Below are 56,024 nucleotides of genomic sequence, written 5' to 3' on the forward strand. Positions count from 1 at the left end.
CCAGGCGGCCATTCCTCCGGAGCCATCAACGGCAACGCCCGATCAGCCACACCCGGTCCTCCCGGACCGCCAACATTCTTAGGGACGCCCGATGAGCATCAGCACCGCCGACATCAAGGTCGGCGAGACCCGCGAGAGCATCGTGGTCGGCGACCTCAAGCGCACCCGGATCGTCCAGTACGCGGGCGCCTCCGGCGACTTCAACCCGCTGCACACCGACGAGCGGTTCGCCACCGAGGTCGCGGGCTACCCCGGCGTCTTCGCCCACGGAATGCTCACGATGGGCATGACCGGACGTGTCCTCACCAACTGGGTCGGCACCGAAGCGCTGTTGACCTTCGGTGTGCGCTTCAAGGCCCAGGTGTGGCCCGGCGACACCCTGACCGCCACCGCGACGGTCGAGTCGATCGAGGACACGCCGGCCGGTCCGGTCGCCCGCTTCGCCGTGCGGACCGTCACCCAGGACGGCACCGAGGTGGTCACCGGCACCGCGACGGCCCGCCTGGAGCCCTGAACCGGTGGGCGCCGAACCGGAGTTCACCTGGACGGCGGCGGTGACCGCCGCCTACGACCACTCCCGCCCCGCCGTCCGGTTCGGGGACCTCACCTGGACCGGACGCGAACTCCTCGACCGCGCGGCCGGCGCCGCGGACTGGCTGGACACCCTCGGCCTCGACACCGGCACCCCGGTCCCCGCCCTGGCGGCCACCTCCGCCGACGCCCTCGCCCTGGCGATCGGCGGCGCGGGCTCCGGCCACCCCCTCGCCCCACTCGGCGTCCGCATGACGCCGTACGAGATCGCGGCCGTGGTCGAGGCGTCCGAGGGCCATGTCATCGTCGTGCAGGGTGAGTTCGCCCGCCTCGGCGAAGAGGTCGCCCGACTGTCCGGCCGGCGTGCCGTCGTCGTCCCCGAACTCCGCCCGAGCACACGGACGTTGACGGCCGAGCCGGACGACCTCGCCGCCGTCCTGCACACCTCCGGCACCACCGGCCTGCCCAAACCCGTCCCCATGAGCCAACGCCGCCTGGCCGCCCGCGCCCGCGTCAACGGCCGCCTCTGCGCACTCGATCCGGACAGCTTCTACGGTGGCAGCGCCCCCTTCCACCACATCGCCGGCCTCGGCAACATCGCCGTCGCCCTCGCCGCGGGCGCCCTCGTCACCGGACTGCCCCGGTTCACCGTCGAGGGCTGGGCCCTGCTGCGCGCACTCGGCGCCACCCACACCAGCATGGTCCCCGCGATGCTGGAGACCCTGCTCGCGGCAGGCCAGGCGCACCACGAGACGCTGCGCGTCCTCCAGTACGGCGGCGCGCCCGTCCGCCCCGGCACCCTGCGCCGGACGTACGAGGCGATGCCCGGCGTCCGCATGCTCAACATGTTCGGGCAGACCGAGGGCTCACCCATCAGCGTGCTGACCCCCGAGGACCACCGGGAGGCGGTCGCGGGGCGCACCGACCTGCTGCGCTCGGTGGGGCGGCCCGCCCCCGGGGTCGAGGTCAGGGTCGACGACGCCGGGCCCGACGGCATCGGCGAGATCCACGCCCGCGCCGACCATTTCTTCCGGAGCGACGCCGAAGGCTGGCTGCACAGCGGCGACTTGGGACGGGTGGCGGAGGGCGGCTACCTCTACCTGTACGGCCGCGGCAGCGACATGATCATCCGGGGTGGCGAGAACGTCCATCCGCTGGAGGTCGAGACGGTCCTGGCCGCGCACCCGGGCGTGGCGGACGTGGCGGTGACGGGCGTGCCCGACGAGCGGCTCGGCCAGACCGTCGTGGCCTTCGTCGTCCCGAACGATCCCGAGGCCCCGCCGCGACCCGCGACGCTCCGGAGCCATACCCGCGCCCGGCTGTCCGGGTTCAAAGTCCCCGTCCGCTGGTGGTTCGTCGACGCTCTGCCGCGCAACGCGAACGGCAAGGTCGTACGCCGCCGGCTGCGGGAGCCGTACCAAGGAGAGACACGTGCCTGACCAAGTCGACCCGCACCGCCTCGACACCCTCCTGAGCCGGATCCGCCGGGAGGTCGAGCACGGGGCCCTCCCGTCCGCGCAGGTGGCCGTCGCCCGCGACGGGCGGCTGGTGGCCTTCGAGACCTACGGCGACGCCCACCCCGGCACCCGGTACGTCCTCCAGTCCGTCGGACGGTCGATCGTCGCGGGCGTGGTGTGGAAGCTGATCGGCGACGGGCTCCTGGACGAGAGCGAGCACGTCGCCGCGATCATCCCGGAGTTCGCACCGAACGGGAAGGAGTCCGTGACGGTCGAGCAGGTGCTCACCCACACCGCCGGTTTCCCCTTCGCACCGCTCGGACATCCCAAGATGCTCGACCGCGAGCAGCGGCTCGCCGCCTTCGGGCGCTGGCGGCTGGACTACCCGCCGGGCAGCCGCTTCCAGTTCCACCTCACCTCGGCGGCCTGGCTGATCGCCGAGATCGTGGAGCGGCGCACGGGTCTCGCCTTCGCCGACTACCTGCGCGAGCGGATCGTGGAGCCGCTCGGCCTGACCTCGATCGAGCTGGGGGTACCGGAGAGCCGGCAGCAGGGCAGCGTCGCCCCGATGCTCGCCACGGACCGGACCGGGGACGACCAGGAACCCGACCCCTGGGGGCCGTGGTACCTCTCCGACCCGAAGGTGCTGGCGGCCGGGGAACCGAGCCACGCCCTGGTCGCCACCGCGGCCGATGTCGCGCTCTACTTCCAGGCGTTGGTCCACTCGGGCCTGTGGAAGCCGGAGGCGGTGGCGCGGGGTACCCGGATCAGGCTGACCGGCCATCCGTACGGGGAGCAGATCTACGGGGGCGGCGGCGGTCGCCGTACCAGCATGGGCCTGTTCGTGACCGTGGCCGGTCCCGACGCGGGCAGCAATCTGCCGTCCACCGGCTCGCCCGCCCTCTTCGGCAGCGCGGGAGCCGCCTACCAACTGGGCTTCATGGACCCGGAGTCGGGCCTGTCCTTCGCCTGCCTGAGCAACGGCTACCCCCTCGCCGGCTACGACCACTCCCCGCACGGCATCGCCCTGCTAGCCGACATCGCGAACCTGGCGGCGGGCCTGATCCGCTAGGACCGGGCCCGCCGCCAGATGGGGTTGTCGATGCTCAGCGGCTGATCAGCTGCTGAGCGTTGTTGTACATGATGTCGTCCTGGACCGACTCGTCCAGCTCCGCGAGGAGCTTGCGGTAGTCGGCCGGGTTGGCGATGCCCTCCGCGTGCGGGAAGTCGGAGCCCATCACGATCGACTCGTGGTACCCGAGGCGCTTGACCAGGCTCGGGATGTCGTCCTCCGGGTAGGGCACCACCCGGATGTGCTTGCGGAAGACCTGGCTCGGGCGCTCCGCCAACTGGCCGCCGATCCAGGGGCCGTTGCGCCCCATGCCACGGCTCTTGTCCATGTGCCGGACGAAGTGGGGCACCCATTCGGCGCCGAACTCGGAGACCAGCACGTTGATGTCGGGGAACCGCCCGAAGAGGTTGTCGAAGATCAGCGCGGAGAGCGTCTCCTCGATCGGACGCTGGCCGTAGGTGTTCATCCACTGCCACGCGGACATCCGGAAGTGGATGGGGCTCGCGTCGTGGCCCCAGTCAGGGGCGACGTTCGAGTTGTAGTAGAACTCGCTGATGTGGTAACAGACGCTGGCCTTGGCCTCGTTGACCAGTTTCCAGAACGGGTCGAAGTACGGGTCGCCCGGTGAGCGGCCGTACTGCGGCCCGGTCGGCAGCATGATGAACCGGGCGCCCTCGTTCAGGACGAACTCCAACTCCTTGACCGCACTGGGCAGATCGCGCAGCGACAGCAGTGCGGGGGAGTAGATGCGGTCCTGGTGGTTGAAGCCCCATACCTCGTTCATGTAGCGGTTGAACGAGTGGTAGTTGGCGTAGAGCGGCTCGACGCCCCGCACGTACTCCTCGGCGACCAGTGCCCAGCCGCCCGGGTAGATGATCGTCTGGTCCAGGCCCTGTTCGTCCATGACGCGCAGCCGGGCCTCACGGTTCTGGTACGACTCGTGCATCGGCTCGAACTGGTACGTCTCGTCGGGGTTGCCCGACGCCATCGACTTGAGCATCTCCTTGAGCGAGCCGGGCCGGTAGACCTGCCCGAACTCCGGCTCCAGGCAGACCACGACGCGGTCCCCGGCGAGGATGACCTCGCGGCCGTCGGCGAGTGTCACCGGAGCCACCGCCTGGCCGAGGAACTCCTTCGGGAGGTAACGGGTGAAGGAGTCCCGTTCCTCGTACATGTGCTGGTCGCAGTCGAAGATGCGCTTGCGCTGTTCGGCCATGGCCGTCGCCTCCGGACCCCAGATCTATTCAGTACGCCTCCTATAATTATCTAACTGTTTCGGAGGCGCAAGGGGTGAGGTGAGAACGGCTCGCTGATCTTCCCTCCGTGAGGTCGGCCGGTCCGGCCGCCCGGTCAGTCGAGGAGTTCGAGCACCGTCTTGGGGCCTGCGCCGTTCACCACGTCGTCGGCGCCGCTGATGTGGCGCTGCCACAGCTTCTCGGCCTCGTCCGCCTTGCCGGACTCGATCAGGCCGACCAGCCGCACATGGGCCCGGTGCCCCTTGAGGGCCTGTGCCTTCTGGGTCTCGGCGTCGGTCGCGGCGGCGGTGTACGAGGCGTTGGCCCGGTCGATGATGTTGCGCAGCATGCCGCACAGGAGGATCAGGGTCTGATTGCCGGTCAGTTCGACCAGCAGGGCGTGGAAGGTGTCCTGGGCGTCGACCAGGCCCAGCGGGTCGTCCAGGACGGTCTTCTCGGCCGCCACCGCGTCCCGCAGCCTCTTGATGTCGTCCGCCGTGTGCTTGGCGGCCAGCTGGCGCACGCACGGCGGCTCGATGAGGGCCGCGGCGCGGTAGACGTCGCCCAGTGTGGCGCCGCGGTACTCCAGGATCAGACCGGCGAAGCGGGCGGCGACGTCGGAGTCCGGGGCGCTCACCCGGGCGCCGCCGTGCGCGCCTCGGCGCACCGTGATCAGCGACTCGGACTCCAGGACGCGGAACGCCTCGCGCAACGTCGGCCGGGAGATGCCGAACTGCTCCATCAGGCCCGACTCCGGCGGCAGGGCGTCACCGGGCTTCAGCTCGCCGCGGACGATCTGGCGCCGCAGGTGCGCGGCGACCAGTTCGGCGGTCTTCGGGACGCGGACCTGGCGTCCGACGCGGCCTCGCGAGGGGGCGGGCACGTTCGGCGATTCTGTGCGGGCTGCCTCGGCCACGACGGGCTCCTCCATATAGCAAAATGAATCGTCTTAGTGCATCGAGGGTACCAGGTCAAGGGGTGGATGGATCTTCCCTTGACGAGCCTTCTAGGATAGAGATGATTCATCTACCTATTAGCTGCTGGGAGTGAGCCCGATGACCGCGAATCCGGACCCGCCGCCCCCGGTGATCCTCAGCGAGCTGACCGGCGACGGAGTCCTGCTCCTCACCCTGAACCGGCCCGAGCGGCACAACGCCTGGACGCTGGAGATGGAGCTGCTCTACAACGAACTCTTCGACCGAGCCGAGGCGGATCCGGCGGTCCGGGCCGTCGTCCTCACGGGCGCGGGGCGCAGCTTCTGCCCCGGCATGGACATGAGCGTGCTGGACGGGGCGTCCTCGGGCGCACGCCCCTGGCCGACCGACAGCCTCCCGCCGCGCACCCGGCCCATGGGGTTTCCCAAACCCCTGGTGGCGGCCGTGAACGGCGCCTGCGCCGGCATCGGCTTCAACCAGGCCCTCATGTGCGACGTCCGGTTCGCCGTGCCGGACGCCAAGTTCGCCGCCGCGTTCAGCGCACGCGGCCTGGTCGCCGAGGACGGCGTCTCATGGCTCCTGCCCCGGATCGTCGGCTACGGCAAGGCGAGCGACCTGCTGCTGTCCTCGCGCCGGATCACCGGAACCGAGGCGCGGGAGATGGGCCTGGTCAACCGGCTGCTGGAGCCGGCGGACCTGCTCCCGGCGGCGCTCGCGTACGCCTCGGAACTCGCCCGCACCGCCAGCCCGTACGCGATGTCCCTGATCAAGCGGCAACTCGCCGACGACCAGACGCGCAGCTTCAGTGAGAGCCGCGACACCGCGGCCGCACTGCTGGCCACGGCCAAGCGTGCCCCGGACTACCGGGAGGGCGTGCGCAGCTTCATCGAGCGCAGGCAACCGGAGTTCGCCGGGCTGGGGGAGAACGCCCCCGAACCGGCCGAGGCGGTGTCATGAGCCGCACCGAACTCCCCCTGCACCGCCGCACGATCACCGTCACCGCGCACCTGGAGCCCGGCGGCGAGGAGATCTCGGTCGAGGCGGAGCTGCGCGACGAACGGCCGTGGGCCGGGCCGGCGGTCGCCGACGTCCACCGGATGGTGCTCGCGGTACGCGTCCGTCTCGCGGACATGACGGTCGTGGCCGCCGAGGCGGACATGCTGACGTTCCCCCACGCGGAGTGCCCGTTCATCACCCCGGCCTTCGACAGCCTCGTCGGCCTCGGTGTCGCGGCCGGGTACAACCGGGCGATCCAGGAGCGGTTCCGCGGTGTCTCCGGCTGCTCCCACCTCTACGAACTGGCACGGGTGCTCGGCCCCGCCGTGGTGCAGGCCGCCATGTCCGCCAACGCGCGACGCCGGGACGCGGGCGAGTCCGCGAACGGCCCGCGTGCCACCGCCGGTGTGCTCAACAGCTGCCACATCTGGGCGCCGGACGGCGTGGGCCTGCGCAAGCTGGACGCGGGCTGGCGCCCCGGGACCGGCCCCCGCCCGGTCCCGGAACTCGGCGCCTTCGAGCGGCCTACGGGTTCGTGAGCCTCGGCTCGCGCGGCAGCCCCAGCACCTTCTCCGCGAGGATGTTCCGCTGCACCTGCGAGGTGCCCGCGTAGATCGTCCCGGAGCGGGCGATCAGGTACGTCGTCGACCAGGACGCCGAGGAGTTGGCCGCGCCGGGATCGTCGGCGCGGTAAGTGCGCAGCGGCTGCCGGCCCGTCGGTACCTGGCCGTGCAGGCCCATGATGTCCATCGCCAGGTCGGTGACCTTCGTGTGGTACTCGCTCCAGTACAGCTTGGCGATCGACGTCTCGGGGCCCGGCTCGGCACCCTTGAGCCAGCCGGTGAGGATCCGGTATCCGAGGTAACGCATGATCTCGACCTTGGACCAGCACCAGGCGATCCGCTGCCGGATGACGGGGTCCTGGTCCCGGCCGTGCAGGCGGGCCAGTTCCACGAGCCGCTCCACCTCGGCCCGGAACAGGATCGGGTTGGTCGCCGCCTCCTCGCCGCGCTCCACGCCGAGCAGGCTCTGGGCGACCGTCCAGCCGTTGTGCACGCCGCCCACCACGAGGTCGGCGCGGGTGCGGGCGCCGTTGAAGAAGACCTCGTTGAAGTGGAGTTGGCCGCTCATCATGCGGAACGGCCTCACCTCGACGCCCGGTTGGTCCAGGGGGACGAGGAGGAAGGAGATGCCCCGGTGCTTGGGGGCGTCGCGGTCCGTGCGCGCCAGGACGAAGATCCAGTCGCTGTGGTGGGCGCCGGACGTCCACACCTTCTGGCCGTCGATGACCCACTCGTCGCCGTCGCGGACGGCGCGGGTCGTGAGTGAGGCCAGGTCCGAGCCCGCGTCGGGCTCCGAGTACCCCTGGCACCAGGTGTCCTCGCCGCTGAGGATGCGCGGCAGGAAGCGGCTCCGCTGCTCGTCGGTGCCCCAGCGCAGCAGCGTGTTCGCCAGCATCTTGACGCCGAACGTGTCCTGCGGGAGCCCGAACGGCACACCGGCCAGGGCCAGTTCCTCCATCAGGACGACCTGGTGGAGCTTGGACAGGCCACGGCCGCCGTACCGCTCGGGCCAGCTGAGGGAGAGGTAGCGGTGCTCGGCGAGCCGGTGCCGCCAGTCGCGGGCGAAGGACCAGGCGGCCTCTTCGTCGAGGGTGCCGATGCCCTTCCAGTCCGGCGGCAGCGTCTCGGCGAGGAACGTCCTGACCTCGCCGCGGAACGTCTCGGTCTCCGGGGGATAGCTGATGTCCACCTGCGGTCGCTCCTCGTCCGGCCCTGCCCGCACAGCTCATCGCTGTATTGATTGTTTCAGCATAATAGGTTATCTATTTAACGGGAATGATGTCGAGTCGGAGGCGGGCTGACATGGGACTGCTGGACGGCCGGAACGCGGTGATCACCGGCGGCGCGCGGGGCATCGGCTACGAGATCGCCGGTGTGCTCGGCGGCGAGGGCGCACGTGTCGTCCTCGGCGACATCGACGCGGCCGCCGCGGCCGAGGCCGCCGAACGCCTGGCCAAGAACGGTACGGCGGCCACGTCGTTCCGCTGCGACGTCACCGACGAGGACGAGGTCGCCGCCCTGGTCGCCCACTGCGCCGACACCTTCGGCCCGGTCGACGTCATGGTCAACAACGCCGGGATCACCAGAGACGCGACCCTCCGCAAGATGGCCGTGGCCGACTTCCGCGCGGTCGTGGACGTCCATCTGACCGGCGCCTGGAACGGCACCCGGTACGCCGCCGAGGCGATGCGCGCGCACGGGCACGGCGGCAGCATCGTCACCATCTCCTCCATCGCCGGCAAGGTCGGCAACTTCGGCCAGACGAACTACAGCGCCGCCAAGGCCGGACTCGTCGGCCTCACCAAGGCCTCCGCCAAGGAACTCGCCAAGGCGGGCATCCGCGTCAACGTCGTGCAGCCGGGCCTGATCCGCACCGCCATGACCGAGGCGATGCCCCGGGCCGCCTGGGACGCGAAGCTCGCCGAGATCCCGCTCGGCCGCGCCGGGGAGGCCGCCGAAGTAGCCCAGGTCGTCCTCTTCCTCGCCTCCGACATGGCGAGCTATGTCACCGGGGCCGTGGTCGAGGTCACCGGCGGCCGGTACATGTGACCCCACAGAAAGGCATGGCTGATGTCCGCCCTCCTGCGTGACGCGGTGATCTGCGAACCCGTGCGTACCCCCGTCGGCGGCTACGGCGGCGTCTTCCGCGACGTACCGGCGACCGAACTGGCCGCCGCCGTGGTCCGCGCCGTACTGGAGCGCACCGGCGTCCCGGCCACCGCCGTCGACGATGTCCTCCTGGGCCAGTGCTACCCCAACGGCGAGGCACCGGCCATCGGCCGCGTGGCCGCCCTGGACGCCGGACTGCCGGTTGAGGTCCCGGGACTCCAGATCGACCGGCGCTGCGGCTCCGGCCTCCAGGCCGTCATCACGGCGGCGATGCAGGTGCAGACAGGCGCGAGCGACCTCGTGCTGGCCGGCGGCGTCGAGTCCATGAGCCAGGCCGAGTTCTACACCACCGGAGTCCGCTTCGGCGTCCGCGGCGCTGACACCACCCTGCACGACCGACTGGCGCGCGGGCGGGTGACGTCCGGAGGCGTCAACCACCCCGTCCCCGGCGGCATGCTGGAGACCGCCGAGAACCTGCGGCGGGCGTACGCGATCCCCCGCGAGGAGCAGGACCGGCTCGCCCTGCGCTCCCACGAGAAGGCGGTCGCCGCCCAGCGCGAGGGCCGCTTCACGGACGAGATCGTGCCCGTCACCGTGCGGACGCGGAAGGGCGAGACCGTCGTGGACACCGATGAACACCCGCGCCCCGACTCGACGCTGGAGAAACTCGCCGGCCTCCGTCCCGTGCTCGCACGACAGGACCCGCAGGCGACCGTCACCGCCGGCAACGCCAGCGGGCAGAACGACGGCGCCTCGATCTGCGTCGTCACGCACTCCGAGCGCGCCGCCGAACTGGGCCTGCGCCCCCTGGCCCGGCTGGTCTCCTGGGCCGTCGTGGGCGTGCCGCCCGAGACGATGGGCATCGGCCCGGTGCCCGCCACGGCCAGGGCGCTGGAGCGCGCCGGGCTCAAGCTCGCCGACATCGACCTGATCGAACTCAACGAGGCCTTCGCCGCGCAGGTGCTGGCCTGCACCCGCGAATGGGCCCTGACCGAGGCCGACTTCGAGCGGTTCAACGTGAACGGCTCCGGCATCTCGCTGGGCCACCCCGTCGGTGCCACCGGGGGCCGCATCCTCGCCACCCTGCTCCGCGAACTCGACCGCCGCCAGGCCCGGTACGGCCTGGAGACCATGTGCCTCGGCGGCGGTCAGGGACTGGCCGCGGTCTTCGAACGGCCGACGCACTCGACCCACGCCAATGGAGGACGCTGATGGCCGGACTGATCGCATACGGCGCCTATGTGCCGTACCACCGCCTCGCCCGCGCCGACATCGCCGCCACCCTCGGGACCGCCGCGTCACGGGGCACCCGCGCGGTGGCGGGCTACGACGAGGACACCACATCGATGGCCGTGGAGGCGGCGCGTGGCGCCCTGGCCGGGGACGGGCTGCGTGCCCGCATCGGTCAACTCCTCCTGGCCACCGCGACGCCCGCCTATCTCGACAAGACGAACGCGACCGCCGTCCACGCGGCGCTCGGCCTCGACCCGCACGTCCTCGCCGTCGACATGGCGGGCTCGGTCCGCTCCGGCCTCGGCGCCCTGGTCACCGCCGCCCGCTCCCCGATACCCACCCTCACGGTCCTCTCCGACCTGCGCACCGGCCTGCCCGGTGGCGGGGACGAGTCCGCGGGCGGCGACGGAGCGGCGGCCTTCGCGTTCGGCGGCCACCGCAACGGAGCCCCGGTCATCGCGGAACTCCTCGCCCACGACACCGTCAGCGACGAGATCCTCGACCGCTGGCGACTGCCCGGCGCGCCCGCCTCCCGCGTCTGGGAGGAGCGCTTCGCCGAGGAGATCTACGTGTCCCTCGCGGACAAGGCGCTGACCGCCGCCCTCGACCAGGCGGGCCTGGACCGAGGCGCCGTCGACCACCTCGTCGTCTCCGGCCTGCACGCGCGCGCGTGCGCAACCGTGCGGCGCAGCGCGGGCGTACGGCCCGAGGCGGCGACCGCCGACCTCACCGCGGAGATCGGCAACGCCGGCACCGCACAGCCCGGACTGCTTCTCGCCGACGTCCTCGACCGGGCCGAACCGGGCCGGATCATCGCGCTCGTCGTGCTCGGCGACGGCGCCGGAGTCCTGCTCCTGCGCACCACCGATGCCCTCCCGGCGCATCGGGCCGCCCGCCCGGTCGCCGCCCAGATCGCCGCGGGCGGCACCCCCATGCCGTACGCCACCTACCTCTCCTGGCGCGGCCTGCTCGACCGCGAACCGCCCCGCCGCCCCGACCCCGAACCGCCCTACGCCCCACCCGCACACCGCCGCACCGGCTGGAAGTACGGCTTCGTCGCCTCCCGTTGCGAGAAGTGCGGCACCCGGCATCTGCCGCCGGACCGGGTCTGCGCGTCGTGCCGGAGCGTCGACACGATGACCGACGAGCCGATGGAGCAGGTGCGGGGCACGGTCGCCACCTTCACCGTGGACCGGCTCGCCCACACGCCCAGCCCGCCGATGCTCGTCGTGGTCGTCGACTACGACGGCGGCGGACGCTTCCGCTGCCAGCTCACCGACGCCACCGAGGCCGACGCGGTCATCGGCGCCCGGGTCGAGATGACCTTCCGGCGCACGGTCACCGCCGCCGGAGTCCACAACTACTTCTGGAAGGCCCGGCCGGTGCGCACGGGCGAGACCGAGGGGACAGACGGATGAGCTCGCACGGAATCCGGGACCGGGTCGCGATCGTCGGCATGGGCTGCACGCCCTTCGGCGAGCACTGGACCCGCTCGGCGGACGACCTGCTGGTCGACGCCGTGGGCGAGGCGGTCACCTCGGCCGGCCTCACCCTGGACGACATCGACGCGTTCTGGCTCGGCACCCAGGCCTCCGGAGTCTCCGGACTGACCCTCAGCCGCCCGCTGCATCTGCCGTACAAGCCGGTCACCCGCCTGGAGAACATGTGCGCGACCGGCTCCGAGGCGCTGCGCAACGCCTGCTACGCGGTCGCCTCGGGCGCCTACGACGTGGCCATGGCCGTCGGCGTGGAGAAGCTCAAGGACTCCGGCCTGTCCGGGCTGTCGGGCACCACGATGCCGGGCGCGGGCGACGACAGCCGCGGCGAGATCACGGCCCCGGCGAACTTCTCCCTCCTCGCGCCCGCCTACGCCGCCAAGTACGGCCTCGCGGAAGCCGAGATGAAGGACGTCATCACCCGCATCGCCTGGAAGAACCACGTCAACGGCGCCCGCAACCCCCGTGCCCAGTACCGCAAGGAGGTGCCGCTGGAGCGCATCCGGTCGGCGCCGATCGTCGCGGGGATGCTCGGCGTGTTCGACTGCTCGGGGGTCTCCGACGGTTCGGCGGCGGCGATCGTCGTCCGCGCCGAGGACGCCTACCGGTACACCGACCGGCCGATCTTCGTGAAGGCGCTGTCGTTCGTCGCCGGCCCGGCGGACGGACTCCTGGACCCCGACTACGACTTCACCACCTTCCCCGAGGTCGTCGTCTCGGCCCAGGAGGCCTACCGGCAGGCCGGCATCACCGACCCGCGCGCCGAACTCGCGCTCGCCGAGGTCCACGACTGCTTCACTCCCACCGAGTTGGTGTTGATGGAGGATCTGGGCTTCTCCGGGCGCGGTGAGGCCTGGAAGGATGTCACCAGTGGGGCGTTCGATCTGGAGGGTGCGCTGCCGGTCAACCCGGACGGCGGCCTGAAGGCCTTCGGACACCCCATTGGAGCCTCCGGCCTGCGCATGATGTTCGAGGCCTGGCTCCAGCTGCGCGGCGAGGCACCGCCCGAGCGGACGGTCCGGACCCTGGCCCAAGGGCGCTCGCTCGCCCTCACCCACAACCTGGGTGGCGGGCCCGGCGAATGCGTCTCCTTCGTGTCCGTCGTGGGCAGCGAACTCAGTGACTGAGAAAGGCGGTTGAGTCGTGGGACGACTCGACGACAAGATCGCGATCGTGACCGGAGCCGCCTCCGGCATCGGAGCCGCCACCGCCCGCCTCATGGCGGCCGAGGGCGCGCACACCGTCGTGGCCGACCTGAACCTCGACGGCGCCAAGGCGGTCACGGAGGAGATCCGGGCCGCCGGCGGTTCCGCCACGGCGGTCCCGGTCGACCTGGGCGACATCGAGACCGTACGGGACATGGTGGCCGCGGCGGTCGAGATCTACGGCGGCCTCGACGTCCTGCACAACAACGCCGCGGCCACCCACCTGGCCGCCCGGCAGGACCACCCCGTGCTGGAGGCCGACCCGGCGGTCTGGGACGACACGATGCGGATCAACCTGCGCGGCACCATGGTCGCCATCCAGGCCGCCCTGCCGCACATGATCGCCCGTGGTGCCGGCTCGATCATCAACACCTCGTCCGGCGCCGGTCTCGCCGGCGACCTCCGCAATCCCGCCTACGGCGCCTCGAAGGCCGCGATCGTCAACCTCACGCAGTACGTCGCCACCCAGCACGGCAAGCAGGGGGTGCGCTGCAACGCCGTCGCCCCGGGGTTCATCGTCACGCCGGCCAGCGCCGGTTCCGCGCAGGGGGCGATGCGGGAGACGATGCTGCGTCACCATCTCACTCCGCGGCTGGGACGGCCCGAGGACGTCGCGGCGGCGGTCGTCTTCCTCGCCTCCGACGAGTCGGCCTTCATCAACGGTCACACCCTGCGCGTGGACGGCGGACTACTGGCCCACCAGCCCTACATCGCGGACCTGCGGGACACATAACCCGCCGGTCATGGAGGGACCGTCACCTCGCGCCGAGCGCGTGCACGATGGCCGACGACTCGAAGGGCTTGCCCAGGAGGCCGGGCAAGCCCTTCGGCCCCTCCGTCACAGAGTCTCCGGCTCCAGATCACCCAGGTAGGCGGCCCGGACCGCCGGGTCGCCGCGAACCTCGTCCGGGGTGCCGGCGCAGATCCGGCGGCCGAAGTCGAGCACCACGACCTGGTCGCAGACGCTCATCACCATGTCGACGTCGTGCTCGACGAGCAGCACACCCATGCCCCAGTCCTCGGCGAGCCGTCGCACGAGGCGGGCCAGTTCCCGTGTCTCGTCGTCGGACAGCCCCGCCGCCGGTTCGTCCAGCAGGAGCACGGACGGCGAGGTCGCCACCGCGCGGGCGATGGCCAGCAGCCGCCGCTCCCCGTACGACAGATCGCCGACCGGCCGGTCCAGGCTGTCCTGGAGTCCGAACTCGCGTACGGCCACGAGTACGTGGGCGGGCAGCGGGCGGCTGCCGGGACGCACCAGATCGGTGAGCCAGGTCCAGCGTCCGGGCCGCTCGCAGGCGGCGTAGAGGTTGTCCAGGACCGTCATGTCCTCGAAGAGTTCCAGTGACTGGAAGGACCGGCTCAGCCCCGCCCCGGCCCGGCGGTGCACCGGCAGGCGTGTCACGTCCCGCTCGCCGAGGCGGACGCTGCCGGACGCGGCCCTGGTGAAGCCGGTGACGGCGTCGATGGCGGAGGTCTTGCCCGCGCCGTTGGGGCCGATGAGGCCGACCACCCGCCCCGGTTCGACGTCCAGTGAGAGCCCGTCGACGGCGACGACACCGCCGTAGCGGACGGTGAGGTCCCGGACGTGCAGGGGGAGTGGTGAGGCGCGGGGTACGTCGGGGAGGGCTTCCGGCTGCTCCTCGTGTGCGGGTGCGGTGCGCTTCGGGGACAGTCTTCGGCCGAGGGCCGCCGCCTGTCTGCCGGCCTCCTTGCCGATGCCGTCCTGGTTGCCCACCAGGGTCAGCACCAGGATGATCCCGCCGATCAGCGGCATCCACGCGCTCAGCCCTGGCACCACCAGGTCCCCGAACCGGGCGCCGACCGTACCCGCCGCGAACGTGGCGCCGAACAGCGGGCCGACGAGGAAACCGACACCGCCGATGACGGCGAGGCCGAGCGCGGTGACGGAGTCGAAGCTCGCGAAATCGGAGAAGACGACCGACGTGGAGCGGAAGCCGGTCAGTACCCCGGCGAGGGCTGCGATGGCCGAGGACAGACCGAAGGCGTAGAGCTTGGCCCCGCGGACGTCGATACCGAGGGCCGCGGCGGCCCGTTCGTTGGCGCGTACGGCGATGAGGCGGCGGCCGGTCCGGCCGCGCCGGACGTTGGCGACCACGAGCGTGGTGGCGACGAACAGGACCAGGACCACGGCGGCGTAGCGCTGCGGATGGTCGACCCCGGAGATGCTGATCCCGAAGAGCGTCTGGCTGCCCACCGCGATCCCGTCGCTGCCGGGGGTCGTCGACAGGTCGGTGTTCTGGAAGACCATCGCCTCCAGGGTGGTGCCCAGCCCGAGGGTGATGATCGCGAGGTTGACCCCGCGGGTGCGCACGGCGGGCAGGGCGAACAGCAGGCCGATCGGCACGGTTCCCAACACGCCTGCCAGCACGGCGAGTTCGAAGGGCCAGCCCCAGTCCGCCGCCGCGTGCCCTGCGATGAAGGCGCCGGTCCCGGCGAGAGCGTACGCGGCGAGCGAGACCTGCCCGGCGTATCCGGTGACCACGATGATCGACAGGATGATCAGGGACAGGACCAGGGTGCTGGTGATCGCGTCGGCCCACAGAGGGGTGGACAGGCTCACCAGCACCAGCCCCGTCACGACGGCCAGGGCGAGCGGGACCGGTCGCGCCCTGCCCGTTCCCAGAGCGGGGAGGCGGTCGAGGAACGTGCCGCGCAACGGCAGCGCCCGGCCGCGTGCGACCAGCACCAGGGCGATGAAGAGGAACGGCACCGAGGAGGCGAGGCCGGTGACGGCGGAGCCGAAGCGGGTCAGTTCGGACTGCGCGACCCCGATGACCAGACCGCCCGCCAGGGTGACGGGGAACGACGAGAACCTGCCGACCAGGGCGGCGGCCAGCGCGCTCAGCAGCAGGGTGGTCAGCCCGGTCACCGACAGTCCGATCACCGGCACGATCAGGATGGCGGTGAGACCCGCGAGCGCGGAGCCCAGGGCCCAGTTGCCGGCGGCGATCAGATCCGGGGACCAGCCGAGTGCGGCGGCGGCGCCCTCGTGCTCGGCGACCGCCGTGGTGGCCAGGCCGAACAGGGTGCGCCGGTAGAGGAGATGGAGCACCACCGTGACGGCGACCGCGATGCCGAGCAGCCAGACGCGGTCCTCGGAGACCGTGGCCCCGGCGATCGTCAGCAGCCGGGTGGGCAGCTTGCCGGGCACCAGTTGCAGGCTGTCGCCGTAGCGTTTGACGGCGATCGCGGTGAGGACGATGAACACCGCGAGCGTGCCGACCAGCCGGGCCAGGGTGGACGCCCTGCGCAGCGGACGGATCACCAGCAGGTGGGTGAGCACGCCCAGTACCGCCGAGGTGAGTACACCGCAGGCGGTGGCCGGCCAGTACGGCAGGCCGTGCCGGTCGGCGAGTTCCCACTGGACGTAGGCGCCGGCCATCCCGATCGCGCCGTGCGCGAAGTTCAGGACGCCGGAGCCCCGGTAGACCAGGACGATGCCGTGCGCGGTGAGGGCGTACAGGGCGCCGAGCCCCAGACCGAGCAGCGCGAAGCGCAGGATGTCGTCCATCCGAGGAACCTCCCAGAGAGAGCCCAGAAAGTGCATTCATTTAAATAATTGTGCCGAGAGTACTTCACTAACCTCAAAACGCACCCCATGCTGTTCGGCATCTCGACGTCGCCCATTCGGGCGCGAGCCCCGCGGAGGGACCATGAACGACTCACGCCGACGCAGAACCGCCGCGGCGAGCTGTCTCGCGGTGACCGGAGTCCTGCTCGCCGCAGGCTGCGGCGGAAAGACGGCCGACAGCACGGCCGAGACTTCCTCGCTGAAGGGCAGCCCGGTCAAGGTGATGGTCTGGGCGCCGGAGAACACCCAGGGCAGCGCCCAGCCCGGCATCCACCTCACCGCCGAGGCCTACGAAAAGTGGATCAACGCCCACGGCGGGATCAAGGGCGGCCCCCTGAAAGTGGAGTTCTGCAACGAGAAGGGCGACCCGGACGAGGCCGAGAAGTGCGCCCAGCAGGCGGTGGCGGACAAGGTGGCCGCCGTCGTCGGCTCCTACAGCCTCGCCGGGGACCGCTACATGCCCATCTTGCAGAAGGCCGGCATCCCGTACCTCGGCGGCACCGGCGTCTCGGCCGCGGAGTTCTCCAACCCGCTGTCCTTCCCGGTCAACGGCGGCACCCCGGCGGTGTTCGCCGCCCACGGCCGCCAACTGGTGCAGCAGGGCTGCAAGAAGATCACCGGCGTCCGGTACGACGTGGCCGCCGCAGCCGTCGTCTCGCAGTTCCTCACCCTGGGCGTGATCTCGGCCGGAGGGACGGCGCCCAAGGACCTCAAGGTGCCGCTCACCGCCACCGATCTCGCCCCGCAGGTCGCCGCCACCAAGGGCAGTGACTGTGTGAGCGTCATCCTGGGCACCGCCTCCAGCCTGTTCGTGAAGTCCTACGTGCAGTCCGGTGACAAGACCAAGCTCGCCAGCGTCGTCGGCAACCTGACCCCGGCACTGGCCGCGAGCACCGGAGGCAGCGGCAGCCCGCTGGAGGGCGCCGCGATCACCGGTTACTACCCGCCGACCTCCGACGCCGTCTGGAAGGACTTCGTCGCGGCGGCCAAGGGCAAGGACATCGACACCGACAACGGCGCCAACGCGACGACCTGGGTGGCCTTCAAGGTCTTCACCGAGGCCGCGAAGCAACTGCTGACCGTCTCCGCCCAGGCGCTGGTGCGGGAGCTGAACACCACCTCGGGCATCGACACGGGAGGACTGACCCCACCCCTGACCTGGAAGGCGTCGACCGCCCTGCCGATCAAGGGACTTGACCGCATCCACAACACGACCGCCACCGAACTGACCATCCGCGACGGGAAGATCGAGTGGGCCAAGGCCGGATCGACCTTCGTCGACGTCCGGAAGGAACTGACGGCCGCGTCGTCCGGCTGAGCCGCCGGCCCGAATCATGAGGCCCCGTCATGAGGCCCCGTCGCGAGGCAACCGTCACGAGACCCAACCACCACGCCCAGTCACCAGGTTGAGTCTTCCGGTCGAGTCGTCCGGTCGAGGAGAGACCCCGTGTCCGACACCGCTGCACCCCTGATAGCGACCCGCGCCCTGTCCGCCGGATACGGCAGCCGGCCCGTCGTCAGCGACCTCGACCTGGAGGTCGCCCCGGGCGAGGTCGTCGCCCTGCTCGGCCCCAACGGCGCGGGCAAGACCACCACCCTCAGGGCGCTGTCCGGCGACCTGACCCCGATGAGCGGCGAGGTCCACTGGCTGGGCACCCCGGGCCACGCACCCCTGCACCGCCGCGCCCGCGAGGGCCTCGCCTACGTCGGGGAACGCGCGGTCTTCACCCGCCTCGACACCACCGACAACCTGCGGGTCGGACGGGTACCGCCCGACCGGGCCGTCGCGCTCTTCCCCGAACTGGAGAAACGGCTGAAGACCGGCGCGGGCATGCTGTCCGGAGGCGAACAGCAGATGCTCTCACTGGCGCGCGCCCTGGGCCGCACCCCGCGGCTGCTCCTGGCCGACGAACTCTCCCTCGGCCTCGCCCCGCTCGTCGTCGACCGTCTCCTGCGCGCCGTTCGCGAGGCGGCCGACCAGGGGCTCGGCGCACTGCTGGTCGAACAGCACGTGCGCAAGGTGCTCGACATCGCCGACCGCGTCTATGTACTGCGCCGCGGACGCGTCGTCATGACCGGCACCCCGGAGGAACTCCGCGCCGACCTCGACGCCATCGAGTCCTCCTACCTCGCGAAGAACCCGACGCAATGACCGCATGACCGTACGACTGATGGAGGTGGTTGCCGTGCCCAGCGCACGTGAGCAGATCCGGTCCCTGGTCCCCTCCGGCCGGACGTTCGACCAACCCGCCCGGGAAACAAGGGAGTTGCAGCTCGAAGCGGCACGGGAGGCCTTCGCCGCCCACCGCGAGCGCATCCCGCTGCTGCGCACCCGGGCCGAGGAGACCGGCACCGGGGGGATCGAGAGCCTCGACGACCTGGTCCCTCTCCTCTTCTCCCACACCAGCTACAAGTCCTACCCCCTCTCCCTCATCACCGGCGGCCGATGGGACCGTCTCCTGCGCTGGTACACGACCGTCTCGGTGGTCGAGCAAAGCGACGTCGACATCGAGGGCGTACGCGACATCGACGAGTGGACCGACCGCGTCACCGCCGCCGGCCACCGCCCCTACATCACCAGCGGCACCTCGGGAAAGGTCTCCTTCCTCAACTGCGCCCCGAGCGACCTGAGTTTCCTGCACGACATCCTCGACAACCTCACCTGCTGGCCCGATCCGCTGCCTCCCGAACCCACCCGCCGCGGCTATCTGCTCGCACCGGCGAGCGGTCCGATGCGCTCCATCGACGGCTACCGATGGCACGCGGACGTCTTCGCCCGGCCCGGACAGACTCATCTGCTCACCGAAGAGCCGATGCGGGTCTCCGAGCTGATGAGCAGCGCCCTGCTGCGCCGCCGGATGGCAGAGGGCACCGCGACCCCGCAGGAGATCAGCTCCTTCGAGAACGCGTCCGCGGCCCGCGAGGAGGAACTCGGCGCGGCCGTCGCCCGGATCGTCGACGACATCGCCGCCCACCACGGCGAGCCGCTGCTCATCGCCGGCATGAACAACCAGCAGTTCACCCTCATCAAGGCCCTCCGAGCCCGCGGCGTACCGGACGGGGGCCTCCACCCGGAGACCCTCGTCCTCAGCGGCGGCGGAAACAAGAACGGGGTCCTGCCCGACGACTACCAGCAGCAGTTCGCCGCCTTCTACGACGGCGTACGGCGGGTCCGCAGCTACGGCATGACGGAGCTTCAGGGCTCCTGCCCGGCCTGCGAGTCGGGCAACTACCACGTGCCGCCCTGGGTGATCCCGCTGATCCTGGACGAGCCCGGCGAGAAGCTGCTGAACACCGAACACGGCGTGGTGGAAGGCCGGTTCGCCTTCCTGGACGTCTCGTTGGAAGGCCGCTGGGGCGGGCTGATCAGCGGAGACCGGGTCTCCGTCGACTTCTCTCCGTGCGACTGCGGACGCGCGGGCCCGACCGTCCTGCCGGACATCCGCCGCTACGGCGACCTCGGCGGCGAGGACAAGATCACCTGCGCCGCGACACTCGACTCCTATGTGCGGGGGATGATCCACGGATGAGTGCCACCACCCTGCACGGCACGCCCCCGGCGGCGACGGAGGTCGTGCACGTGGTGCGCGGCCAGGTCGACGACGCCCCGCCCGTCGCCCACGGCCGAGCCGCCACGGCCTTCACCGCACCGGCACTCGACCTCGACCGCCTGGTGTGGCCGCGCACCGAGCCGGGCCCCGCCTTCCATGTGCCGGTCGCGGAGATCGTCGACCTGCTGGTGGAGACCGGCGAGGCCCTCAAGGCGGACCGCGAGGGCCTGCTCGCCGAGGCACTCGACCGCATGGTCCGGGTCAGCCCGCTGCCGGGCGAGGTCCTCGAACGCGCCTACGCCGTACTGTGGCGCAGTTTCCGGCGAGCGGGCCTGTACGCCCAGATCGACCACGAACTCGGCGGATCCGACGTGCTCGACGGCTGGCGCGAGGTGCACCTGCCCGACGACCGGACGGCATCCACCCGGGCGTTCCCGCCACGCCTGGTGCACATCATCGCCGGCAACGCACCGGGCGTCGCCGCCATGTCCGTCGTGCGCGGCGCCCTCACCAAGGGCGTCAACCTGCTGAAACTGCCCTCGAACGACCTCTTCACCGCGACCGCGATCCTGCGCACGATGGCGGCCGTCGCCCCCGGCCACCCCGTGGTCCGCTCGTTCTCCGCGGTGTACTGGCGCGGCGGCGACGAGGCCGTGGAAAGCGTCCTGTTCCGCCCCCAGTTCTTCGACAAACTGGTCGCCTGGGGCGGCGAGTCCACGATCCGCGGAGCACTGCGGTACGTGGGCCCGGGATTCGAACTGGTCTCCTTCGACCCCAAGACGTCCATCTCGCTCATCGGCAGGGAAGCCTTCGCGTCACCGGAGAGCCTTGCCCAGGCGGCGGACGCGGGCGCCGCGGACGCCACGTTCTTCAACCAGCAAGCCTGCGTGGCCAGCCGGTTCCAGTTCGTCGAGGGCACCCCGGAGGACGCCGACCGCTACGCCGCGCTCCTCTGCGAACGCCTCGGCGTGGCGCGGGAGTTCAGCTCGGCCGACGGCCCGCGCGTCGCCCCCGAACTCCGTGAGGAGATCGACGTACTGCGCAGCCTGGCCCCCGACTACCGGGTCTGGGGCGGCTACGACGGGCGGGGCCTGGTCATCCGCTCCCCGGAACCCGTGGACTTCCACCCCGACGGAAAGATCGTCGACGTCGTCCCCGTCGACACGCTGGCGGCGGCGGTCGCGCACGCCGGAGTCGCCACCCAGACGGTCGGTGTCTACCCGAACGAGCGCAAGGCGGAACTGCGCGACGCACTCGCCTGCGCCGGAGTCCAGCGAGTGGTCTCCCTCGGCAAGGCGGGCGGCATGCCACCGGGGCTCTCCCATGACGGCTTCTATCCGTTGCAGCGGCTGATGCGCTGGGTGAACGACGAGTGAGCACGGCACCGGGACCGTAATCTGCCAGGAAGCCCTACTGGATGTGAACGAGAAGGTCACCCACATTCCGCCCAGCAGGGTGAAGGACCCGTACTGGGCGGGCGTCATCGACGGCGCCAGGGAGGTCTGGGCCGTGGTGGCGGATCAGCTGCGCTGAACGGCCTTGCGATCGGGAGAGCGTGCTCGGTTCGGCGCTGCATGCGTGGATCTCCGCTTCGCCGGCGTGGACGCGGATGCGAGAACAACACCTGGCCGCCGGGCGACGGCGCCGCTCTCGCATCCGCTTCCGCATCCGGGCAGTGCGGCGCACGCCGGGACGCTTTCGTGTCAGGCGGGCTGCCAGGAAAGGATCCCCTGGTACTGCGCTTCGATGCCGGCTGCCGCGATGATGCTTGACGGGACCTGGTTCGCGTCGGTGATGTTGTGGTTGTCCTGGATCACGACGCCCTTGCTGTCGTAGTCGGCGGGACCGTTCGGCCAGTAGTTGCCTTCGATGTCCGTCGGGTCGTATGTGCCGTCGCCGGCGGTGTAGTTGCCGTGTTTGCTGCCCCAGGGCGAGACGCTGATGTTCCAGACGGCGTTGCCGAGGATGGACACGTAGGTGGCGCCGTTGTCGGTGTACAGGACATGGCCGCCGGAGGTGTTGAGCTGATCGTGGACCACGTTGCCGCTGACGTGTTCACCGGTGGCCATCGAGGTGCCGGTGATCCCGTTCGTGTAGACGGCTCCGCCGTCGCCGAGCAGCGACATGTGGTCGTAGATCAGGTTGTTCGAGATCGTGTTGTTGTGCGAGTAGTTGGGCTGTGCCGGCAGGCTCACCTTGTCGGGCCAGCCGCCCCAGCCGATGGAGATCGCTGTGTAGGGCACGTGGTCGATCTGGTTGTGCGTGATCGTCGATGTCTCGATGTAGCCGGCGTCGATGGCGATTCCGCCGCGGTATTCGGCGGCGGTGTCGTAGAAGTGGCTGTCTTTGACGGTGATCCCGCTGGTGTGTTGGGCGGCACTGGTCGGCTGGGGGATGTCCACGCCGCCCAGGTCCAAGCCGTTGCCGGAGATGTCGGTGAACACGCAGGCGGTGACGGTGGCGTTCTGCGACCCGTCGCCGAGGTCCAGGCCGGCCGCGCCGAGGTGGACGAAGTAGTCGTGGTCGAAGTGGATGCTCTTGTCGTAGGTGAAGCGCACCGCGCCGGGCATCTTCGTCCAGTTGCCGTAGGGGCAGGTGCCGCCGGACACGAAGTCGCACAGGCCCTGGGTGGCGTAGCCCTTGGTGCCGGTGACCTGGTAGGTGGCCTGGATCTCGGAGAAGCCGGTGCCGGTGTTGGAGGTCGTGTAGTTCGCGTAGCTGAACTGGATGCCCTGGAAGCCGACGTGGCTCGGCTCGTCCGAGGCCTTGCCCGAGGATGCCACCAGGGTGTCGAGCGAGGGTGCCTCGACGTCCGCGGTGGACAGGTTCTCCCCGGAACGCGGGATGTAGTAGAAGCGGTGCTCGCTCTTGTCCAGGTAGAACTCGCCCGCTTTGTCGAGGAGTTCGTAGGCGTTCTCCACCGCTGTCGGCTGCTCGGTGATGGACTTGCGGCCGACCAGGTTGTAGGTGCGGCCGGAGTCGTCGGTACGCATGACCCGCTGGGTGGAGTTGTTCCAGCACGGTTGGGCCATGGTGATGGCCGTACTCGTCACCGAGGCGACGGGACAGCGCGGCTCGGTCCACAGTCCGAGGCCGCCGCGGTAGACGAACTCGATCGCCGACGGGTTGCGCCAGCCGGCCATCGGGTCGCCGGAGGCCGTCGTGTATCCGGTCGCGGTCTGGGTCAGCGGCACCGGAAGGGTGCCTGCCGCGCGCTGGGCGCGCACGCCGTTGACGTAGAGCTGCCGGGTGTCCAGCCCGGTGGGCGCCGGGGCGGACCAGATGTTGCTGCCGCCGCTGGTTTTGGCCCAGTTGGTGATGTGGACGCCGCCGCTGATGACGGGGGTCTGACCGGCTGCCGCTTTCCACCAGATGGTGCCGGCCGTACCGCCGCCTGAGTCCGCGGCGGTGAAGGTCAGCGTCTTGGCCAGCCGGTAGACGCCTCCGGCCAGGGTCACGGTGATCGGACCGGATGTCGATGTGTCGATGGCCCGGACCGCGGCCTGGGCCTTGGTGAGCGTACGGAAGGGGGCGGCGGCGCTGGTCCCCGCGTTGTCGTCACTGCCGCTCGGCGAGACGAAGTAGGTGACCGCGGTCGCCGCGTGCGCGGGCAGGGTGAGTGCCGCGATGGGCAGGAGGGCGCAGACGAAGGCCGCGACAACCCGGTAAGACCCGATGAATAAGAGAAGTCGCTTCATGGGTCTGATGGCGCCTGGATGTTCGGTTGAGGGAAACATGCTGGCAAATTAGGGGTGTTGAGATGAGACGTCAATGACTGCGACGAAGAGACATCGGATCAATCGTCAGGGCCTTTCCCGGGAGCGACGCCGAGCGGCGGCGACCGGAACGGGGTCGACGCCCCGCACTACGGTGTTGGAGACGGACCCGATGCCCTGCACGGTGAGTGTCACCGTGTCTCCGGGTGTGAGCGGCGCCGGGGTCTGCTCGCCTCGGACACCCCACAGCTCGGCGAGGCAGCCGCCGTTGCCGCAGGTACCGGAGCCGAGGACGTCTCCGGGGCGGACGACGGTACCCCGGGAGGCGTAGGCCGCCATCTCCTCGAAGGTCCAACTCATGTTGGAGAGAAGGTCCTTCCCGACCACCTCGCCGTTGACCTCCGCCGTCAGTGCCAGCCGGAGGAAGCCGTCCGCGTCGCGGTGTCCCTCCAACTCGTCGGCGGTCACCAGGTACGGCCCGAGGGTGGTGGCGGTGTCCTTGCCCTTGCACGGGCCGAGGCCGACCCTCATCTCGGCGGACTGAAGGTCGCGGGCGGACCAGTCGTTGAAGACGGTGTAGCCGACGATGTGGGCGCGGGCCTGCTCGGGGGTGAGGTCGCGGCCCTCCGTGCCGATGACGGCGGCGACCTCGAGTTCGAAGTCGAGCACGCTCGAACCCGGGGGCACGGGGATGTCGTCGTGCGGGCCGTACACCGCGTAGGGATTGGCGAAGTAGAACGTCGGGGCCGCGTACCACCGCTCGGGCACACCGGCGGTGCCGTCCACGGACCGTCGTACGCCCTCGACATGCTCCTCGAAGGTGACGAAGTCCCGCACGGTGGGCGGCTGGAGCGGCGGCAGCAGCCGTACGTCGGAGACGTGGGGGCCGGCGGGGACGTCGAGAGCAAGGGAGCCCGCGTCGAGCAGTTCGGGCAGCCCGCCCCCCTCGGCGAGGAGGCCGGTCAGTGAGCTGACCCCGGGCAGCGGGTAGAGCGTGCCGTCCTCCTCGACGACGGCCACCTGAGGTCGGCCCCTGTGTTCGTACGTGGCGAATCGCATGGTGAGTCTCGCTCCGGAGAAGGTTCAGACCGGCGGGGCTACGAACACGCCGTGATCGGGGTCGTTGAAGGACTCCTTGGCGATCAGCTCGTTCATCGGGTTGGCGGTGCCCCACTGGTCGGTGACCTCGGGCCGGGAGAAGTCGTAGACGTGGGGGTGCCAGGTGTCCTCGTCCAGCTCCTCCAACTCCGTCGTGTACTCAACGGTGTTGCCGTGTGGGTCGAGGAAGTAGGTGAAGGTGTTGTCGCCCGCCATGTGCCGGCCGGGACCCCAGATCTTCTGGAAGCCGGCCCGGATCACACGTCCGGAGCCGCGCATGTACTCGTCGATGCCGCGCATCTCGAAGGAGACGTGGTGCAGGGAGGTGTGCGGGCCCTTGGCGATGGCCATGGAGTGGTGCTGGTTGCTGATGCGCATGAAGTGCATGACGTCACCGGCGTACGGCGAGCTGAGTGTGTCGGAGTGCCGGAAGCCGAGGTGCTCCTCGTACCAGGCGCGGGTCCTGTCCAGGTCCGGCGAGTTGAGGACGACGTGCGAGAGCTTGACCGGGATGGACTCCTTCTCCTCGATCTTGCGGTGCCGCCTGACCTCCACGTCGGCCGAGACCTCGACGGTACGGCCGTCGACGTCGAAGAAGCGGAAGCCGTAACCGCCGCCGGGGGTGCCCACCTTGCCCGGCTGGGAGATCAACTGAACACCACCGGCGAGGAGTTGCTCGGCGAGCGTGTCCACGTCGGCGGCCGAGGCGGCGCCGTAGGAGATCAGGTCGAGGCGCTTCTCGGCGGCCTTGCGCAGCCGTACGACGTACTGCTCGGGGCTGCCCTCGGCGGCGAGGAAGGAGATGCCGGAGTCCTCGGCGACCTGGGTCAGGCCCCAGACACCGGCGTAGAAGTCGAGCTGGCTGTCGTAGTCGGGCACGGCGAGGTCGACGTGCCGGAGATGGGTGAGCAGGCGGTTGCTCATGGCGGATTCCTCCTCAGGTGAGGTTGAGCAGGGTCGCGGCGTTCGCGCCGCGGAGGGAGTGGAAGTCGTGGTCGGTCAGATCCGCCGCGCGCAGTGCGGCCACGGGGTCGTCCGTGCCCATGTCGAAGGGGAAGTCGGAGCCGAGCAGGACCCGGTCGGTGCCTGCGGCTCGGACCAACTCCCGTAGCACGTACGGGTCGTGGACGAGCGAGTCGAAGTACAGCTGCCGCAGGTAGCTGCTCGGCTCCCGTGCGCAGCCGTGGGCGTCGGGGCGGGCCCGCCAGGCGTGGTCGGAGCGGCCGATGTGGGTGGGGAGGTAGCCGCCGCCGTGCGCCGCGATCAGCTTCAGGCCCGGGTGGCGGTCCAGGACACCGGAGAAGATCAGGTGGGAGAGGGCGACGGCGTTCTCGGCGGGCTGGCCGACGGTGTTGGACAGGTACCACTGGTCCAGGCGCTCGTCGAGGGTGCAGCCGAAGGGGTGCAGGAAGAGGAGGGCTCCCGTCTCCTCGGCCCGTGACCAGAAGGGCTGGTACGCCGGATCGGACAGTTCGCGGCCGGGCGCGTGCGAGGAGATCTCCACCCCTCGCAGTCCCAGCTCCAGGGCGTGGTCGAGCAACTTGACCGCGAGGTCCGGGTGTTGGAGCGGGACCAGGCCCAGGCCGTGCAGCCGGTCGGGGGCCTTCGCGCAGTGTGCCGCAGTGCCCCCGTTGGCCAACCGGCAGACGGTTGTGGCCAGTTGGGGATCGGCCCAGTAGTGGTAGTGCGACGGGGACGGGCTGACCAGCTGGATGTCCACGCCCTGCGCGTCCATGGCCGTCAGGCGGACAGCGGCGTCCGTCAGTTTCGGCACGCGCGCGCCGACCATCGGGCCGTTCACGGCCAGGGCGGCCGGGCCGTTGCGGCGGGCGTCGAGGGCGCGGGCCCCGGCGAGGCCGGGATCACCGGCGACGGCCTCCTCCACTTCCGGAAGCAGAAGATGGGCGTGGATGTCGATTGTTGGCGCGGAGGACGCGGTGGCGGTCACGGACGCTCCTTGAGGAGGGTCATGGTGCGGCTGATCAACCCGGCCATGTCGGCGTCGCGCACGCCGTCCAGTTGCCACTGGCCGATCTGTACGGATGCCTCGACGACGGTGCGGACCCGGGGGATACGGCGGTCGTAGAAGGCCTGGAACAGTCCGTCGCCCCAGTCCTGTCCGCTGCCGAGGAGTTCGGCGAGGACGAGGGCGTCCTCCAGCGACATGGCAGCGCCCTGGGCCATGGTGGGCGGACAGCAGTGAGCGGCGTCGCCGATCAGGACCACCCTGCCCCGGTGCCAGGAGCCCTCGACCAACAGGCGGTCGAACCAGGTGTAGTTGACCTTCTTCGGGTCGGTGATGTGCGTGGCGATCTCGGGCCAGGCCCCGCCGTAACCCTGTGCCAGGCGGCGCATCTCGTCGGCGCGGGCGGCCGGATCGATGGCGGCGCGGTCGCGGTTGGCCTCGACGAGGTAGGCGTAGATCGTGCTCTCGCCGGTGGGGCAGTAGCCGGCGATGTAGGCGGGGCCGCCGTAGGAGAGGTCGGTCCTGGTCACGCTCGCGGGCCGGGGTGCGGCGATGCGCCAGATGGCCATCCCGGTCGGCTCGGGCTTGTCGCTGATACCGATCGCGGCGCGAGTGGCCGAGCCGAGGCCGTCGGCGGCGATCACCAGGTCGTAGCCACCGGTCGTGCCGTCGTTGAAACGCACCGAGACGCCATGGGCGTTCTGGGACAGGATCTCGGCGGTGGTGCCCAGCCGGATGCTCGCGCCGGAGGCGCGGACCGCGTCGATGAGGATCTGCTGGAGTTGGGGGCGCTGCATACCGAGGGTCGCAGGCAGGTCCTTCCCGCCGGTCCGGATGTCCTCGGCTTCGAACAGGACGGTTCCGTCCGGGGCGGTCACGCCCAGCGAGCCGAAGGCATACCCGGACGCTTTCACCTGGTCCCAGACGCCGAGTTCGTGCAGGACCCGCAGTGCGTTGCCCTGGAGGGTGATGCCCGAGCCGGTGGTGGCGTTCCAGTCGGGCCTGGCCTCGATCAGGTCCACGTCCATGCCGGCGCGGCGCAGCAGGATGGTGATGGCGTTTCCCGCGGCGCCCCCGCCGATGACCAGGACGGTGGGTGGTGTCTCTCCAGCCCGGGGCCGGGGGAGGGTTGTGCTGTCAGCCATGTCGGGGGATACCTCCCGGGTTGGGCCGCGCGGCTTCGGGCGGCGGGGGTGCGGCTCGCGTGCAGGGGGTGCGGACGGACGGGATTCCTGACGGCGCGGCGGATCGGGCTACTTGACGGCGAGGGGGTTCACGGGGGAACCGACCGCCCCGGTGATGGGGAGGGGAGCGGCGGTGAGCCAGAACTCGTGGACACCGTCGTCGGCGCAGTCGGCGGCGAGCGCGTCGAGATCCCACATCTCGCCGATCAGCAGGCCCATGTTGGGGATGGCGACCTGATGCAGCGGCTGGAAGGCGTGGTCGAACTCGTTCGGCCGTACCTCGAAGCCCCAGGTGTCGGTGGCGATGGCGGCGATCTCGGTGGAGTGCAGCCAGGCGGCCGTGGTGAACGACAGCCCGGGTGCGGGTCCGCCCGCGTACTCGCCCCAGCCCTCCCGCCGGGCGCGGGCGAGCCGCCCCGTGCGGACGAGCACGATGTCACCGCGGCCGACCCGCACGCCGTGGGCGTCGGCGGTCGCGGTCAGGTGTTCTTCGGTGATCGCGAAGCCGTCGGCCAACTCGCCGTCGACGCCGATGACTTGGCCGACGTCCAGCAGCACCGCGCGCCCGGCGACATGGGGCGCCATATGCTCGATGCCGGTGACGAGGTCGCCGTCGGAGGTGACGACCTTCTCGGCCGGCCGGCCGTTCCACGCCTTGCCGTGGTCGAAGATGTGCCCGAGCCCGTCCCACTGCGTGGAGCACTGCAACGGCATCGCGATCACGTCGTCGGCGCCGCCGATGCCATGCGGGAAGCCCTGGTTGCCGAGGGCCGCGTCGGTGCCGGTGTCGAGCATGGTGTGCACCGGGTTGGTACGCCGGCGCCAGCCCTTCTGGGGGCCGTTCATGTCGAAGGACTGCGAGAGCGAGAAACTGACGCCCCGTCGGACCAGTGCGGCCCCCTCGCGCCGCTTGGCCTCGTCGAGGAAATTGAGGGTGCCCAGCACGTCGTCCGTGCCCCAACGCCCCCAGTTCGAGTACGACTTGGCGGCCTCGGCGATCGCGCCCTCCGGGTCGCTGCGGTCCAGGCTCATGCCGACACCTCCGCCACACAGCGGGTGTGCTGCACGCCCAGGCCGGTGATGGAGCCCTCCATGACGTCGCCGTCGCGCAGCAGCCGCCCCCAGTGCATGCCGTTGCCGGCCGGGCTGCCGGTCAACACCAGGTCTCCCGGCTGGAGTTGGGCGCTCTGGGAGATGTACGACACCAGCCGCGCCACGCCGAAGAGCATGTCCTTGGTGGACTCGTCCTGCATGGTCTCCCCGTTCAGCCTGAGGGTGACGCGCAGGTCGCCGGGGTCCGCGACGGACTCGGCCGGGACGAGCCACGGGCCGAGCGGGGTGAAACCGGGCGCGTTCTTGCTGCGCAGCCAGTCGGTGCCGATGGCCTTCATGTCCTTGCGGAAGACGGTGGCGCGGTCGGTGAGGTCGTTGGCGATCGTGTATCCGGCGACGTATCCGAGGGCTTCCTCGGCAGAGACCCGGTACGCCGGCTTGGCGATCACGGCCGCCAACTCCAGCTCCCAGTCCGGCTGTCGGGCCCAGGCGGGGAGGACGACGTCGTCGTAGGGGCCCGTGACGGCGCTCGGCAGGCCGATGAACACGTACGGGAGGTCCTCCGCGGCCCGGCGGTCCATGACCGCGGCGATCTCCGCGCGCGCCTCCTCGGCCGTGCGCGGGTCGTCGGGGGAGCGGTGTGCGAGCTCCAGGTCGATCACGTGCTGCCGGTAGTTGGCGCCGGACTGGAAGATCTGGCGCGGCTCGATCGGCGCGTGCACGCGCAGGCCCTCCAGGGGCCGCCAGCCCAGGGTGTCGTCGTCCACGAGCGAGCGCAGCACGGGGAGGGTCTCCTCCCACCGCTCCACCACGGCGCGCAGGTCGGACGGCGCCCGGTCCAGGGTGCTGCTCAGGTCGAGTACACGCTCCTTCGCCAGGAGGCCGGGAAACGGATCGCCCTCCTGAGTGGAGAACGTGCCGAGCGCGAACGGGCCGGCAGGTTGCGCGAGCGTTGCCATCAGATTTCCTCCTGCTGGGTTGCGGTCTACTGTGGCCTCCCCCGGTCAATCACGGAAATAGATCCTGTGGATGTGCGTCATCCACGGCGTGGATGACTTCTGCTCGTATCGGCGGTGCCCGGTGAACCTGTCCCGACTCGACCTCAACCTGGTCCTCGCGCTGCGCGCGCTGCTGGAGGAGCGCAACGTCACCCGGGCCGGCGAGCGCGTCGGGCTCAGCCAGCCCGCGATGAGCGCCGCGCTGTCCCGGCTGCGCCGTCACTTCGACGACGAACTGCTCGCCCGTACCGGCAACGTCTACGAGCTGACACCCCTCGGGGTGGCTTTGCGGGATCGCAGCGCCACCGCCTGCGATCTGCTGGAACGGGTCTTCGCCAGCCAGGCCGACTTCGATCCGGCCGCGGAAAGCCGGGTGTTCACCCTGCTCGCCTCCGACTACGGCGCCGCCGTCTTCGGCTCCGCGCTCGCCCGCGCCCTGCACCAGGAGGCACCCGGCATCCGGCTCGCGTTCCAGCACTCGACGCCGGCGGCGGTGGAGAACACGGCCACCGTGCTGAGCACCGTCGACGGTCTGCTGCTGCCGCACGGCATCATCGACGGTTTCCCCGCCGTCGACCTCCACCAGGACCGCTGGCTGTGCATGGTCGCCGACGACAACCCCGAAGTCGGCGACGAACTCACCCTCGACCAGCTGGCCCGTCTGCCCTGGGCCGTCTACCAGCGCCCATACGACGCCCCGGCCGCCCGGCAGCTCAGCATGATCGGGATCAGCCCCCGGGTGGAGGTCTCGGTGCAGACCTTCCAACTGCTGCCCCACATGGTCGAGGGCACCCGGCGGGTCGCGATGATCCAGGAGCGCCTGGCGCGCCGGGTCATCCGCTCCGCCGCGGTACGGGTCCTGCCCTGTCCGTTCGAAGCGGTGCCGGTGCGGGAGGCCATGTGGTGGCACCCCGTGCATGCGCAGGACGCCGCGCACATCTGGCTGAGGCGCAAGGCCGCGGAGGTGGGCGCGACGCTCACGGCAACCCCTTGAGGAGGCGGGGCCGTATAGAGCGTGCGACTACGCCTCCTCGTGCGCGGCTCCCCGCGCCCGTCACCGCCGTGATCAGAGCGCTCGCCGCCGCGAAGCCGACGCACACGCCGACGCGCGGTACCGGCGGAAGCGGCTGCGGCTCGGCGGCGGCCGGTCGAGCGGCTCCCCGCGCCGAACTTACGAGGGCCGCCCCGCCGTACGTCCGCGCCGCGTTCGCAGACCCAGCGCGACAGCCGCGGTCACCACGCCCAGTACCCCGACCGCGCCTGCCAGACTCCCCACCGCCGACTCCCCGGCGAGCAGCACCAGCGGGCAGACGAACTCGCCGCCGAAGAAGGCCGCCATCCACAGCCCCGTGCCGCGCCCGCGGTCCTCGAACGCCAGCCGGGACATGGCACTGGTGAGGAGCGCGGGCAGCAGCATGCCGGTGCCCACGCAGTTGACGACCGCTCCGACGACCAGCAACGGGGCGTTCCCCGCGAGGCACATCACCCCGAAGCCGACCGCGCAGAGCGCGAGAACGCCGGGCAACATCGGGTCCGGCGAACGCTTGAGACGCGCGAAGGCGATCGCACCGCCCACGGTGGCGGCGCTCGCGATCGCGGTGGCCAGGCCGATCACACCGGAGTTCGCCACCCCCAGGTCGTCCAGCAGATACGACATCTCCACCGGGACGGTGTAGAAGACCATCGCGCCGAAGAAGGTGAGGGCGCAGATTCCGGTCAACGGCCGCCAGGGAAAGGCGGGTTGGCCGACTCCGGGGGAGGTTTCCGCGCTGCCCGTGCGGGATGCCGGGTTGGTCAGCACGGTGGCCATCAGCGGGGCGAGAACCAGGCTCACGGCGTAGACCCAGAAGGGCACGCGCCAACCCGCCGACCCGGCGGCGCCGCCCAGCAGGAAGAAGGCGGTGGCCGACGCGGAGGCGCACATGGTCTGTAGGGCGAGGTACTTCACCCGTCGGCGGCCCGAGTAGTAGTCGCCGATCAGGGTCGTGCAGCACGTCATGATCGCGGCCTCGGCGACGCCCACGAGAGCGCGGCTGACGATGATCGCCCCCAGGGAGTCCAGCCAGAGCGGTGCCGTGCCGAACACGGCGTACAGGAGGGTCGCCGTGATCAACAGGCGTTTGCGGCCCAGCCGGTCGACGATCAGCCCGGCGAAGGGGGCCAGCAGTGCCAGCGCCAGCGCCGGGACGGTCAGCGCGAGCGGGACCAGCGCCTTGGCTCCGGGGAGGGACGCGAAGTGGTCCTGCATCTTCGGGAGCACCGGAGCGATGAGCACCGCGCCCAGGATCGGCAGACAACTGCCGGCCATCAGCAGGGCCACGCGCAGCAGATGAGCCGGACCCGCGACGGGGACGGACGATGGAGCGCCGTCGTCGACGGCGGTGGGGGACGGCGAGGGAAGGGAACCGGGCATGGCGACTCCGAGGGCGGTGTACGGGAGCGGGCATGCCTGACACGGGCGCCGAGACGCACGGCATGCTGGGGACGGCCGCACACCGGCCGGTCCGGACAGCGGCGTGCGGGTAGGGACGACTATGGGTCGCCGGGAGGCCGGTCGCCATCCTCCGCGCGATCCGAATGCCCTATCCCGCTCATCCACACCATGGATGAGCTGCCCGTACACCGAGAGCAGCCGAGTTCAGATCCAGCTGTCGAGCCACATCCTGGCGTGCCAGTCGGCATACGGGATCGTCTGGTCGCTGTAGATCGGGAAGAAGTAGATGAAGTTCCAGGCGATGAGCAGGACAAGGACGCCCGCGGTCACCGCACCTCGTACGCGGCGTTTGTCCGTCGCGCCCGGTGGACCCATCAGGGCTCCGAGCATCATCGTCACGGCCAGGCTCAGGTACGGCACGAAGACGACCGCGTAGAAGGAGAAGATCGTCCGGTCCTGGTACAGGAACCAGGGCAGGTAGCCCGCCCCCACGGCACACAGGACGGCCCCCGAGCGCCAGTCGCGGCGCAGTGCCCACCGGTACAGCAGGTACACGAGCGCGCAGCACGCCGACCACCACAGGAGCGGCGTCCCCAGGGCGAGGATCGTCCGCGTGCAGGCGGCCGTCGTGTGGCAGCCCTCCGTCCCGGGTTCCGGAGAGTCGTAGGAGAACAGCACCGGGCGGCCGAGGACGAGCCAACTCCATGGATTCGACTGGTACTTGTGGGGAGTGTGCAGCCCCACGTTGAACTGGTACACCGCGTGCTCGTAGTGCCACAGACTGCGCAGCGGGGCCGGTATCCACGACCAGGTGCCGCCGCGGCCGTCCGCCCAGTGGCGTCCGTAGCCGTCGTCGGACAGGAACCAGCCGGTCCACGTGAGCAGATACGTCACGACGGCGACCGGGACCAGGGACAGCACCGACCGGCCGAGGTCCTTGCGGAGCACCGCGCGGTAGGGACGGGATGCCCCCGCGACTCGTCGGGCGCCGACGTCCCACAGCACGGTGAGGATCACGAAGAAGGCGAGGAAGTACAGGCCGTTCCACTTGGTCGAGGCCGCCAGCCCCAGGAAGAGGCCCGCCGCGAGCCGCCAGGGACGGGCTCCCGTACCGGCATGGTCCCCGGTCGGTCCGTCCGGGCGTACCCGGCCGTCGTCGTCGGCGGGCAGGGCCGCCGCGAGCCGGGCCCGCGCACTGTCCCGGTCGATCAGCAGGCATCCGAACGCCGCCAGTACGAAGAACATGACGACGAGGTCGAGCAGGGCCGTGCGGCTCATCACGTAGTGCAGACCGTCCAACGCCATCAGCGTCCCGGCCAGGCAGCCCAGCGGTGTCGAACGGAAGAGCCGGCGTCCGGTGCGGCACAGCATCAGCACCGACAGTGTGCCGAGGACCGCCGTCATGAAGCGCCAGCCGAAGGGGTTGAGGCCGAACCCCCACTCGCCGAGGGCGATCACCCACTTGCCTGTCGGCGGATGCGCGACGAAGGCCCCGGTGTCGGAGAGCGGGATCGTCTGCGGATGGGCCAGGATCTGCGGGTCGGAGATCTTGCTGTTCGGCCAGGTGCCCTCGTATCCGAGCCGCAGCAAGGACCAGGAGTCCTTGGCGTAGTACGTCTCGTCGAACACGACTGCCCGCGGGCTGCCCAGGCGCCAGAAACGCGGCAGCCCGGCGAGCAGCGTCACGAGCAGCGGCCCGCCCCAGCCGGACCAGCGCGCCAGCCGCCACGCGATGGTGGGGGGAAACCCGAGCAGGCGCCAGAACCGGGGGTCGGGTTCGGGGAACGGCACGACGAGACGTTCGTACACGGACGTACGCGGACGCTGGGCGTACCCGAAGCGGCGCAGTCGCTGCTCCCAGGCCAAGGGTCGGCTGACCGCGGCCACGGGTCGGCTGACCGCGGCCTTCCGCGGCTCGTCGACGGGCGCGGAGGCGCGTTCATGGGTCACGTGCTGCGCTTTCTGGATTGTTGAGATCATGACAGGTTGGTGGGGCTGGTGCGTGCGACCCGCGTCGAGTACGACGGGGAGCGGTCAGGAGGCAGCCGTCGGGACGCTCGCAGCTCGCCGGGGCGCTACCTGGCCGACGATCCTCGCGGCATCGGCACTTCGTGCGCGGAGGAGGCAGGGCGGACCGTCGACGGCCCGGGAACGGACTCGGCCGAGGTCACCGGGCGCGGTTGTGGGCCGGCGGGGCCGCCCTGCGCGAACACGCCCGGCAGGACCAGCAGTCCGACCCCGGCCATGGTCACCACGGAGCCGGTGACGGTCCAGGCCGTCCGGACCCGTTTCCGGGCACGGATGCCGAGTGCCAGACGGCGACGGTGCCGGTCCTCGAAGCGGGTGTCCTCCTGCGGCTCGCGCATCATGCGCGCCAATTCCTGTTCGAAGGGGTCCATGGTTGTCTCCGCACTCCTCACTCGACCGTCTCGACCGTCTCGGCCAGGAGTTGCCGCATCCGGGCGACACCGCGTGCCGTGAGGGAACGGGCGGTGCCCACGGGGCACCCCAGCACTTCCGCGACGTGCCGCTCGGGCAGGTCCTGGTAGTAACGCAGCACCACCGCGGCCCGCTGCCGTGCCGGCAGCAGCGCCAACATGGCCTCCAGTCGGGTCCGTTCGTCGACGGCGGCGATCTCGTCTCCTGCCTGGGGCTGATCGGGCAGCCGGTCCGCAGGGCGCTCTCCCCACCAGCGGCGCCGCGCCGACCGGGCCGCGGCGCGGGTGAGGATCGTGCGTACGTACGCCTCCGGTGCCTGCTCAGCCACTTTCGGCCAGGCGAACCAGAGCTTGACCAGCGCCTCCTGGAGCAGATCCTCCGCCCGGTGCCGGTCCCCACCGGTGAGCAGCCGCGCCAGGTGCAGCAACGCAGGCCACCGAGCCGCCACGAACCGGTCGAACTCATCGGTCCGCGACCGCCCCATCACCGTCCCCCTCGCCCCCTGCCGAGCATCCCGGCATCGACCGCGTACGCCACGGCGCACCCGCGGACACGCCCTTACATCCTGTGAAAGGCCCTGGCCCCTCTCCCGCTATGCATCAACGGAATGTGGCGTGGGTCACGCCGTCGGTCCGGGCCTTCTGTCCTCACCGGGATGGTGCGATCGCCGAGCCCCGACCAGACGGCACGGCGCCGCGGTGTCGCCGCAGCGCGTCCCGTACCGAACGAGAACGCAGACAGGCGCCGATCGTGACGGCCGCGGCTGCCACACCATACGTCCACGCCTGGAGCGGGAAGCCGGGCAGGAGCCGGCCGGCGAGATAGAGGACGGTGCCGGCGAGGGTGACGGTGAGCCACTCCCAGCGGCCGTCCAGCGCCACGAGGGCGATGACCAGCAGGGAGTACCAGGGGTAGCTGGGTGAGAAGAGGAGCAGCGCGGTGCCGGTCAGCAGCAGGGCGCCGCGCCAGGGGCGGGCCGGGTCTCCGCGCCACCACACGTACAGCGCGATCAGCGCCAGCAGTGCCGCGGCGGTCACCGCGGCGGCGGTGTCCGGCAGGAGCAGTCGCAGCAGGGCGAAGCGGTGGATGTTCCCTGACTCGTAGCCCTCCTCGTGCAGGTACCCGGGCAGGTATCCCAGAACGCCGGTGCCGGAGGCGATGACGTAGGGCAGATAGGCGAGCGCGACAGCGGCGACGGCGGAGGCCGTGACGCGCAGGACGCGCGCCGGACCGCGCTGCCCCGACAGGGCGCCGGGCAGGGCCAGCACGGGCAGGATCTTCACGGCGATCGCGAGGCCGAGCAAAGCTCCTCGGCGGGTGCCGGCGACCTTGGTGCCGAGTGCGAGTACGACGAACAGCACGCCAAGGGTGTCGATGTGGGCGTTGTTGACCGCCTCGAAGGCGACAGCCGGACACCACGCCCACAGGGCGGCCCGCGCCGGGGCCCGCCGCGGATCACCGCGACGCCGCAGGACGACCAGCAGGGCCACGGCGGTGCCGAACGCCAGGACCGCGCCGCCGACCTGGAGCGGCTTGTGTCGGCTGTCGGGCGGCGAGACGGCGTGCACGGCCAGGTACCACCCCTCGGCCACGGGCGGGTAGATGGTCGGCACGGCCGGACGGTTCATCCGTATGCACAGGCCGTCGGCGGTATGTGTCAGTCCCCAGTCGGTGCAGGCTCCTTCGGTCGGGAAGAGCCAGCCGTCCCGCAGGCGGGTCAGTTCGGGCGCGGCGGGCGGGTAGGTGTAGGGGGAGATTCCGGCCGCCTGGACACGGCCGTCCCACGCGTATCGGTACATGTCGTTGCTGGTGCGCGGCGGCGCGGCGAGACCGGCCACCGCGACGGCGGCGGCGCCGAGCAGGACCAGGACGGTCGCGGCCCGGGCCGGAACCCTGCGGACGGTCCAGACGGCGGCGGCGAACAGGGCCCAGGCGACGGCGTATCCGGCCAGGAGACGGGCGGGCGCGCTGTGGTTGTCGCCCGCGTGAAGGGTGTTCACGACGACGGCAGTGAGCGCGGCGAGGAGTACGGCGGTGGCGGCGACGGCCAGAGGGGCCGTTCGGCGGCCCGCCGGGGCGGCGGTGTCCGAGGGTGGGGGCGTGGAAGAGCCGGAGCCCGGTGGACGGTGGGTGGCGGTGTCGGTCATGGCCGCACGCCCGCCGGAAGTGACGTGGCGGCGCTCTCGCCGTAGGCCGTGAGGAGTTCCTTCTGCCGGAGGAGTTCCACGAAGGGACGGCTGCCCGCGATCCACCGGCCGGTGACCATCCAGCTCGTCGCGTGAGCGGCATGAAGCAGTGCTGTCACGCCGACACGGGCCCAAGGGAAGGGCCTGCCGTGGCGGCCGTGGGCGTCCTCGACGCGGACGGTGAGGCGTTCGTCCACGTCGTCGCCCGCCGCTTCGACCAGCAGTCGGCCGCCAGGGCGGACCAGACCGTGCAGGCGGCTGAGCAGGGTCACCGGGTCGCCACCGATGCCCACATTGCCGTCCATCAGCAGGATGGTGTCCCACCGGCCCTCTCGCGGCAGGCGGTCGAAGACGGAATGGCGCAGGGCGGCCCCGCCGAGACGCCGGGTCCGGGCCACGGCGGCCGGGCTGACGTCCACGCCGAGAGCCGGGATTCCGTGTGCGGCCAAGGCGGCCACCAGGCGCCCCGGGCCGCAGCCGACATCCAGTACGTGTCCGGTGCAGCGGCGCAGGATATCGGTGTCGGCGGCGTCGGGGGCCGCGCACCAATGCTCCACGTCCAGCGGCAGCAGCTCCGTCGCCCCTGGGGTGCCGGGTGTCAGGCGGCGCAGATAGAGCGGTCCGCGGCCCGTGCGCAGGGCCTGGGCATAGGGGTCTTCCACCCAGGGCTCGCCGGGTTCCGCACGAGTGAGCGGCCGGGCGGGCAGCGCGGAGGCGGCGAGCCGTGCGGGCATCGCGTGCAGGGACAGCGGCAGTGGTCCGGTCGCCGTCGATTCGGCGGTTCTGGTCGCGGTACCGGTCACCGGGCGACCTCCGCCGGCATGGTGGCGAAGCGCGAGCGGGGGAGCAGGCCGGGGTCAAGGGAGGCGTCGCGGTCGCGGAAGCAGGCGACGTCGGCCGTGGCGGCCACCGGACCCGCGTGGCACGCCGCGCCGAAGCCGTCCAGGACCCAGGGCAGGGCCTCGACTTCGTCGCGGCACGGCAGCACGACGTCCGCAGGAGGAGGGGAGGTCTCGATCACGCCCTTCACTCTACGAACGCAAAGCGGGCATAAGGGATTTGATGTTCTTACAGATCGCTGACGTCACTGTTCCATCCGGATCGCGGACGGGACGGGAGCGCTTCGCCCTCACCGTGAAGGGCGACGGGCCCGCCAAGGCGCCGCGCCGAGGCGGCCCGGGCAGTCCGGACCGCGCCCGCGCATCGCCGGCTGCGCAATCGGCCGCTCACCCTGGACCCCGCTACCCGTCGCGCCCTCACGACAGTGCCGAACTCGCCCTCACCATCGGCGAGTTCGACCTGCTGGCGTACTTCCTGCGGTGACTGCTGTTTTGAGAGGGATGACCGGGCTCACCCGGCCCGCAGGGCAGCCGTCGCGAACTCGGTCATGCCCTCCGCGAAGGTGATCCGGGGCTTCCACCCCAGTTCGTCGCGGAGCCTGCGTGAGGACGCGGTGATGTGCCGGACGTCCCCGAGCCGATATTCACCGGTCACCACCGGTGCCGGACCTCCGTACGACTCGGCCAGGGCTGCGGCCATCTCTCCCACGGTGTGGGGGTCCCCGCTGCCCACGTTGTAGGCCCGCAGACCGCCCTGCGACAGGTCGTCCACACCACCCAGCGCGGCGAGGTTGGCCCCGGCCACGTCCTGGACGTGCACGAAGTCCCGCCGTTGGCCGCCGTCCTCGAACACCCGCGGAGCCTCGCCGCGCGCGAGCGCGGAGCGGAACAGGGACGCGACGCCGGCGTACGGGGTGTCACGCGGCATCTCGGGGCCATACACGTTGTGGTAGCGCAGCGCGGCCACCCTTCCACCCGTCGCACGCGCCCACGCGGCGGCGAGATGTTCCTGGGTGAGCTTCGTCGCCGCGTAGACGTTGCGCGGATCGGTCGGTGCGTCCTCCGCCACCAGTCCCGGTACGAGCGGCTCACCGCAGCGCGGGCAGGGTGGTTCGAACCGCCCCTCGTCGAGATCGGCCACCCGGCGCGGCCCCGGCCGGACGACGCCGTGCCGGGAGCATTCGTAGCGCCCCTCGCCGTAGACCACCATCGAACCGGCCAGCACCAGACGTCCCACCCCGCCTGCGGCCATACCCGCCAGCAGTACCGCGGTGCCGAGATCGTTGCAGGCGACGTAGTCCGGCGCGTCGGCGAAGTCCTTGCCCAGCCCGACCATCGCGGCCTGATGGCAGACGGCGTCCACGCCGCGCAGGGCGTCGGTGACGGCCGCCGCGTCGCGGACATCGGCGTGCCGCCAGTCCACCCCCTCGGGGATGGGCGGAGCGGTGCGGTGGGCGGCGGGCAACAGTGCGTCGAGGATGCGCACTTCGTGGCCTGCGCCGACGAGAGCGGTGACGATGTGCGAGCCGATGAAGCCCGCACCTCCGGTGACCAGGATCAACATGCCCCGACCGTACGGCCGCGCACGCGGGAGCGGGCCGTTCGACGCGGGTACGTCAGCGGTTCGTAAGGCTTCGCGACCGTGCCCCGTCATCGCCGCTGTTCCCGGCGCTCTCCTCTCCGCTCCGGAACCTTGCCGCCGTCAACAGGCCGAAGGCCAGGGCGAAGCCGAGCATGGTGAGCACACCACGGGGCCAGAAGATGTGGCTGTCCACGAACGACCAGCAGGCGGCGAGCAGCACCATGGCGCCCGGCAGTACCCGGGCCCCGTGTCGCCGGTACAGCACCGCGCACGTCGCGAGACAGGCCACGGCCAGCGCGTACACCCCCGCCCGGCCCAGTTCGTCGCCGGTCGCGAACAGTCGCCCGGCCGCCCCATGGACTCCGTGGTGAACCACGGTGCCCGCCGAGATTCCCGCGACGGCGTCGAGGCCGGAGTAGTACACCGCGTAGCCGAGGCAGCCGGCCCAGGCGAGCACGGTCAGCGCTCCTTCTGTGTCACGGCGGGGCCTGCCCCACAACGGGACCACCAGACCGAGCGCCAGGAAGGGAAACACCGGCAGCAGAACGATGTGCAGCCCGGCCCAGTGGCCCGCTGTCGCCGCCGTCAGATGGCGTGGATGGACGGCACCGGCCAACGCCAGCAGCAGGGGAGCCGCCGTCACCAGCACAGTCGTAGGCAGAGCACGCAAGGATCGCATCCGGTCACGGTAGGAGTCCGCGGCGGCTCCACCGGGTCCTGCGCGGAACGCGTAAGACACCTGTAATACCGGCGCGGCCAGGACCGCCACAGCCCTCACGACGGCGACCGCCGACGGCGGGCGACCCACCTGACGGCCAGTGCGAGTGCCGTCACGGCACCCACGGCCGCCATCGCGATCAGCCAGTTGCGCGGATAGTCCAGCGGGAGCACCGAGGCGTTCGCCCTACGTCCCGGACGCAGCAGCACCGGCAACGCCACCACTGTCAACGCGCCCGCGACCACCAGCGCCCCGCGGACCGTCCCGCGCGCTCCGCCCCGCACGAGCGCCAGCCCGGCCAGCAGCACCAGCGGCCCGATCAGCCCGTCGTGCAGGACGACCGCGCCGCCCAGCCAGACCAGCACACCGGTCAGATCACGGACGTCCGCCAGCAGCGACGCGCCGACACCCATGAGTGCCAACCCGGCCGCGCCCAGGAGAACACGCGTCACCTTCACGACAGCACCTCCAGCCGGCCGACCCACTTGGTCTGCAACACGCCGGGCCGGTTCGGGGCGATGAGGCGCGCCGGGTAGCCGTGGTCGGGGTGCAGTTCCTCTCCGTTCAGACGGAGCGCGAGCAGGGTCAGCGGATCGCGGGCGTGGGGATGTCCCATCTCCGACACCCGGTAGCCGCCGCGCAGTTGCAACGACACCACGCGGACCCGTGCATGCGGCGGCGCACCCGCCCGCTCCAGCAGGTCCACGACCCGCACGCCCGTCCAGTGCGCCGACTTGCTCCAGCCCTCCACGCAGGCGATGGGCAGTTCCACTTCGTGCTGCGGCAGAGCGCGCAACTCGTCCAGGGTGAGGGTGTACGGCCGTGGACCGGCCACCACCAGGCGGTACTCCTCGTCGGCGACCCGGCCGACCCCGGCCGCCGCCGCGGTCCTGTTGACGGGCAGGGCCTGCGGGCCGTGGTCGGGATGGCGGGGCGCGAACAGGAGGAAGTCTTTGAGCGGGGTGAAGGACTGGCCCACCGTGGTGAGGGTGACGGCTGCGACGGCCGCGCCCACCGCCGTCAGCAAGGAGCGCCGGTCGGCACCGTCCTGTGCGGGCAGGGCGAGCGTCCCGGGCGACCTCCGGCTCCAGTGCGCCCGGATCTCCGGGGCTTTGACCGCGATGTGCAGCACGAGGGCGCCGATCACCAGCCACGCCACCGCGTAGTGCACCGGCACGAACGAGAACGGCCACGGATACCACTGGACCGTGTTCAGCAGCCCGGTCGTCAGCTCGAAGACGGAACCGGCCACCAGTACCGCGATCGACACACGCTCCAGCGCATGCCGCGCCGACCGCAGCGGCGGCCACGCGAACAGCCGCGGATACACCGTCCACAACTTGGCGAGCAGGAGTGGAATCGCCGCGATGCCGGAAGCGACGTGCAGGCCCTGGGTGACCCGATAACCCCACGACGGGCGGCTCGGGATCTGGTCGGCCAACCAGCCGGGTGGGTGTTGCATGAAGTGGCTGACGAGCCCGGTGAGGAAGCACACGGCGAACGCCGGCCCGAGCCAGCGGCCGACCGAGGTCGCCGTGCGGGCGTCGTGCAGCCTGCCCCTGAACACGGGCGGAGTGACACGGAGTTTCATGCCCCCATCCCACCCGCCGCCCGCCCGTTCCGGAACGACTGAACGCCTTACGGAACAAGGACGGTCCTGGTCACGCGACGATGCGCTTACGAGAGTCTGACGCGGTCGGCGGCATTCCCGGGGCATGTACGGCGAGGTGCGGGAGGCGGGTTCCGAGATGTCGTACGACGTCCCGACTGACGCGGGCAGCCGGCCGGTGGCCCGGGATGCCCGCATGGGGGACCGGACGCAGCGCGGTGTTCGGGAGCAGGCTTCGCGTCATCGCGCAGGAATTGTCCGCCGGGTCTGCGACGGTGGGGAGGCGTCGGCGAGGTCGGCGCCGGTGCTGGCGTCCCGCTCGGACTGGTCGACGCCACGCCAGTCCAGGCACATGACGGTCGCGTCGTCGTGGAGGTGGCCGTCATTGGCGTCGACGATCGCCGCGATGAGGGCGCGGGCGGCCTCGCGAGGGTGCAGTGCGCCGGTCCGTACGATCAGGCCCGGTAGATCGAGACTGCTGGCGTTCCGCTCCAGCATGCCGTCGGTGAGCATCACCAGCCGGTCACCCGGCCGCAGGTCCAGCGACTGGACCCGGTAGGTGTGAGGGGCGTGGAAGCCGAACGGCATGTCGATCTGCGGAGTGATCTCCTGCACCTGGCCGTCCCGCATGCGCAGCGGCCAGGGGTGGCCGGCGTTGATGAACTCGGCGCTGCCGTCGATCAGGCTGATGCGCAGCAGCTGGCCGGTGACATAGCCCTGATGGCCGTGTTCGCGCATGGCCTCATCGGCCTGGCGGGCCTGTTCGGCGAGGTCGGCACCGGCTCGCCGCGCCCGGCGCAGGGCGCTCACCAGGAGGGTGGCCAGCAGCGCGGCGTCGACGTCGTGGCCCATGGCGTCGGTGACGGAGAGCTGGACGGTGTCCCGGTCGATGACGTAGTCGAAGGTGTCACCCCCGACGTGGTCGGCCGGCTCCAGCGCTCCGGCCACGGCGAACTGCGCGGCCTCGCAAGCGAGCGAAGCCGGGAGCAGCCGGTGCTGGATCTCCGCGGCCAGGCTGAGTGGAGTGGTCCGCCGACCCCACTGGTACACGTCGGTGAACGAGCGGTTCGCGATGACGATGTACGCCAGGACGTGCGCGGTCTCGCCGATCTCCCGCATCGTCTCCGCGTCGGGTGCCATGGGGAGGAACAGTTCGAGAAGCCCGATGGCGTCCCCGCGGTTGGTCACGGGGGCGACGATCCGCACCAGCCCGCCGTCGCCCCGGTCCTCCACGCTCGGCCGCTGGGTGCGGATCACGTCGCCGTACAGCGTGCCCCGCAAGGTGATGCGCCGGGCCGGTTCGTCGGTGTCGATGCTGTCGGCCGCCCCGAGCCGAACCACCGAGCCGCCGGTGAAGTCCGTGATGAGGAAGGAAACCGACGCGGCCCCGAGGCGCTCCTTGAGCAGTCGCGCGACCACGTCGAGAGACTCCACGGGTGCCGCCGTCTCGGCCGCGGCCAGTGTCCCCGCCAAGGCCACCGTGCTGCCCTGGTCGTCCCGGTTCACGGAAGCGGGGACGGGCCGCCCACCGAGCCCTTCATGCTCGCGTACGGTCACGGTGACTCCTCGCTGCTCGCCTGTGCTCAGGGCTCCCGCCCGGTACGCGAGGGGTCGACGCCGAGCCCGCTGCCAGGGAGATGCTATTGCACCACAAGGCCCCCGAACGGACGAGTCTTGGTTTGATTCCGTCGGGGACTTTGGAGTTGTCGAGGTTCAGCAGTCTCCGTCACAGCGGGGATCCCCGGGGGTGGGGTTGTTCCAAGAACGGGCGAGGCCGCACTCCAGCGCTCGGAGACCGGGAAGCCGCCGACCGCTGTGTGCGGTGTGCGAGGGGCTGACCGTGATCACTCTCGGCAGCCCCGTCACCTCAGCGGCCTCGGCACCGGGCGGTCAGGCGGTCATGGCGTCGCGGACGAGTGCGGTGTCGACGAACTGTTCGAAGCGGACGATGAGTCCGCCGCGTACGACGAAGTGGTGGGCGACGCGGGCGTCGATCGGTTTGCCGGTGGCTTTGTTGGTGGCGGTGTAGCGGGCGAGGACGACGACGTTCTCGCCGTCGGTGATGTAGGTGTCGTCGTGGGCGGTCCAGTCGTCCCAGTCCTTGCCGAGCTGTTCCATGACGTTGGCGGTGACGCCGTCGGGGGTTCGGTAGGTCCCGGCGAGGGGGAAGCCGGCCATCTCCGTCCACTCCACGTCCGGGGCGAGGGTGGCGCGCAGGGCGTCGAGGTCACCCGCGGCGGAGGCGAGGTACTGGCGGCGGACGACGTCTGCGGGTGCGGTGGAGGTGGTGAACTCGGTCATGGTCAGCCCCACTTCATTTCGCCCTTGGCGACCTTCGCTCCGATCTGGGCGGCGATGAGCATGCCGTGGTCGGGGTAGCGGGCCACGAGTGCCTCGGTGAGTGCGGCGCCGTCGGCGGCCTTGGCGAGTTCTTCTTCGAAGGCGAGGAGGTAGTCGCGGGTGGCGGTGATGGCGGTGGTGTCGGCCGGGGTGCCGGGGAGGCGGTGGCCGGGGACGACGAGTTCGGGCTGGAGGGCGGTCATCTCGTCGAGGAGGTTGATCCAGGCGGTGCGGTCGTCGGGGGTGGGGGTGTCGGCGACCCAGACGTGTTCCTGCTGGAAGAGGAGGACGCCGCCGAGGAGGGCGCGGTGTTCGGCCTGCCAGAGGTAGTGGCGGTCGGGGAGGGTGGCGGGGCCGCCCTTGAGCTGGAAGGTGTGGCCTTCGAGGGTGAGGTCGCCGGTGAGCGGTTGCAGGTCGACCAGGCGGGTGGGGAGGTTGGGGCCGAGGGCGGCCCAGGCTTTGAGTTTGCCTTCGTAGGAGTGGGCGATGTGTTCGATGACGAGCGGGGTGGCTACGAAGACCGTGTCGGGGAAGGCGTCGGCGATCACTTCGGCGCCGAAGTAGAAGTCGGGGTCGGCGTGGCTGATGAAGACGGTGGTCAGTGTCTTGCCGGAGTCGAGGATTTCGGCGGCGAGGCGGTGTCCGTCGGCGCGGGTGAAGGCGGCGTCGACCAGTAGTGCGTCGTTCTCGCCGGTGACGAGGGTGGCGGTCTTGTTCTTGCTGCCGGCCGGGAAGTCCAGGTCGAGGACCTTGAAGGAGAGGTTGCTCATGATGTGCTCCTGGGAGGGGTGGGCTGCGGTGCTGGTCAAGAGGGGCGCTGAGCGGCGAGGGCCGCGAGACGCTGGTCGACCTCGGCCGCGGTGGCGTGTCCGCGAGCCAGGACGAAGGTGCTCCGGCCGTCGAGGCCGAGGAGGGTGGGGAAGCCGGTGACTCCCAGTTCGGCCGTTCGGCGGAAGTCGGCCTCTGCCGCGGACCGGGACTCGGGTGACTGGAAGGCGGCGACCACGGTGTCCGCGTTCAGGCCGGCCTGTTCGGCGATCTGCCGGTAGGTGCTGCTGTCGGAGAGGCTCAGTCCGTCGACGTAGAAGGCGTGTTGGAGGGCGGTGGCCAGTTCCACGGCCCGGGCGGGGGAGGTCCGGCGCAGGGCGGCGACACCGCGGGCGGCGGCCTCGGAGTCCATCACGAACGATCCTTCGGCGGCCAACCTCTGGTATCCCGCCCCGAATTCGGCGCCGGTCGACTCTGTGATCCGGCGGTTGGCGTCCTGGATGAACCCGGACGCGCTCAGCCGCATCCGGCGGTCGCCGGTGAAGAGGCCGCCGGAGATCACGTCCACGGGCAGCTGCGGATGGCGGGAGACGACTTGGCGCAGAGTCGCGGAAAAGCCGTGGGACCAGCCGCAGTAGGCGTCGAAAACGTAGACGAGCTTCATCGCACACCTCGACAGGGTGGGTGTCCGCCTGGTGCGGACGATTCATCTGATCAAACAGTAACTGACGCGTCAGATATTTCCCGGGAGATGTGGCGTGCGTCACACATCGAGGTGATGTTATGGAGATCCCTGTGCTGCCGCGTCTTGACAGGTCAGGGCAGCCGAGGCAGCAGATCCCGAGCCGAGTGACTGAGGATCCGCAGGTCCTCCGCGAAGCGCTGACGGTCGTCGGCGGGGATGGGCGCCAGGAAATACCGCCTGATGTTCTCCACGTGCAGGTGGGCGGCGCGGACCGCCGTCTCCTCACCGAGTGCGGTGAGCCGGACCAGTCGCCCGCGCCGGTCGCCGGGAGTCTCCGTGCGCTCGGCGAGTCCCGCGGCCTCCATGCGGTCCACCAGCCGTGTCGCCCCGCCGGTCGTCAGCACCTGCTCCTGCGCGATGGCCCGCATCGACAGCCCCGGCTCGCCCGCCCGGCCGAGGATCAGCAGCACCTCGAACATGAGATGGCTGACCCCGCACTCCTCCTCAAGCGCACGGCCGAGGATGTACTCCAGCCGGTTGGCCGCACCCTGCAAACGCCCGAAGGCCAAGACGAGTTCATGATCCGCCGCTTCCTTCGCGGTCGAGATCCCCGATCCCTCAGCCACGGCCTCGCCACCTGTCTCATCGTCGTGGGCACCAAGGTACTGATCATGCCCTGCCGAGGAGTCCTGATGGCACCGCCCGCCTATCCGAGTTCCAGCAGCCCCCTGCGGACCGCTTCCGACACCGCTGCCACCCGGTTGTCGACCCCGAGCTTGCGATAGACGCGGACGAGGTGAGTCTTGACCGTCGCCTCGCTGAGATACAGGGACTCGGCGATGGAGCGGTTGCTGCGACCGTCGGCCATCAGCCGGACCACTTCCCGTTCCCGTTGTGTCAACTCCGTTGCGGGGCTGACCACTTGGCCCACCAGGTCGCCGACGACCTCGGGTGCGAGCCCCATACCTCCCCCCGCCGCACCGCGGACCGCCCGGAAGAGATCCTCCGGCGGTCCGGCCTTCAGCACATAGCCGCGCGCTCCAGCCTCCAGAGCGCGCACGACGTGTGCCCGTCCGGAGTAGCTGGTCAGCATCACCACCGGCACGGCCGGAGCGCCGGCGGTCAGCGCGCGGACCGCCTCGACACCGTCGACCGGGCCGTCGCGGTGTCCGTCACCGCTGTCGAAGCGCAGGTCCATCAGGACGACGTCGGGTGCCAGGGTCATGGTGAGCCGGACCGCCTCTGCGGGATCGGCGGCCTCCGCGATCACGCTCAGATCCGCCTCGCCCTCCAGCAATGCGCGCAGCCCGGCCCGAACCACCGCGTGGTCGTCGGCGATCAGCAGTCGCAGCGGAGACGTCGTCATCGAACGGCCACCGTCGAAACCGAGGCCGGCGCGCTCTGGTTCACACGTGCCTGCGCACCCGGCCGTGGACCGGCGGGCACGGTGGCCCGGACGCGGGTACCCCGGCCTGGAACCCCGTCGACGGTGAGACCGCCGCCATGCTCCCGCAGCCGCGCCCGGGTGGCCGGGAGACCGAAACCACGGTCCGGGCGGTTCGCCCCGCGCAGGTGGGCGACGTCGAAGCCGACACCGTCGTCCCACACGTCCAGGTCGACATGGTCCGCATGGTGGTGCAGCGTCACGGACAGGCTGGTCGCGCAGGCGTGTTCCCGCACATTGGCCAGCATGCCCTGGGCCGCCCGGAACAGCGCGGTGGCGGCCTGTTCGTCCAGGTCGGGACGGTGGCTTCCGGTCGAGCGGAACCGTACGAACGCCGCCGTGCCCTCCTGCTGCGCGCGAGCGCACAGCAGCCGCAGGGAGCCCTCGAGTCCGTTCTCGGCGACCGCGGACGGAGTGAGGTCCCGAATCATCCGTCGGGTCTCCGCGAGACTGACGTCGAGACCGTCGGCGACCGCGCGCACCCGGGTGCGCGCGACATCCTCGCCTCGCTGCCAGTCCCGCTCCGCCGCCTGGAGCAGCATCAGGCTGCCGGACAGCTCCTGCGCGAGCGTGTCGTGGAGGTCCCGCGCGATACGCTCGCGCTCCTCCAGCGCCCCGGCTCGCCGCTGTTCCCGCGCCAGTACGTCACGGGTGTCGCGCAACTCGTCCAGCAGACGCTGGCGATCGGCGGCGGACCGCTGCTGCGCCTGATACAGGGTCACCGTCCCCCACACGGCGGCCACGGGGATCAGCACCATCTCGGGGTCGAACCCGCCCGCGCTCCGGGTCAGTTGACCGACCAGCACGAGGGTGATGGCACCCAGCGCGGCGCTCGCCGCGCGCCACCCGAGCGCCCGGAGCGCGGCACAGGCCAGGGGCACCGCACACCAGACGTAGGCACCGGTCAGGGGCGGAGGAGTGAGGAACACGAGGAAGGCCCACAGCAGGACGAGCGCGGCGACCCATCCGTGTCGAGCGGGCGGACCGAGCCGCTGCCACAGGACCAGCCCGGCCGCATAGGTCACGGCGAGCAGTGTGCTGACGGCCACGATGTCCCAGCACAGCGCGCTGTTCAAGCGGACCAGCCGCACCAGCCCAGCGCCCACGACGAGGAAGAACACGAGGTGTGCCAGATGCCGGGGAGCGAACCGGCGGCCATGGGCCGGTGACGAGGTGTCCGCGGACTCCGGAGCGGAGGCGGGCATGGCGAACCCCCTGCAGAATGATCCGTTGGGGTCGCTGAGTCTATCCGCCGACTGTATGAGCGATGTGAAGAGCGGGGCCCCGGGCCGTGCCGCAGGGGAGCCGGCGCCGAGGCCCCGCGGTCCGTCAGGCTCCCGGGTGCAGGCCGAGCCAGCCGGGGGTGGGGTCGCCCTTGACCTCGCCGAAGTACAGGGCGAAGGTCTGCTTCCAGCGTTCCACCGCGGCACGGTCCGCCATGAACTTCGGGAAGCCGTCGACATGGGCGTTCGGGTACTCCCACAGCCGCTTCAGGCCGGCCGGGGGAGCGATGTCGGTGCGCACGGACCAGCCGTTGAAGGACTTCGTCTGCACCTCGGTGGACAACTGCCAGTTGAGGTAGAGCTTGGCTGCCGTGGGGTTCTTGGCCTGCTTGAGCACGGCCGCACGCTGGCCCCAGCCCATGAACGGGTGTCCGTCGGCGATCACGAACTTCGTCGGCGAGTTCGAGGCCACCGCCGAGCCCGAGGTGCCGATGCCGATCGCCTTCTGCCCGGCGGAGACGGCGACGCCCGGTGAGTTGCTGCCGCGTGCGAACCGGGTGTCCTGCGCGGCGAGTTTGGCCACCCACTCCCAGCCGTACTTCTGGGCGTAGAGCGAGTAGAGGTAGAGCACGGCGTCGTCGTCGTGCGGGTAGGACGAGGCGATCTTGCCCTTCCACTTCGGGTCGACCAGGTCGCCCGGGTTGCGGGGCGCGTCCGAGCCCACGGCTGCGGTGCCGTACAGGAAGCTGAAGGCGATCACCGAGACGGCGACCCAGGCGCCCTGCGGGTCCTTGAACGCGTCGTGCAGTTTCGAGAACCCGGCGGGCTTGTAGTGCAGCAGTCGGCGCTGCTCCTTCCAGCGGACGAAGTCCTGGACGGTCTGCAGCTGTACGACGTCGGGGACGAGAGTGCCGGTGGCGAACTGGTTGTCGACGCGGACGTCGTGGTACTTGCTGTAGTCGACGATCAGCGTGAGGTCGATGTCCGGGAAGCGGGCCTTGAAGGCGGCCTTGGTGCCGTCCTGCTGGGTCGGGGTGTCGCCGCCGGCGTAGATGACGAGCTTTCCGCCCTCCTGGAGCGCGGCCTGGTAGAGCTCGTCGAGCGTGCGGGTCTCCTCGCCCCCGGCGGAGTGGCGCGCGGCGGCGCCCGTGGAGGCCGAGGCGGTGGTCGCGGTGGCGCCGGCCACGCCGAGACCGAGGGCGGCTCCGGCTCCGGTGGTGAGGACACGTCGTCTGCTGAAGCTGGACATGCTGAGGAGACCTCTCTGCTGGGGGTGTACAGAGCCCGGCGCCGTGGGCAATCGTCATTCTGCTGCGGGGAGACGGGGCGCCGCGTCGTCCGGGCGGATCGATGTGGCGGCGGAGGATGGACATCGCGTTCAACCGATCGGTTGAACGCCACACCGGTGACCGACCCGCACCGAGCGGACTCCGCCCGGGTCGCCATCGGCCCCGGCGACACCGCCGTCTTCGACCTGGGCCAGAACATGGTCGGTGTCCCCCGCTACACCCTGACCGGCCCTGCCGGAGCCCATGTCACCTTCCGGTTCGGCGAGATGCTCAACGCGACGTCGAATCTTTCACGGGCGCGCTACGCCACCGCCCCCGCGGCCCGAGGTCAGGCGGCCCCGCACCATCCCCTGTTGGGGACAGTCCCGGACGGGTGGGTGGCGTGGCGTCAGTGCTCGCGGTTCTGCCCCGGCGGCGACAGAATCGGTGCCAGGCTCCAGTGGTTCCCGGCGTCCAGCTCACGCGCCCGGATTTGCGCGGACGACGGGTCGGCGTACGTCAGCCGGTTCAACGGCGCAAGGGCTTCCGGCCGCTTGGCCGGAGGAAGTCGTAGTCGATGGCGCGTGAGCCTTCGGCCAGCGGGCCGTCCGCCTGGCACCGGCTACGTGTGGATCATGTCCCGACGCCGTGGGCGAGGAGGCTCTCGGCGGTGTCCGTGATCGTGTCCTCGATGGGACGCGCTCGCCATCCGAGAAGTTTCTCCGCTTTCGCGCTTGTGGCGTCGAGATCCCGGCCGAGCTGGTGCTTGAGCAGTCGCAGTTCCGGGTTCACGATGCCCAGTGCGCGGGCGAGCCACACGGGCAGTTCACGGGTCGGGGCCTTCGCGGCGCGCTCACCGAGGCGGTCACGCAGAATGCGCGCGATCTCGACGACGCGCAGGCTGTGCCCGGCGACGGCGAGGAAGCGCTCGCCCGCCGCTGCCGGATCGGTCATCGCGCGCAGATGCAGATCCGCGACATCGCGCACGTCGACGAAGCCCATCCCGAAAGGAGGACACGCGGGGACCCGTCCTTCGAGCATGCGGCGGACAAGGCGCAGGGAGGGTGGATCGTCGGGGCCGAGCAGGGGTCCAAGGACTCCCACGGGATGAACCGCTGCCAGTTCCAGCCCACCGCCCTCGTCCTGGACGAACTGCCAGGCCGCGCGTTCGGCAAGCGTCTTGGACCGCTGGTAGGGCGGGATGTCGCTGTCGACGTCGGTCCAGTCCTCCTCGGTGAACGGGGTCGACCGCGGAGGGTGCCCGATCCCCACGGCACCGAAGGCGCTCGTCAGGACGACCCGACGCACGCCGGCGTCGCGGGCGGCGCGCAGCACCCGCAAGACGCCCTCACGTGCCGGGACCACCAACTCGTCGTCGTTCGCCGGCGTGTGGCGCAGGGTCGGCGAGGCCACGTGGAGGACGAAGTCGCAGCCGGCGACGGCCGCCTCCCAGCCGTCGGGACGTTCGAGGTCGGCGCGTACGACCGTGAGACGGTCGTCGTCGAACGGGATGGCCGTGTGCAGCCAGGCCCGCAGTGCCGGCTCACGCCGCAGGTCGCGGACCGTGGTGCGGACGGTGTATCCGGCGTCGAGCAGGGCCTGGATGCACCAGCTCCCGAGGAATCCGGTTCCTCCGGTTACCAGTACGTGTGTCATCTGTCTCTCCTCAGTTCTGGACTGGTCGAGCAAGGGGTGAGGGCGGGTGGGCCGCCCGATGCCGCTGGGCAGCGACCACGCTGCTTCCCAGGAGGGCGGGGCCGAACATGATCGGGTAGATCACGGCGCGTTCGAACAGCCCGATCTCCCACATTCAGCCGGTGAACACGTCAGCCATGAAGAGGGAGAACGCGATCAGCCCGACGGTGCCGAGGGTGACGCTCGAGATCGACCTGCTCCTGGTGAGCCCGATGTGGGTTCCGCCGGTTCCGACAGCCACGGCGCCGGTACGGACGACGGTGCTCACGCGAGGGCCATTTGGGGCACGCGCTTGCGGATGGCCTCCATCTCGGCCTCGTCCGAGATGCCCTGCCAGTCGTGCCGGGGGGTGTAGGGGGCTTCCAGGGCGCGCGCCTCTTCGTCGGTGAGTTCGATGTCGAGTGAGGCCACGGCCTCGTCGATCTGCCGGATCGAGCCGGCGCCGACCAGCGGCGCGGTGACGACCGGCTGGCGTCGCAGCCAGGCGAGTGCGACCTGTGCGCGGCTGACGCCGTGGGCATCCGCGACCTGTCCGACCGTGTCGATGATCGCGTGGTTGGAGGCTTCCTCGGCCGGTGAGTAGAGCAGGTCGGCGTAGGCGCCGTCGGTCGCGGAACGGCTCGTGGACCGCGCGTCGTCCCAGGCGCGGGCCAGTCGGCCGCGAGCCAGCGGGCTCCAGACGACTGTCCCGACGCCCTCGTCCAGGCACAGCGGGATCATCTCCCGCTCCTCCTCACGGGCGAGGAGGTTGTAGTGGTCCTGCATCGACACGAACCGTGCCCAGCCGTGCCGCTCCTGGAGGTGCAGCGCCTTCGCGAACTCCCAGGCGTGCATGGACGAGGCCCCGAGGTAGCGCACCTTGCCCGCCCGGACGAGGTCGCTGAGTGCTTCGAGGGTTTCCTCCAGCGGGGTCGCGTGGTCGTTGCGGTGCACCTGGTAGAGGTCGATGTAGTCGGTTCCCAGGCGGCGCAGCGAGTGGTCGACCTCGGTCATGATCGCCTTGCGGGACAGGCCGCGTCCGTTGGGGCCCAGCCGCATGGGGTGGCGCAGCTTCGTGGCGATCACGACGGCATCGCGGTCGGCGAAGTCCTTGAGCGCACGGCCGAGGATTTCCTCACTGGAGCCGTTGGAGTACATGTTCGCGGTGTCGAAGAAGTTGATCCCCACCTCCAGCGCGTGCTGGATGAGCGGGCGCGCGTCCTGTTCGCCCATCGACCAGACGGGGTGCCCGCGGTCCGGTTCGCCGTAGGTCATCGCGCCGATCGCGATCGGAGACACATCGAGGCCGGTCAGGCCGAGCTTGATGTATTGCATGACGCTCCTTAAAGTATGTGGAGAGCTCTCCGAATAACGTAGTGGAGAGTTCTCCACTTAGCAAGGTGAGGTTCTGTGGTCCGTTCAGACGCCCGCGAGAACAGGGCACGCATCCTCGCCGCCGCACGCGAAGCGCTCGCGGCGGACGGCAGTGCGTCGATGAACCAGATCAGCCAGCGCGCGGGAGTCGGCGCGGGCACCCTGTACCGCAACTTCCCCACACGTGAGTCGCTCGTCCTGGCCGTCTACCAGGACGAGGTGGAGCGCATCGTCGGCACCGTGCCCGGCCTGCTGGCCCGGATGTCACCGCTGGAAGCGCTCCGCCACTGGACGACCGGCCTGGTCGAGGCCATGCGCAGAAAACACGGACTGGGTGACGCTCTCAGCCCGGGCGCCCACCACGCGATCAGCGAGCAGAGTTACGGGCCGGTCATCGCCGCGATCACGGAACTCCTCGACGCCGGCAAGGAGGACGCAAGCATCCGGCCGGACGCCGACCCAGGCGACTTCCTCCAACTCACCGGCGCTCTGTGGCGCGCCGCGTCCACTCCGGAGGACCGCGCACCCCACATGCTCGCGCTCATCCTCGACGGACTCCGCACGCACCGGTAGACGAAACGCCCGCCCCAGTGCCTGTCCGCCCGGCGATTCACATGTACGTCGTCGCCGGTGACGGGCGCGCCATCGGCCGGGAAAACGGTGGCAACGTCGCCGAGCCCGACGCGGGGCAGGTCGCCGAAGCGGTGGATGGTGCAACCGGCACCCGCGTCGCCGCCTCTGGCGTATCGCGTGCAGTCCTGACGGCCCGGCTCTCCGCGGGGCCGCCCCGATCCTCGGAGGAACGCGTCGTCGAGAGCGAAGGCGATCGCGCCGGGGAGGCAGACGCCATCAGGATCGCCGGCCGGAGAGGGCCGGCCCGGGTACACGGACGCCATGGTGGTGAACCCCCCTCGGGGGCTTCGTGCCGGCCGTGCCGCTCCTCGCGCTTCGGCCGGCGCGGCTGTCTTCGCCTGGCTCCGGGTGGTCAGGCGCTCTGGGTGAGTTGGGCGCGGCCGAACAGCAGCGCGTCCCCGGAGCAACCGCGCCAGGACGCGGTCCAAGGAGCCGGGGGCGGCCATGCTGCCGACGACGACGAGGACGGCTCCGGTGTCCCGGCGCGCGGGCGCGGCAGCGGTGCCTGTGCGGGACGCCGGATCGGATCAGGCCGGCAGACCGTCCCGCGGTGCTGTCGGTGTTTTCGTGGACGTGGTGGAGCAGGGCGAGTTCCGCCTCATCTGCGGCGGCGACCACCAGCAGAGAGATGGAGGAGCGGGCCGAGTGGGCACACCCGCACACGCGCACACCCTCATCCGCTGGGACGCCGACTTCGCGTGAAGTGACGACCTGACGACATCACAGGTGAACGCGGCGCTTCATCGTCCTTGGGCAACCGCCGCGCTGTCGTGCAGGAAGTCCGCGAAGGCTTCGGCGGCCGGGGTCAGGGCATGGTCGCGCATGCGTACCAGGAGGATGCGGCGCACCGGGGCGGGGGGCAGGAGAGGCAGGACGCTGACGCCCCCTCGGATACCTTCCAGGGCCAGGGTGGGGGCGAGGGCGACGCCGATGCCGGCGGCGACCATGGCCTGGGCCTCCTGGTAGTCGTGGGCCTCATAGGCGATATGCGGTTCGAAACCGGCCGCGCGGCAGCTGCGGGTGAGGGCTTCGGCCACCGGGTGGTGGTCGGCGCGGGTGATCCAGGGGTCGTCGGCGAAGTCGGCGAGGGCGGCCGAAGATCGGTCGGCCAAGGGGTGATCCTTGCCGACGAGGAGTGCTGGAGGGTCGTCGACGAGCGAGGTGACGACGATGTCCTCGCGGTCGATGCGGTTCCAGTCGTAGTCCCACATCAGGGACATCTCGATCTCGCGGTTCTCCAGCAGCGCCCACAGTCCCGCGATGCGGGCGCTGCGTACCGTGAGCCGCACATCGGGGTGCGTCCGGCGGAAGGCGATGACCGCCCGTGGGAGGAGGGAGGCGCCGACGGTGGGGAAGGTTCCGACACGGAGAGTGCCGGCACGGAGCCCCGCGAAGTCGGCCAACTCGTTCTCCGCGGCCGTCAGTTCGCGCTCGATCCGCTCTCCTCGCTCGGCCAGCGCGCGCCCCGCGTCGGTCAGCGTGACGCCCCGCGCATGACGCTCCAAGAGCGGCTGCCCTGCCTCCGCCTCCAATCGGCTGACCTGCTGCGATACCGCTGACGGCGTGTAATTGAGGGCGCGGGCGGTCGCCGTGACCGAGCCCCGGCGGGCGACTTCGGTGAAGAGCAGGATGCGCCGGACGTCGAGCATCTCGCCACCTCCAGCGTTCACTTCAGCTTAATACCCATGCAGATTTCCGAGATTGTACTTCACGCTGCGCGCGCCCACTGTGGATCGCACCCCCACACGGAAGTGCCGTCGGGGTTCCCGTGAGGAGTCTGTTGTGTTGCGTCTTCAGGGCGAGATGATCCGCGGAGGTACCAGCAAGTGCTGGATCTTCGACCACCACGACGTGGTGGCCACCGGTGTGGACGCCGACACCCTGCTCCTCGCCGCCTACAACGCAGCCGACCCCCGTCAGATCGACGGCGTCGGCGGTGCCTCCTCCACCACCTCCAAGGCGGCGGTCGTCCAGACCTCGACGAAGCCGGATGTCGACGTCGAGTACGCCTTCGCACAGGTCGGCGTCGGCGACGAACAGGTGGAGTGGACCAGCAACTGCGGCAACTGCGCCACCGCCGTCGCCCTGTACGCCGTGCACAACGGCCTCGTGCCGGTCACGTCGGACTCGACCACGGTACGGATGCTCAATGTCAACACCGGTGCCCGGCTCAGCGGCACCATCCCCACCCCCGGGCGGACCGCCCCCGATGCGGGGACAGCCCGGGTGCCGGGCACTGCCGCGCTCGGCGTGCCGGTGCTCCTCGGCTTCGAGGACCCGGCGGGTACGTCGACCGGCCGAGCCCTGCCGACCGGCCACGCCCTGGACACGCTGACCGGACCGACCGGCACCGTCGAAGCCTCCCTCGTCGACGCCGGTGCTCCGGCGGCCCTGTTCGAGGCCAAGGCGTTCGGACTCGACGGCACTGAGTCCCTGGCCGACTTCGCCACCGTGGTGCCCACCCTCACCGCGCTGCGCCGGTCGGCCGCCCTGGCCATGGGACTGGCCGCGGAGACCGACCCTGTCAGCCACGCCGTCCCGAAGGTCGGGGTGGTCGCCCGTCCTGTCACCTACCGCACCACCGACGGCGCCCTCGTCCACCAGGACGAGTACGACCTGGCCGTCCGCATGGTCTCCATGCACGCTCCCCACCCGGCGATCGGTCTCACCTCGGCCGTCGCCCTGACCACAGCAGCCGCCATCCCCGGCACGCTCGCCCACCGCGTCGCCCGGCAGACCGCCGACGGGACGCTACGCCTGGGCACCCCGGCCGGTGTCATCACCGCCCGAGCCGTCCCCGCGGCGGAGGGCGCATCCC

General features: G+C 70.9%; 52 protein-coding genes and 1 pseudogene (1 of these 53 running past the window's edge). 19 read left to right on the forward strand and 34 right to left on the reverse strand.

What is annotated here, in order from left to right; genetic code table 11:
• The first annotated feature begins 91 nt into the window (after window positions 1-91).
• The 3 genes from ACIRB1_RS36425 to ACIRB1_RS36435 are packed head-to-tail and all read left to right on the forward strand — an operon-like array spanning window position 92 to window position 3,060.
• Window positions 92-514 carry a MaoC/PaaZ C-terminal domain-containing protein gene (locus tag ACIRB1_RS36425; RefSeq protein WP_403468528.1) on the forward strand — a complete coding sequence of 141 codons (423 nt, stop codon included), beginning with the start codon at window positions 92-94 and terminating at the stop codon, window positions 512-514.
• Window positions 515-518: 4 nt separating this feature from the next.
• Window positions 519-1,970, forward strand: a complete 1,452-nt coding sequence (locus ACIRB1_RS36430; protein WP_403468529.1) for a class I adenylate-forming enzyme family protein — start codon at window positions 519-521, stop codon at window positions 1,968-1,970.
• On the forward strand, window positions 1,963-3,060 hold the full coding sequence (locus ACIRB1_RS36435) for a serine hydrolase domain-containing protein (RefSeq protein WP_403468530.1): 1,098 nt from the start codon (window positions 1,963-1,965) through the stop codon (window positions 3,058-3,060). Before ACIRB1_RS36430 ends, ACIRB1_RS36435 begins: the two co-directional genes overlap by 8 nt.
• 34 nt (window positions 3,061-3,094) lie before the next feature.
• Here the strand turns inward: ACIRB1_RS36435 and ACIRB1_RS36440 are convergent, their stop codons facing one another.
• A complete protein-coding gene (locus ACIRB1_RS36440; RefSeq protein WP_403468531.1) occupies window positions 3,095-4,276 on the reverse strand; it encodes an amidohydrolase family protein in 1,182 nt (393 codons plus the stop codon).
• A gap of 134 nt (window positions 4,277-4,410) precedes the next feature.
• Window positions 4,411-5,211: a GntR family transcriptional regulator gene (locus ACIRB1_RS36445; RefSeq protein ID WP_352181772.1), complete on the reverse strand. Its 801-nt coding sequence runs from the start codon at window positions 5,209-5,211 to the stop codon at window positions 4,411-4,413.
• A 139-nt stretch (window positions 5,212-5,350) separates the two neighbouring features.
• Here ACIRB1_RS36445 and ACIRB1_RS36450 point away from each other — a divergent pair, with 139 nt between their 5' ends.
• Complete coding sequence (locus tag ACIRB1_RS36450; RefSeq protein ID WP_403468532.1) at window positions 5,351-6,187, forward strand: enoyl-CoA hydratase-related protein; 837 nt, start codon at window positions 5,351-5,353, stop codon at window positions 6,185-6,187.
• A complete protein-coding gene (locus tag ACIRB1_RS36455) occupies window positions 6,184-6,765 on the forward strand; it encodes a DUF2889 domain-containing protein (protein ID WP_352181774.1) in 582 nt (193 codons plus the stop codon). Before ACIRB1_RS36450 ends, ACIRB1_RS36455 begins: the two co-directional genes overlap by 4 nt.
• On the opposite strand, the gene ACIRB1_RS36460 is transcribed toward ACIRB1_RS36455, so the two are convergent.
• On the reverse strand, window positions 6,752-7,978 hold the full coding sequence (locus ACIRB1_RS36460; protein WP_403468533.1) for an acyl-CoA dehydrogenase family protein: 1,227 nt from the start codon (window positions 7,976-7,978) through the stop codon (window positions 6,752-6,754). The genes ACIRB1_RS36455 and ACIRB1_RS36460 overlap by 14 nt on opposite strands.
• 113 nt (window positions 7,979-8,091) lie before the next feature.
• Between ACIRB1_RS36460 and fabG the strand changes: the two genes are divergently transcribed.
• The 5 genes from fabG to ACIRB1_RS36485 are packed head-to-tail and all read left to right on the forward strand — an operon-like array spanning window position 8,092 to window position 13,565.
• Window positions 8,092-8,838, forward strand: a complete 747-nt coding sequence (fabG, locus tag ACIRB1_RS36465; protein ID WP_352181776.1) for a 3-oxoacyl-ACP reductase FabG — start codon at window positions 8,092-8,094, stop codon at window positions 8,836-8,838.
• 21 nt (window positions 8,839-8,859) lie between these two features.
• Window positions 8,860-10,110, forward strand: coding sequence for an acetyl-CoA C-acetyltransferase (locus ACIRB1_RS36470; RefSeq protein WP_352181777.1), 1,251 nt, complete (start codon window positions 8,860-8,862; stop codon window positions 10,108-10,110).
• The gene (locus ACIRB1_RS36475; protein ID WP_352181778.1) at window positions 10,110-11,549 is read left to right on the forward strand and encodes an OB-fold domain-containing protein; all 1,440 of its coding nucleotides are present in this window, start codon (window positions 10,110-10,112) and stop codon (window positions 11,547-11,549) included. The genes ACIRB1_RS36470 and ACIRB1_RS36475 overlap by 1 nt, the downstream gene beginning before the upstream one ends.
• Window positions 11,546-12,754, forward strand: coding sequence for an acetyl-CoA acetyltransferase (locus tag ACIRB1_RS36480; protein ID WP_352181779.1), 1,209 nt, complete (start codon window positions 11,546-11,548; stop codon window positions 12,752-12,754). Before ACIRB1_RS36475 ends, ACIRB1_RS36480 begins: the two co-directional genes overlap by 4 nt.
• Window positions 12,755-12,770: 16 nt before the next feature.
• Window positions 12,771-13,565 (forward strand): glucose 1-dehydrogenase, encoded by a 795-nt coding sequence (locus ACIRB1_RS36485; RefSeq protein ID WP_352181780.1) that lies wholly within the window; start codon window positions 12,771-12,773, stop codon window positions 13,563-13,565.
• A gap of 105 nt (window positions 13,566-13,670) precedes the next feature.
• On the opposite strand, the gene ACIRB1_RS36490 is transcribed toward ACIRB1_RS36485, so the two are convergent.
• On the reverse strand, window positions 13,671-16,364 hold the full coding sequence (locus tag ACIRB1_RS36490; protein WP_352181781.1) for a branched-chain amino acid ABC transporter permease/ATP-binding protein: 2,694 nt from the start codon (window positions 16,362-16,364) through the stop codon (window positions 13,671-13,673).
• A 142-nt stretch (window positions 16,365-16,506) separates the two neighbouring features.
• On the opposite strand from ACIRB1_RS36490, the gene ACIRB1_RS36495 reads away from it, so the two are divergent.
• From ACIRB1_RS36495 to ACIRB1_RS36510, 4 genes are all read left to right on the forward strand, one after another.
• Complete coding sequence (locus tag ACIRB1_RS36495; protein WP_352181782.1) at window positions 16,507-17,742, forward strand: ABC transporter substrate-binding protein; 1,236 nt, start codon at window positions 16,507-16,509, stop codon at window positions 17,740-17,742.
• A 129-nt stretch (window positions 17,743-17,871) separates the two neighbouring features.
• On the forward strand, window positions 17,872-18,576 hold the full coding sequence (locus ACIRB1_RS36500; RefSeq protein WP_352181783.1) for an ABC transporter ATP-binding protein: 705 nt from the start codon (window positions 17,872-17,874) through the stop codon (window positions 18,574-18,576).
• A 4-nt stretch (window positions 18,577-18,580) separates the two neighbouring features.
• On the forward strand, window positions 18,581-19,954 hold the full coding sequence (locus tag ACIRB1_RS36505) for a hypothetical protein (protein ID WP_352181784.1): 1,374 nt from the start codon (window positions 18,581-18,583) through the stop codon (window positions 19,952-19,954).
• Window positions 19,951-21,351: an acyl-CoA reductase gene (locus ACIRB1_RS36510; protein ID WP_352181785.1), complete on the forward strand. Its 1,401-nt coding sequence runs from the start codon at window positions 19,951-19,953 to the stop codon at window positions 21,349-21,351. Before ACIRB1_RS36505 ends, ACIRB1_RS36510 begins: the two co-directional genes overlap by 4 nt.
• 327 nt (window positions 21,352-21,678) lie before the next feature.
• On the opposite strand, the gene ACIRB1_RS36515 is transcribed toward ACIRB1_RS36510, so the two are convergent.
• The 7 genes from ACIRB1_RS36515 to ACIRB1_RS36545 form a co-directional block, all read right to left on the reverse strand.
• A complete protein-coding gene (locus tag ACIRB1_RS36515; RefSeq protein ID WP_352181786.1) occupies window positions 21,679-23,673 on the reverse strand; it encodes a right-handed parallel beta-helix repeat-containing protein in 1,995 nt (664 codons plus the stop codon).
• A gap of 105 nt (window positions 23,674-23,778) precedes the next feature.
• Window positions 23,779-24,750 (reverse strand): fumarylacetoacetate hydrolase family protein, encoded by a 972-nt coding sequence (locus ACIRB1_RS36520; protein WP_403468534.1) that lies wholly within the window; start codon window positions 24,748-24,750, stop codon window positions 23,779-23,781.
• A 24-nt stretch (window positions 24,751-24,774) separates the two neighbouring features.
• Window positions 24,775-25,713 carry a VOC family protein gene (locus tag ACIRB1_RS36525; protein WP_403468535.1) on the reverse strand — a complete coding sequence of 313 codons (939 nt, stop codon included), beginning with the start codon at window positions 25,711-25,713 and terminating at the stop codon, window positions 24,775-24,777.
• Window positions 25,714-25,726: 13 nt separating this feature from the next.
• A complete protein-coding gene (locus ACIRB1_RS36530) occupies window positions 25,727-26,737 on the reverse strand; it encodes an amidohydrolase family protein (protein ID WP_403468536.1) in 1,011 nt (336 codons plus the stop codon).
• Window positions 26,734-27,900, reverse strand: a complete 1,167-nt coding sequence (locus ACIRB1_RS36535; RefSeq protein ID WP_403468537.1) for an FAD-dependent oxidoreductase — start codon at window positions 27,898-27,900, stop codon at window positions 26,734-26,736. Before ACIRB1_RS36535 ends, ACIRB1_RS36530 begins: the two co-directional genes overlap by 4 nt.
• Before the next feature lie 108 nt (window positions 27,901-28,008).
• A complete protein-coding gene (locus ACIRB1_RS36540; protein ID WP_403468538.1) occupies window positions 28,009-28,971 on the reverse strand; it encodes a cyclase family protein in 963 nt (320 codons plus the stop codon).
• Window positions 28,968-29,951, reverse strand: a complete 984-nt coding sequence (locus ACIRB1_RS36545; protein WP_403468539.1) for a fumarylacetoacetate hydrolase family protein — start codon at window positions 29,949-29,951, stop codon at window positions 28,968-28,970. The genes ACIRB1_RS36540 and ACIRB1_RS36545 overlap by 4 nt, the downstream gene beginning before the upstream one ends.
• A 121-nt stretch (window positions 29,952-30,072) precedes the next feature.
• On the opposite strand from ACIRB1_RS36545, the gene ACIRB1_RS36550 reads away from it, so the two are divergent.
• Window positions 30,073-30,984: a LysR family transcriptional regulator gene (locus tag ACIRB1_RS36550; protein WP_352181793.1), complete on the forward strand. Its 912-nt coding sequence runs from the start codon at window positions 30,073-30,075 to the stop codon at window positions 30,982-30,984.
• 177 nt (window positions 30,985-31,161) lie between these two features.
• Here ACIRB1_RS36550 and ACIRB1_RS36555 read toward each other — a convergent pair whose 3' ends face one another.
• The 19 genes and pseudogenes from ACIRB1_RS36555 to ACIRB1_RS36645 form a co-directional block, all read right to left on the reverse strand.
• On the reverse strand, window positions 31,162-32,403 hold the full coding sequence (locus ACIRB1_RS36555; protein WP_403468540.1) for an MFS transporter: 1,242 nt from the start codon (window positions 32,401-32,403) through the stop codon (window positions 31,162-31,164).
• Between the two features lie 225 nt (window positions 32,404-32,628).
• The gene (locus tag ACIRB1_RS36560; RefSeq protein ID WP_403468541.1) at window positions 32,629-34,404 is read right to left on the reverse strand and encodes a dolichyl-phosphate-mannose--protein mannosyltransferase; all 1,776 of its coding nucleotides are present in this window, start codon (window positions 34,402-34,404) and stop codon (window positions 32,629-32,631) included.
• Window positions 34,405-34,499: 95 nt separating this feature from the next.
• Window positions 34,500-34,823: a hypothetical protein gene (locus ACIRB1_RS36565; RefSeq protein ID WP_352181796.1), complete on the reverse strand. Its 324-nt coding sequence runs from the start codon at window positions 34,821-34,823 to the stop codon at window positions 34,500-34,502.
• 17 nt (window positions 34,824-34,840) lie between these two features.
• On the reverse strand, window positions 34,841-35,347 hold the full coding sequence (locus tag ACIRB1_RS36570) for a SigE family RNA polymerase sigma factor (RefSeq protein WP_403468542.1): 507 nt from the start codon (window positions 35,345-35,347) through the stop codon (window positions 34,841-34,843).
• 163 nt (window positions 35,348-35,510) lie between these two features.
• The gene (locus tag ACIRB1_RS36575; protein ID WP_403468543.1) at window positions 35,511-37,010 is read right to left on the reverse strand and encodes a glycosyltransferase 87 family protein; all 1,500 of its coding nucleotides are present in this window, start codon (window positions 37,008-37,010) and stop codon (window positions 35,511-35,513) included.
• Window positions 37,007-37,783, reverse strand: a complete 777-nt coding sequence (locus ACIRB1_RS36580; RefSeq protein WP_403468659.1) for a class I SAM-dependent methyltransferase — start codon at window positions 37,781-37,783, stop codon at window positions 37,007-37,009. Before ACIRB1_RS36580 ends, ACIRB1_RS36575 begins: the two co-directional genes overlap by 4 nt.
• A gap of 110 nt (window positions 37,784-37,893) precedes the next feature.
• Window positions 37,894-38,070 (reverse strand): annotated as a pseudogene (locus ACIRB1_RS36585) (glycosyltransferase); the annotation flags it as partial.
• A gap of 329 nt (window positions 38,071-38,399) precedes the next feature.
• Entirely contained in the window at window positions 38,400-39,452 is a 1,053-nt protein-coding gene (locus ACIRB1_RS36590; RefSeq protein WP_403468544.1) for an NAD-dependent epimerase/dehydratase family protein, read from the reverse strand.
• Between the two features lie 52 nt (window positions 39,453-39,504).
• Window positions 39,505-40,149, reverse strand: a complete 645-nt coding sequence (locus ACIRB1_RS36595; RefSeq protein WP_403468545.1) for a hypothetical protein — start codon at window positions 40,147-40,149, stop codon at window positions 39,505-39,507.
• A 95-nt stretch (window positions 40,150-40,244) separates the two neighbouring features.
• Window positions 40,245-40,646 carry a hypothetical protein gene (locus ACIRB1_RS36600; protein ID WP_403468546.1) on the reverse strand — a complete coding sequence of 134 codons (402 nt, stop codon included), beginning with the start codon at window positions 40,644-40,646 and terminating at the stop codon, window positions 40,245-40,247.
• Window positions 40,643-41,779 carry a molybdopterin-dependent oxidoreductase gene (locus ACIRB1_RS36605; protein ID WP_403468547.1) on the reverse strand — a complete coding sequence of 379 codons (1,137 nt, stop codon included), beginning with the start codon at window positions 41,777-41,779 and terminating at the stop codon, window positions 40,643-40,645. Before ACIRB1_RS36605 ends, ACIRB1_RS36600 begins: the two co-directional genes overlap by 4 nt.
• Window positions 41,780-42,037: 258 nt before the next feature.
• Window positions 42,038-43,276: a PP2C family protein-serine/threonine phosphatase gene (locus ACIRB1_RS36610; protein WP_403468660.1), complete on the reverse strand. Its 1,239-nt coding sequence runs from the start codon at window positions 43,274-43,276 to the stop codon at window positions 42,038-42,040.
• A 411-nt stretch (window positions 43,277-43,687) separates the two neighbouring features.
• A complete protein-coding gene (locus ACIRB1_RS36615) occupies window positions 43,688-44,098 on the reverse strand; it encodes a nuclear transport factor 2 family protein (RefSeq protein ID WP_403468548.1) in 411 nt (136 codons plus the stop codon).
• Between the two features lie 2 nt (window positions 44,099-44,100).
• A complete protein-coding gene (locus ACIRB1_RS36620; RefSeq protein WP_403468549.1) occupies window positions 44,101-44,907 on the reverse strand; it encodes an MBL fold metallo-hydrolase in 807 nt (268 codons plus the stop codon).
• Between the two features lie 35 nt (window positions 44,908-44,942).
• Window positions 44,943-45,569 carry a DsbA family protein gene (locus ACIRB1_RS36625; RefSeq protein ID WP_352182750.1) on the reverse strand — a complete coding sequence of 209 codons (627 nt, stop codon included), beginning with the start codon at window positions 45,567-45,569 and terminating at the stop codon, window positions 44,943-44,945.
• Between the two features lie 152 nt (window positions 45,570-45,721).
• Window positions 45,722-46,216, reverse strand: a complete 495-nt coding sequence (locus ACIRB1_RS36630; protein ID WP_352182751.1) for a MarR family transcriptional regulator — start codon at window positions 46,214-46,216, stop codon at window positions 45,722-45,724.
• An 80-nt stretch (window positions 46,217-46,296) separates the two neighbouring features.
• Window positions 46,297-46,956, reverse strand: a complete 660-nt coding sequence (locus ACIRB1_RS36635; protein WP_352182752.1) for a response regulator transcription factor — start codon at window positions 46,954-46,956, stop codon at window positions 46,297-46,299.
• Complete coding sequence (locus tag ACIRB1_RS36640; protein ID WP_352182753.1) at window positions 46,953-48,239, reverse strand: sensor histidine kinase; 1,287 nt, start codon at window positions 48,237-48,239, stop codon at window positions 46,953-46,955. Before ACIRB1_RS36640 ends, ACIRB1_RS36635 begins: the two co-directional genes overlap by 4 nt.
• Window positions 48,240-48,363: 124 nt before the next feature.
• Entirely contained in the window at window positions 48,364-49,506 is a 1,143-nt protein-coding gene (locus ACIRB1_RS36645; protein ID WP_352182754.1) for an extracellular solute-binding protein, read from the reverse strand.
• A gap of 156 nt (window positions 49,507-49,662) precedes the next feature.
• Between ACIRB1_RS36645 and ACIRB1_RS36650 the strand changes: the two genes are divergently transcribed.
• Window positions 49,663-50,205 (forward strand): family 78 glycoside hydrolase catalytic domain, encoded by a 543-nt coding sequence (locus ACIRB1_RS36650; RefSeq protein ID WP_403468550.1) that lies wholly within the window; start codon window positions 49,663-49,665, stop codon window positions 50,203-50,205.
• Here ACIRB1_RS36650 and ACIRB1_RS36655 read toward each other — a convergent pair.
• The 3 genes from ACIRB1_RS36655 to ACIRB1_RS36665 form a co-directional block, all read right to left on the reverse strand.
• Complete coding sequence (locus tag ACIRB1_RS36655; RefSeq protein WP_352182755.1) at window positions 50,159-51,181, reverse strand: aldehyde reductase; 1,023 nt, start codon at window positions 51,179-51,181, stop codon at window positions 50,159-50,161. The two genes, ACIRB1_RS36650 and ACIRB1_RS36655, sit on opposite strands and share 47 nt — an antisense overlap.
• 154 nt (window positions 51,182-51,335) lie before the next feature.
• Complete coding sequence (locus ACIRB1_RS36660) at window positions 51,336-51,488, reverse strand: hypothetical protein (RefSeq protein WP_352182756.1); 153 nt, start codon at window positions 51,486-51,488, stop codon at window positions 51,336-51,338.
• Window positions 51,485-52,534: an aldo/keto reductase gene (locus tag ACIRB1_RS36665; protein ID WP_352182757.1), complete on the reverse strand. Its 1,050-nt coding sequence runs from the start codon at window positions 52,532-52,534 to the stop codon at window positions 51,485-51,487. Before ACIRB1_RS36665 ends, ACIRB1_RS36660 begins: the two co-directional genes overlap by 4 nt.
• Before the next feature lie 75 nt (window positions 52,535-52,609).
• Between ACIRB1_RS36665 and ACIRB1_RS36670 the strand changes: the two genes are divergently transcribed.
• Together ACIRB1_RS36670 and ACIRB1_RS36675 are read left to right on the forward strand one after the other, a co-directional pair.
• Complete coding sequence (locus ACIRB1_RS36670) at window positions 52,610-53,146, forward strand: TetR/AcrR family transcriptional regulator (protein ID WP_403468551.1); 537 nt, start codon at window positions 52,610-52,612, stop codon at window positions 53,144-53,146.
• 504 nt (window positions 53,147-53,650) lie between these two features.
• Window positions 53,651-53,908, forward strand: a complete 258-nt coding sequence (locus ACIRB1_RS36675; protein ID WP_403468552.1) for a hypothetical protein — start codon at window positions 53,651-53,653, stop codon at window positions 53,906-53,908.
• Window positions 53,909-53,946: 38 nt separating this feature from the next.
• Here ACIRB1_RS36675 and ACIRB1_RS36680 read toward each other — a convergent pair whose 3' ends face one another.
• The gene (locus ACIRB1_RS36680; protein ID WP_352183040.1) at window positions 53,947-54,855 is read right to left on the reverse strand and encodes a LysR family transcriptional regulator; all 909 of its coding nucleotides are present in this window, start codon (window positions 54,853-54,855) and stop codon (window positions 53,947-53,949) included.
• A 133-nt stretch (window positions 54,856-54,988) separates the two neighbouring features.
• On the opposite strand from ACIRB1_RS36680, the gene ACIRB1_RS36685 reads away from it, so the two are divergent.
• Window positions 54,989-56,024 carry the 5' portion of a PrpF domain-containing protein gene (locus tag ACIRB1_RS36685; protein ID WP_403468553.1) on the forward strand. It continues 83 nt past the right edge of the window, so 1,036 of the gene's 1,119 nt are visible here — the first part of the coding sequence; its start codon is at window positions 54,989-54,991; its stop codon lies off the right edge, out of view.

The sequence above is a fragment of the Streptomyces sp. NPDC096013 genome (assembly GCF_044763565.1).
GTDB lineage: Bacteria > Actinomycetota > Actinomycetes > Streptomycetales > Streptomycetaceae > Streptomyces.

Excerpts from the sequence above, each read along its gene's own strand:
- ACIRB1_RS36425 (WP_403468528.1), top strand. The coding sequence starts at position 92 with ATGAGCATCAGCACCGCCGACATCAAGGTCGGCGAGACCCGCGAGAGC.
- ACIRB1_RS36440 (WP_403468531.1), bottom strand. The coding sequence starts at position 4,276 with ATGGCCGAACAGCGCAAGCGCATCTTCGACTGCGACCAGCACATGTAC.
- ACIRB1_RS36450 (WP_403468532.1), top strand. The coding sequence starts at position 5,351 with ATGACCGCGAATCCGGACCCGCCGCCCCCGGTGATCCTCAGCGAGCTG.
- ACIRB1_RS36455 (WP_352181774.1), top strand. The coding sequence starts at position 6,184 with ATGAGCCGCACCGAACTCCCCCTGCACCGCCGCACGATCACCGTCACC.
- fabG (WP_352181776.1), top strand. The coding sequence starts at position 8,092 with ATGGGACTGCTGGACGGCCGGAACGCGGTGATCACCGGCGGCGCGCGG.
- ACIRB1_RS36470 (WP_352181777.1), top strand. The coding sequence starts at position 8,860 with ATGTCCGCCCTCCTGCGTGACGCGGTGATCTGCGAACCCGTGCGTACC.
- ACIRB1_RS36475 (WP_352181778.1), top strand. The coding sequence starts at position 10,110 with ATGGCCGGACTGATCGCATACGGCGCCTATGTGCCGTACCACCGCCTC.
- ACIRB1_RS36480 (WP_352181779.1), top strand. The coding sequence starts at position 11,546 with ATGAGCTCGCACGGAATCCGGGACCGGGTCGCGATCGTCGGCATGGGC.
- ACIRB1_RS36490 (WP_352181781.1), bottom strand. The coding sequence starts at position 16,364 with ATGGACGACATCCTGCGCTTCGCGCTGCTCGGTCTGGGGCTCGGCGCC.
- ACIRB1_RS36495 (WP_352181782.1), top strand. The coding sequence starts at position 16,507 with ATGAACGACTCACGCCGACGCAGAACCGCCGCGGCGAGCTGTCTCGCG.
- ACIRB1_RS36505 (WP_352181784.1), top strand. The coding sequence starts at position 18,581 with ATGACCGTACGACTGATGGAGGTGGTTGCCGTGCCCAGCGCACGTGAG.
- ACIRB1_RS36510 (WP_352181785.1), top strand. The coding sequence starts at position 19,951 with ATGAGTGCCACCACCCTGCACGGCACGCCCCCGGCGGCGACGGAGGTC.
- ACIRB1_RS36515 (WP_352181786.1), bottom strand. The coding sequence starts at position 23,673 with ATGAAGCGACTTCTCTTATTCATCGGGTCTTACCGGGTTGTCGCGGCC.
- ACIRB1_RS36520 (WP_403468534.1), bottom strand. The coding sequence starts at position 24,750 with ATGCGATTCGCCACGTACGAACACAGGGGCCGACCTCAGGTGGCCGTC.
- ACIRB1_RS36525 (WP_403468535.1), bottom strand. The coding sequence starts at position 25,713 with ATGAGCAACCGCCTGCTCACCCATCTCCGGCACGTCGACCTCGCCGTG.
- ACIRB1_RS36535 (WP_403468537.1), bottom strand. The coding sequence starts at position 27,900 with ATGGCTGACAGCACAACCCTCCCCCGGCCCCGGGCTGGAGAGACACCA.
- ACIRB1_RS36540 (WP_403468538.1), bottom strand. The coding sequence starts at position 28,971 with ATGAGCCTGGACCGCAGCGACCCGGAGGGCGCGATCGCCGAGGCCGCC.
- ACIRB1_RS36545 (WP_403468539.1), bottom strand. The coding sequence starts at position 29,951 with ATGGCAACGCTCGCGCAACCTGCCGGCCCGTTCGCGCTCGGCACGTTC.
- ACIRB1_RS36555 (WP_403468540.1), bottom strand. The coding sequence starts at position 32,403 with ATGCCCGGTTCCCTTCCCTCGCCGTCCCCCACCGCCGTCGACGACGGC.
- ACIRB1_RS36560 (WP_403468541.1), bottom strand. The coding sequence starts at position 34,404 with ATGATCTCAACAATCCAGAAAGCGCAGCACGTGACCCATGAACGCGCC.
- ACIRB1_RS36565 (WP_352181796.1), bottom strand. The coding sequence starts at position 34,823 with ATGGACCCCTTCGAACAGGAATTGGCGCGCATGATGCGCGAGCCGCAG.
- ACIRB1_RS36570 (WP_403468542.1), bottom strand. The coding sequence starts at position 35,347 with ATGGGGCGGTCGCGGACCGATGAGTTCGACCGGTTCGTGGCGGCTCGG.
- ACIRB1_RS36575 (WP_403468543.1), bottom strand. The coding sequence starts at position 37,010 with ATGACCGACACCGCCACCCACCGTCCACCGGGCTCCGGCTCTTCCACG.
- ACIRB1_RS36580 (WP_403468659.1), bottom strand. The coding sequence starts at position 37,783 with ATGCCCGCACGGCTCGCCGCCTCCGCGCTGCCCGCCCGGCCGCTCACT.
- ACIRB1_RS36590 (WP_403468544.1), bottom strand. The coding sequence starts at position 39,452 with ATGTTGATCCTGGTCACCGGAGGTGCGGGCTTCATCGGCTCGCACATC.
- ACIRB1_RS36595 (WP_403468545.1), bottom strand. The coding sequence starts at position 40,149 with ATGCGATCCTTGCGTGCTCTGCCTACGACTGTGCTGGTGACGGCGGCT.
- ACIRB1_RS36605 (WP_403468547.1), bottom strand. The coding sequence starts at position 41,779 with ATGAAACTCCGTGTCACTCCGCCCGTGTTCAGGGGCAGGCTGCACGAC.
- ACIRB1_RS36615 (WP_403468548.1), bottom strand. The coding sequence starts at position 44,098 with ATGACCGAGTTCACCACCTCCACCGCACCCGCAGACGTCGTCCGCCGC.
- ACIRB1_RS36620 (WP_403468549.1), bottom strand. The coding sequence starts at position 44,907 with ATGAGCAACCTCTCCTTCAAGGTCCTCGACCTGGACTTCCCGGCCGGC.
- ACIRB1_RS36625 (WP_352182750.1), bottom strand. The coding sequence starts at position 45,569 with ATGAAGCTCGTCTACGTTTTCGACGCCTACTGCGGCTGGTCCCACGGC.
- ACIRB1_RS36635 (WP_352182752.1), bottom strand. The coding sequence starts at position 46,956 with ATGACGACGTCTCCGCTGCGACTGCTGATCGCCGACGACCACGCGGTG.
- ACIRB1_RS36640 (WP_352182753.1), bottom strand. The coding sequence starts at position 48,239 with ATGCCCGCCTCCGCTCCGGAGTCCGCGGACACCTCGTCACCGGCCCAT.
- ACIRB1_RS36645 (WP_352182754.1), bottom strand. The coding sequence starts at position 49,506 with ATGTCCAGCTTCAGCAGACGACGTGTCCTCACCACCGGAGCCGGAGCC.
- ACIRB1_RS36655 (WP_352182755.1), bottom strand. The coding sequence starts at position 51,181 with ATGACACACGTACTGGTAACCGGAGGAACCGGATTCCTCGGGAGCTGG.
- ACIRB1_RS36665 (WP_352182757.1), bottom strand. The coding sequence starts at position 52,534 with ATGCAATACATCAAGCTCGGCCTGACCGGCCTCGATGTGTCTCCGATC.
- ACIRB1_RS36675 (WP_403468552.1), top strand. The coding sequence starts at position 53,651 with ATGCTGCCGACGACGACGAGGACGGCTCCGGTGTCCCGGCGCGCGGGC.
- ACIRB1_RS36680 (WP_352183040.1), bottom strand. The coding sequence starts at position 54,855 with ATGCTCGACGTCCGGCGCATCCTGCTCTTCACCGAAGTCGCCCGCCGG.